This is a genomic window from Caenimonas koreensis DSM 17982 (genome assembly GCF_009646335.1).
Lineage (GTDB): Bacteria > Pseudomonadota > Gammaproteobacteria > Burkholderiales > Burkholderiaceae_C > Ramlibacter > Ramlibacter koreensis.
The window spans coordinates 228866-285479 of sequence record NZ_WJBU01000006.1 but is presented as its reverse complement, the minus strand read 5'-3'; the positions used below and the strand labels follow the sequence as shown (position 1 = coordinate 285479).

The 56614-nt window shown below is 63.3% G+C and carries 54 protein-coding genes and 1 tRNA gene (2 of these 55 cut by a window edge); 21 read left to right on the top strand and 34 right to left on the bottom strand.

What is annotated here, in order from left to right; translation table 11 throughout:
* The 4 genes from GHT07_RS08050 to GHT07_RS08035 all read right to left on the bottom strand — a co-directional run.
* Positions 1 to 1277, bottom strand: the start of a protein-coding gene (locus GHT07_RS08050; RefSeq protein WP_153584548.1) for a beta strand repeat-containing protein. 3625 nt of this gene lie to the left of the window's left edge; the window shows 1277 of its 4902 coding nt (coding positions 1-1277); it begins with the start codon at positions 1275 to 1277; the stop codon falls past the left edge of the window.
* Between the two features lie 133 nt (positions 1278 to 1410).
* Positions 1411 to 2607 (bottom strand): tetratricopeptide repeat protein, encoded by a 1197-nt coding sequence (locus GHT07_RS08045; RefSeq protein ID WP_153584547.1) that lies wholly within the window; start codon positions 2605 to 2607, stop codon positions 1411 to 1413.
* A gap of 325 nt (positions 2608 to 2932) precedes the next feature.
* Positions 2933 to 4954 carry a CHASE2 domain-containing protein gene (locus GHT07_RS08040; RefSeq protein ID WP_194792877.1) on the bottom strand — a complete coding sequence of 674 codons (2022 nt, stop codon included), beginning with the start codon at positions 4952 to 4954 and terminating at the stop codon, positions 2933 to 2935.
* 18 nt (positions 4955 to 4972) lie between these two features.
* On the bottom strand, positions 4973 to 6358 hold the full coding sequence (locus GHT07_RS08035; RefSeq protein WP_194792876.1) for a FecR family protein: 1386 nt from the start codon (positions 6356 to 6358) through the stop codon (positions 4973 to 4975).
* A gap of 235 nt (positions 6359 to 6593) precedes the next feature.
* Here GHT07_RS08035 and GHT07_RS08030 point away from each other — a divergent pair, with 235 nt between their 5' ends.
* From GHT07_RS08030 to GHT07_RS07995, 8 genes are all read left to right on the top strand, one after another.
* Entirely contained in the window at positions 6594 to 7286 is a 693-nt protein-coding gene (locus GHT07_RS08030) for a Crp/Fnr family transcriptional regulator (protein ID WP_153584544.1), read from the top strand.
* Between the two features lie 117 nt (positions 7287 to 7403).
* Positions 7404 to 10622, top strand: a complete 3219-nt coding sequence (locus GHT07_RS08025; protein ID WP_153584543.1) for a glycosyltransferase — start codon at positions 7404 to 7406, stop codon at positions 10620 to 10622.
* Entirely contained in the window at positions 10619 to 11725 is a 1107-nt protein-coding gene (gene wecB, locus GHT07_RS08020; RefSeq protein WP_153584542.1) for a non-hydrolyzing UDP-N-acetylglucosamine 2-epimerase, read from the top strand. The genes GHT07_RS08025 and wecB overlap by 4 nt, the downstream gene beginning before the upstream one ends.
* Positions 11716 to 12819 carry a glycosyltransferase family protein gene (locus GHT07_RS08015; RefSeq protein ID WP_153584541.1) on the top strand — a complete coding sequence of 368 codons (1104 nt, stop codon included), beginning with the start codon at positions 11716 to 11718 and terminating at the stop codon, positions 12817 to 12819. Before wecB ends, GHT07_RS08015 begins: the two co-directional genes overlap by 10 nt.
* Complete coding sequence (locus tag GHT07_RS08010) at positions 12816 to 13637, top strand: ABC transporter permease (protein ID WP_153584540.1); 822 nt, start codon at positions 12816 to 12818, stop codon at positions 13635 to 13637. The genes GHT07_RS08015 and GHT07_RS08010 overlap by 4 nt, the downstream gene beginning before the upstream one ends.
* Positions 13627 to 14802, top strand: a complete 1176-nt coding sequence (locus tag GHT07_RS08005; protein WP_153584539.1) for a GNAT family protein — start codon at positions 13627 to 13629, stop codon at positions 14800 to 14802. Before GHT07_RS08010 ends, GHT07_RS08005 begins: the two co-directional genes overlap by 11 nt.
* A complete protein-coding gene (locus GHT07_RS08000) occupies positions 14799 to 16004 on the top strand; it encodes a glycosyltransferase family 4 protein (protein WP_153584538.1) in 1206 nt (401 codons plus the stop codon). The genes GHT07_RS08005 and GHT07_RS08000 overlap by 4 nt, the downstream gene beginning before the upstream one ends.
* On the top strand, positions 15997 to 16722 hold the full coding sequence (locus tag GHT07_RS07995) for a PIG-L deacetylase family protein (RefSeq protein WP_194792875.1): 726 nt from the start codon (positions 15997 to 15999) through the stop codon (positions 16720 to 16722). The genes GHT07_RS08000 and GHT07_RS07995 overlap by 8 nt, the downstream gene beginning before the upstream one ends.
* A 23-nt stretch (positions 16723 to 16745) precedes the next feature.
* On the opposite strand, the gene GHT07_RS07990 is transcribed toward GHT07_RS07995, so the two are convergent.
* Together GHT07_RS07990 and GHT07_RS07985 are read right to left on the bottom strand one after the other, a co-directional pair.
* Entirely contained in the window at positions 16746 to 18071 is a 1326-nt protein-coding gene (locus tag GHT07_RS07990) for an ABC transporter ATP-binding protein (protein WP_153584536.1), read from the bottom strand.
* A gap of 67 nt (positions 18072 to 18138) precedes the next feature.
* Positions 18139 to 20124 carry an SDR family oxidoreductase gene (locus tag GHT07_RS07985; protein ID WP_153584535.1) on the bottom strand — a complete coding sequence of 662 codons (1986 nt, stop codon included), beginning with the start codon at positions 20122 to 20124 and terminating at the stop codon, positions 18139 to 18141.
* 192 nt (positions 20125 to 20316) lie between these two features.
* On the opposite strand from GHT07_RS07985, the gene GHT07_RS07980 reads away from it, so the two are divergent.
* The 5 genes from GHT07_RS07980 (at position 20317) to GHT07_RS07960 (ending at position 24262) form a co-directional block, all read left to right on the top strand.
* Positions 20317 to 20829: a phasin family protein gene (locus GHT07_RS07980; protein WP_153584534.1), complete on the top strand. Its 513-nt coding sequence runs from the start codon at positions 20317 to 20319 to the stop codon at positions 20827 to 20829.
* A 135-nt stretch (positions 20830 to 20964) separates the two neighbouring features.
* Positions 20965 to 22224, top strand: a complete 1260-nt coding sequence (locus tag GHT07_RS07975; RefSeq protein ID WP_153584533.1) for a patatin-like phospholipase family protein — start codon at positions 20965 to 20967, stop codon at positions 22222 to 22224.
* A 6-nt stretch (positions 22225 to 22230) separates the two neighbouring features.
* Positions 22231 to 22893, top strand: a complete 663-nt coding sequence (locus GHT07_RS07970; RefSeq protein ID WP_153584532.1) for a TetR/AcrR family transcriptional regulator — start codon at positions 22231 to 22233, stop codon at positions 22891 to 22893.
* A 32-nt stretch (positions 22894 to 22925) separates the two neighbouring features.
* Complete coding sequence (locus tag GHT07_RS07965; protein ID WP_153584531.1) at positions 22926 to 23699, top strand: tetratricopeptide repeat protein; 774 nt, start codon at positions 22926 to 22928, stop codon at positions 23697 to 23699.
* 95 nt (positions 23700 to 23794) lie between these two features.
* Positions 23795 to 24262, top strand: a complete 468-nt coding sequence (locus GHT07_RS07960) for a hemerythrin domain-containing protein (protein WP_153584530.1) — start codon at positions 23795 to 23797, stop codon at positions 24260 to 24262.
* On the opposite strand, the gene GHT07_RS07955 is transcribed toward GHT07_RS07960, so the two are convergent.
* The gene (locus GHT07_RS07955; protein WP_395687295.1) at positions 24263 to 25807 is read right to left on the bottom strand and encodes a wax ester/triacylglycerol synthase family O-acyltransferase; all 1545 of its coding nucleotides are present in this window, start codon (positions 25805 to 25807) and stop codon (positions 24263 to 24265) included. It lies immediately after the preceding gene.
* Positions 25808 to 25924: 117 nt separating this feature from the next.
* On the opposite strand from GHT07_RS07955, the gene GHT07_RS07950 reads away from it, so the two are divergent.
* Positions 25925 to 26179, top strand: a complete 255-nt coding sequence (locus GHT07_RS07950; RefSeq protein ID WP_153584529.1) for an acyl-CoA-binding protein — start codon at positions 25925 to 25927, stop codon at positions 26177 to 26179.
* Between the two features lie 43 nt (positions 26180 to 26222).
* Here the strand turns inward: GHT07_RS07950 and GHT07_RS07945 are convergent, their stop codons facing one another.
* Genes GHT07_RS07945 through GHT07_RS07930 form a run of 4 tightly spaced genes read right to left on the bottom strand, consistent with a single transcriptional unit; the run spans position 26223 to position 31049 of the window.
* Positions 26223 to 27431: a CaiB/BaiF CoA transferase family protein gene (locus GHT07_RS07945; protein ID WP_153584614.1), complete on the bottom strand. Its 1209-nt coding sequence runs from the start codon at positions 27429 to 27431 to the stop codon at positions 26223 to 26225.
* Between the two features lie 11 nt (positions 27432 to 27442).
* Positions 27443 to 27865, bottom strand: coding sequence for a polyhydroxyalkanoic acid system family protein (locus GHT07_RS07940; RefSeq protein WP_323740838.1), 423 nt, complete (start codon positions 27863 to 27865; stop codon positions 27443 to 27445).
* 20 nt (positions 27866 to 27885) lie between these two features.
* A complete protein-coding gene (locus GHT07_RS07935; RefSeq protein WP_153584613.1) occupies positions 27886 to 28959 on the bottom strand; it encodes an aminopeptidase in 1074 nt (357 codons plus the stop codon).
* Positions 28960 to 28973: 14 nt separating this feature from the next.
* Positions 28974 to 31049, bottom strand: coding sequence for a molybdopterin-containing oxidoreductase family protein (locus tag GHT07_RS07930; RefSeq protein WP_153584527.1), 2076 nt, complete (start codon positions 31047 to 31049; stop codon positions 28974 to 28976).
* Between the two features lie 39 nt (positions 31050 to 31088).
* Here GHT07_RS07930 and GHT07_RS07925 point away from each other — a divergent pair, with 39 nt between their 5' ends.
* Positions 31089 to 32222, top strand: a complete 1134-nt coding sequence (locus GHT07_RS07925; RefSeq protein WP_153584526.1) for an ABC transporter substrate-binding protein — start codon at positions 31089 to 31091, stop codon at positions 32220 to 32222.
* A 49-nt stretch (positions 32223 to 32271) separates the two neighbouring features.
* On the opposite strand, the gene argE is transcribed toward GHT07_RS07925, so the two are convergent.
* Entirely contained in the window at positions 32272 to 33447 is a 1176-nt protein-coding gene (argE, locus tag GHT07_RS07920) for an acetylornithine deacetylase (RefSeq protein ID WP_153584525.1), read from the bottom strand.
* 87 nt (positions 33448 to 33534) lie between these two features.
* Between argE and GHT07_RS07915 the strand changes: the two genes are divergently transcribed.
* Positions 33535 to 34731 carry a M20 aminoacylase family protein gene (locus GHT07_RS07915; RefSeq protein ID WP_153584524.1) on the top strand — a complete coding sequence of 399 codons (1197 nt, stop codon included), beginning with the start codon at positions 33535 to 33537 and terminating at the stop codon, positions 34729 to 34731.
* A gap of 21 nt (positions 34732 to 34752) precedes the next feature.
* On the opposite strand, the gene GHT07_RS07910 is transcribed toward GHT07_RS07915, so the two are convergent.
* The 3 genes from GHT07_RS07910 to GHT07_RS07900 are packed head-to-tail and all read right to left on the bottom strand — an operon-like array spanning position 34753 to position 37178.
* Entirely contained in the window at positions 34753 to 35523 is a 771-nt protein-coding gene (locus GHT07_RS07910; RefSeq protein ID WP_153584523.1) for a type III pantothenate kinase, read from the bottom strand.
* Positions 35520 to 36458, bottom strand: coding sequence for a hypothetical protein (locus tag GHT07_RS07905; RefSeq protein WP_153584522.1), 939 nt, complete (start codon positions 36456 to 36458; stop codon positions 35520 to 35522). Before GHT07_RS07905 ends, GHT07_RS07910 begins: the two co-directional genes overlap by 4 nt.
* Before the next feature lie 51 nt (positions 36459 to 36509).
* Complete coding sequence (locus GHT07_RS07900) at positions 36510 to 37178, bottom strand: helix-turn-helix transcriptional regulator (RefSeq protein WP_153584521.1); 669 nt, start codon at positions 37176 to 37178, stop codon at positions 36510 to 36512.
* Positions 37179 to 37241: 63 nt separating this feature from the next.
* Here GHT07_RS07900 and GHT07_RS07895 point away from each other — a divergent pair, with 63 nt between their 5' ends.
* Together GHT07_RS07895 and GHT07_RS07890 are read left to right on the top strand one after the other, a co-directional pair.
* Positions 37242 to 38564 (top strand): sensor histidine kinase, encoded by a 1323-nt coding sequence (locus GHT07_RS07895; protein ID WP_228488235.1) that lies wholly within the window; start codon positions 37242 to 37244, stop codon positions 38562 to 38564.
* Positions 38565 to 38591: 27 nt separating this feature from the next.
* Positions 38592 to 39569 carry a response regulator gene (locus GHT07_RS07890; protein ID WP_153584520.1) on the top strand — a complete coding sequence of 326 codons (978 nt, stop codon included), beginning with the start codon at positions 38592 to 38594 and terminating at the stop codon, positions 39567 to 39569.
* Here GHT07_RS07890 and cqsA read toward each other — a convergent pair.
* From cqsA to GHT07_RS07875, 3 genes are all read right to left on the bottom strand, one after another.
* Positions 39560 to 40837: an alpha-hydroxyketone-type quorum-sensing autoinducer synthase gene (gene cqsA, locus GHT07_RS07885; RefSeq protein WP_153584519.1), complete on the bottom strand. Its 1278-nt coding sequence runs from the start codon at positions 40835 to 40837 to the stop codon at positions 39560 to 39562. The two genes, GHT07_RS07890 and cqsA, sit on opposite strands and share 10 nt — an antisense overlap.
* Before the next feature lie 167 nt (positions 40838 to 41004).
* Positions 41005 to 43788, bottom strand: coding sequence for a preprotein translocase subunit SecA (gene secA / locus GHT07_RS07880; protein ID WP_153584518.1), 2784 nt, complete (start codon positions 43786 to 43788; stop codon positions 41005 to 41007).
* A gap of 128 nt (positions 43789 to 43916) precedes the next feature.
* Positions 43917 to 44885 (bottom strand): M23 family metallopeptidase, encoded by a 969-nt coding sequence (locus GHT07_RS07875; RefSeq protein ID WP_323740837.1) that lies wholly within the window; start codon positions 44883 to 44885, stop codon positions 43917 to 43919.
* Between the two features lie 28 nt (positions 44886 to 44913).
* On the opposite strand from GHT07_RS07875, the gene GHT07_RS07870 reads away from it, so the two are divergent.
* Entirely contained in the window at positions 44914 to 45222 is a 309-nt protein-coding gene (locus GHT07_RS07870) for a DciA family protein (RefSeq protein ID WP_153584517.1), read from the top strand.
* A gap of 25 nt (positions 45223 to 45247) precedes the next feature.
* Here GHT07_RS07870 and GHT07_RS07865 read toward each other — a convergent pair whose 3' ends face one another.
* From GHT07_RS07865 to petA, 12 genes are all read right to left on the bottom strand, one after another.
* Complete coding sequence (locus GHT07_RS07865) at positions 45248 to 45661, bottom strand: bactofilin family protein (RefSeq protein ID WP_153584516.1); 414 nt, start codon at positions 45659 to 45661, stop codon at positions 45248 to 45250.
* Positions 45658 to 46008, bottom strand: a complete 351-nt coding sequence (locus GHT07_RS07860; RefSeq protein ID WP_153584515.1) for a hypothetical protein — start codon at positions 46006 to 46008, stop codon at positions 45658 to 45660. Before GHT07_RS07860 ends, GHT07_RS07865 begins: the two co-directional genes overlap by 4 nt.
* Before the next feature lie 58 nt (positions 46009 to 46066).
* The gene (locus tag GHT07_RS07855) at positions 46067 to 46693 is read right to left on the bottom strand and encodes a bactofilin family protein (protein ID WP_153584514.1); all 627 of its coding nucleotides are present in this window, start codon (positions 46691 to 46693) and stop codon (positions 46067 to 46069) included.
* A 19-nt stretch (positions 46694 to 46712) separates the two neighbouring features.
* Positions 46713 to 47189 carry a bactofilin family protein gene (locus GHT07_RS07850; protein ID WP_153584513.1) on the bottom strand — a complete coding sequence of 159 codons (477 nt, stop codon included), beginning with the start codon at positions 47187 to 47189 and terminating at the stop codon, positions 46713 to 46715.
* Positions 47190 to 47210: 21 nt separating this feature from the next.
* Positions 47211 to 47537, bottom strand: a complete 327-nt coding sequence (locus GHT07_RS07845) for a hypothetical protein (RefSeq protein ID WP_153584512.1) — start codon at positions 47535 to 47537, stop codon at positions 47211 to 47213.
* Positions 47538 to 47618: 81 nt separating this feature from the next.
* Positions 47619 to 47939, bottom strand: coding sequence for a hypothetical protein (locus GHT07_RS07840; RefSeq protein ID WP_153584511.1), 321 nt, complete (start codon positions 47937 to 47939; stop codon positions 47619 to 47621).
* A 24-nt stretch (positions 47940 to 47963) separates the two neighbouring features.
* Positions 47964 to 48038: transfer RNA gene (locus GHT07_RS07835), tRNA-Thr, on the bottom strand.
* A gap of 23 nt (positions 48039 to 48061) precedes the next feature.
* Positions 48062 to 48580 (bottom strand): ClpXP protease specificity-enhancing factor, encoded by a 519-nt coding sequence (locus tag GHT07_RS07830; protein WP_194792874.1) that lies wholly within the window; start codon positions 48578 to 48580, stop codon positions 48062 to 48064.
* 29 nt (positions 48581 to 48609) lie between these two features.
* Entirely contained in the window at positions 48610 to 49221 is a 612-nt protein-coding gene (locus GHT07_RS07825; protein WP_153584510.1) for a glutathione S-transferase N-terminal domain-containing protein, read from the bottom strand.
* A 101-nt stretch (positions 49222 to 49322) separates the two neighbouring features.
* A complete protein-coding gene (locus GHT07_RS07820) occupies positions 49323 to 50075 on the bottom strand; it encodes a cytochrome c1 (protein WP_153584509.1) in 753 nt (250 codons plus the stop codon).
* 17 nt (positions 50076 to 50092) lie between these two features.
* Positions 50093 to 51505 carry a cytochrome b gene (locus tag GHT07_RS07815; protein WP_153584508.1) on the bottom strand — a complete coding sequence of 471 codons (1413 nt, stop codon included), beginning with the start codon at positions 51503 to 51505 and terminating at the stop codon, positions 50093 to 50095.
* A gap of 8 nt (positions 51506 to 51513) precedes the next feature.
* Positions 51514 to 52116 carry a ubiquinol-cytochrome c reductase iron-sulfur subunit gene (gene petA, locus GHT07_RS07810; RefSeq protein ID WP_153584507.1) on the bottom strand — a complete coding sequence of 201 codons (603 nt, stop codon included), beginning with the start codon at positions 52114 to 52116 and terminating at the stop codon, positions 51514 to 51516.
* Positions 52117 to 52271: 155 nt separating this feature from the next.
* On the opposite strand from petA, the gene mscL reads away from it, so the two are divergent.
* Positions 52272 to 52703 (top strand): large conductance mechanosensitive channel protein MscL, encoded by a 432-nt coding sequence (mscL, locus tag GHT07_RS07805; protein ID WP_153584506.1) that lies wholly within the window; start codon positions 52272 to 52274, stop codon positions 52701 to 52703.
* Here the strand turns inward: mscL and pdxA are convergent.
* The gene (gene pdxA / locus GHT07_RS07800; RefSeq protein WP_153584505.1) at positions 52700 to 53740 is read right to left on the bottom strand and encodes a 4-hydroxythreonine-4-phosphate dehydrogenase PdxA; all 1041 of its coding nucleotides are present in this window, start codon (positions 53738 to 53740) and stop codon (positions 52700 to 52702) included. The genes mscL and pdxA overlap by 4 nt on opposite strands.
* Positions 53737 to 54495: a Nif3-like dinuclear metal center hexameric protein gene (locus GHT07_RS07795; protein WP_153584504.1), complete on the bottom strand. Its 759-nt coding sequence runs from the start codon at positions 54493 to 54495 to the stop codon at positions 53737 to 53739. The genes pdxA and GHT07_RS07795 overlap by 4 nt, the downstream gene beginning before the upstream one ends.
* A gap of 108 nt (positions 54496 to 54603) precedes the next feature.
* Between GHT07_RS07795 and GHT07_RS07790 the strand changes: the two genes are divergently transcribed.
* Positions 54604 to 55755: a S1C family serine protease gene (locus GHT07_RS07790; RefSeq protein WP_153584503.1), complete on the top strand. Its 1152-nt coding sequence runs from the start codon at positions 54604 to 54606 to the stop codon at positions 55753 to 55755.
* Positions 55756 to 55763: 8 nt separating this feature from the next.
* Here the strand turns inward: GHT07_RS07790 and tatC are convergent, their stop codons facing one another.
* Together tatC and tatB are read right to left on the bottom strand one after the other, a co-directional pair.
* Positions 55764 to 56549 carry a twin-arginine translocase subunit TatC gene (gene tatC, locus GHT07_RS07785; RefSeq protein WP_153584502.1) on the bottom strand — a complete coding sequence of 262 codons (786 nt, stop codon included), beginning with the start codon at positions 56547 to 56549 and terminating at the stop codon, positions 55764 to 55766.
* Positions 56550 to 56560: 11 nt separating this feature from the next.
* Positions 56561 to 56614, bottom strand: partial view of a Sec-independent protein translocase protein TatB gene (gene tatB / locus GHT07_RS07780; protein ID WP_323740836.1) — the 3' end only. 429 nt of this gene lie beyond the right edge of the window; only the last 54 of its 483 coding nucleotides appear in the window; its start codon lies beyond the right edge, outside the window — the gene reads right to left on this strand; its stop codon occupies positions 56561 to 56563.

Genomic DNA, 56614 nt, shown 5'->3' with positions numbered 1-56614 from the left:
ATCGTGATCGATTCGGACGCGGCGGACTTGAGGTTCACATCGGCGCCGCCAGCGGCGTTGATTTCGATCGTCTTGACGCCAGTCCAGCCGAAGCCACCTTCAGTCGTCGGGGCGCTCATGTCGAACACTTCGCCGCTGTCCGAGCCAACGCTCAGATCCGAGAAGATCACGACGTGCTCAACATCGGTGACCGTGACAAACGGTCGGACGATGGCTTCAGGATTGACACTGATCACGCTGTCGAACACCAGCTTGAGGGTGTCTTCACCGCCCTTGCCGTCGATGTTGTCGTTGAGCGTGAACGTGTCTTGTGTGCCGTTGATTGTCTCGCCCAAAGCCGTACCCACTACGACGTCGGCTTGCGGCGTCAGGTAGATCTGCGGGATCGGGTCGTCATTGGTGATCGTGCCGGTGGCCAGGGTCGTCGAGAGACCGGCGCCCGTCAGCAGCAGCTTGATGGTTTCATTCGGCTCGAAGGCGGTGTCGCCCAGAATCGTAACGGAGACCGTAGCTTGCGTTTGGCCAGGCTGGAACGTGACGGTGCCAGCAACAGGCACGTAGTCGTCACCGGCCGTAGCCGTTGCGCCCGTGTTGGTCGTTGCGTAGTTGATCGTCGTTGCACCAACCGTGGCGCCGCCGTCCTGGTCGAGCAGGGTCAGCGTGAACGTCAGAACCTTCGAGCCAGCGTCACCTTCGGTGATGGTCGGCGAGTTGGACGTGATGGTGAAGGTTTGCGGATCGTTGACGTGATCGATCGCGGCTTGCGCTGCAGTGACCGAAGCCGGATCGGCGGTAACGCCTTCCAGAACGGCTTGCAGGTCGGCCAGGGCAGAGGCCGACAGGCCCTTGGTGACCGAGAAGTACAAGGCGACGTCGGCCTTGTTATTCATGATCTTGGCTGCGTTCAGGTACTGCGCGCCGTAGGCTGCAGGATTCGCGAGAACGTCATTGAGGAACGTGTACGCGCTGTACGTGATGTCAGCCATCGACACGCCGCTGTTGAACGCATTGACGATCGCCGTGCGAGCCTGGAAATCACCAGTCAGGCCAAGCGGTGTCAGCAGGTTCGTTGCGAAGTCGTCGCCCGTCCAGAAGTTCGGGTGCGTCGAGGTGTAGCCCGGGTGATTACCCAGCACTTCGGCGAGCGTCTTCAGGTTGTGTCCAACGGACTCATAGACCGAGACGATCTGGCTCAAGTATGTCGCGCCAGGCGCGGCATTGAACATGAGTACAAGCAATTCGGCGATTTCGTGCCGTTCTGCTGCGGTAATTGCCATTCAAATCTCCACAGGTGAATAAAGGTGATCAGGTACCCATGTCCCCGATTCAGGCGCAAGTATAGTCAACGCTTACCAAGGCGCCTTGTGATTGTCATCACAGTAGTTCGCGGAATCTGGGGGCGTTGTTTTCTCACATCAGGTCCTTGCGAAACCCCAGGTAGATGCTGCGCTGGCGGCTTGCAAAAATATCCAGGTTGCTTCGCTGGCGGCCGACTTCTCCGGTCGCCACTAGGGAGAACCCGTAGACCAATGGCCAGCTGCCGTCAGCCTGGATTGTGTGCCGGAATATCTTGCGGGGAACGTTGCCCAGGAGGGCGCTGTAAGGCTCGCTGTCTTTCTGGACGGTGGACGACCATTGCAGCCCCAGCTTGCCTTTTGTCAGGACGGGCCCTTCCCATTGGGCGCGCAACTCGCTGCGCCGGTATGTGCCGCCTGCGCGGGCGCTGTCAACGGGCTTATCGGAGCCGTGGCGCAGTTGCAGGCTGAAGGTCGAGGCCGGCTGGCTGACGCTGCCGGCGGGCGCGGCCTCGACGTCGGCCCGGCAGATCAGTCCGCCGGCGGCGCCTTGGTAAGTGCCGTCAAGCACCTGGGTGGACGGATACCGCCGGTATTCCACTTCCGCCGCAATGGAGGGGCGGCAGGAGCCTGCCGTCCGCAGGACGCGGGAGATCCATGGCAGGCTGAAGGCCTCCCACTGGTGCTGGATGGAAGACCGATAGGCCTGCAAGAGCGTGGTGCCGCCAAACCTGAGAAAGCTCGCGCTGGCGCGCGCCACCCACTGGCGGGGTGCAGATGGCGCCTGCAGCCACGACGCGGCAAAGTCGGCCTGCTGGTAGCTGGCGTCACTTTCGGACGTCTGGCGGGCCCGGAGTTCGCCCTGAAGCACCCATACAGACTCGCCCTGCGCCTTCAGGCCCTGCCAGGACGCTGACGTCATGACCGCAGCACCCTTTCGGGGAGCGGCGCTCGGATCAAGAGGCAACGTGACATTGCCCTGTCCGGGGATCGTCAGCGTGACTTCGGAATTGGTCGGTGCATTATTCAGGTTGCTGTCACCGCCGGCGAGCATCGCGAACTGCCAGCGCGACTGCCAGTTCGCAGCAATGTCGCGCCCAGCTGCCTGCTGCGCGGCTATGACTTGCTCGCGCCTGTCGATCGCCTCGCGAATGGCGTCGGGCAGGTCGGCACGCTGGCGCAACTGTGCCAGCAGCGCCGACGCCGACGCCTGGTCGCCTTGCATGCCAAGGGCCTGGGCCAGGTCGAGCGTCGCACCGGGCAGGTCGGGGTCAATCAGGAGCGCTCGCTCAAGCGGCTCGACCGCTTCCACGGCTCGCCCCAAAGATACAAGTACGGCGCCGCGGTACGCGTGAAAGGTCGCGTCTTTCAGGCAGCCAGGATCGGATGCTGCGAGTTCGAGGCGGGATGCCAGCGCACGCAACGCAGCTGCGTCATTGGAGACCGGATAAGTCGGCTGCACCGGACAAGCTGCAGGCATGGCATGCGCCCCCTGCTGCGCATGCGCGAAGGTCGAGACGAACAGCAATGTCCACAGACCCAGGCGCAAGCCGGAAACGGAATTGGCAGCCACGAGCGAAAAATCAGCGCGATCAGGTCGCGCGTTGGAATTATGGGCAGCAAGCAACGCAGCCCCGTCAGACGACAGGTTGGCCTTGCTGCCTGAGGTAACGCAATGAATGCCGCTCGGCGTCGCCGCCTGGCTGCATCAAGCTGCGCAGTGTAAATACTTTGCTACTGTGTCGCAACCCGGGAAGCAGGAAGGTACCAAGCGGCTTGAGCGCAAGCTCATTGCGCTCGAACGGAATGCCCAGCCGCTCGGCGGCTGTGGCGCCGACCAGGACCGGGTACGCGAGTTCAGCCGTCAGGTCCTGCAGGCGAATTGCCATCGTCACCACCTGGCCGAGTACGGAATGAACGCGCCGTTGTGCAGGCCCGAAGCTGCCAAGCAAGGCCGTTCCGCTTTCAACGCCCACGCCCAGCGCAAGCGGCTCGAGGCCCTGCGGCGGAACATTGGGCAGTTCCTCGCTGCAGCGCAGCCAGACCTCTCGCGCCGCATCCAGTGCCTGCACCGTGTGGTCGACACAGGGGCGCGAGCCATTGAAGACCGCAATCAGGCTGTCGCCGACCATCTCTTCGACGGCGCCGCCATGCGCCTCGACGATGGCACTCGCCGTTGTATAGAAGCGGTGCAGGATCCGTGCGGCATCTTCGGGGCTTCGAACTTCGCAGTAAGCCGAAAAATTGCGCACATCGGCCACCACCACGGTCACGTCGCGTCTTTCGGCTTCGATTTCGCCAGTGGGTTCGACCAGAGCAATCTTTTCTGCGACGGCCGCAGGCAGGTAGCTCGCCAGGTTCCGGAACAGCCGCCCCTTCTCGGCAAGGCTGCGCGCATGTTCTGCAAGGCCCAGCGACAGCCCGATCATGACGATGGCTGCGCTGGCATGCGACCAGCCCAGCCACCAGCCGTATCCGAGCAGGGCGCCTGCATGAAGCAGGAAACCGCACACCGCCAACACCAGCGAGGCGATGGGAATCCAGATCACTCGCGACGAACCGCGCTTGTCGCCCGTGCGATGCGCCGGCTCGGACCGCGTCCAGCAAAACGCAAGCAGCGCAATCGCGGCGAGCATCACCCACGCCAGTTGCAGGGCCTGCGAGGCGCGCGGTGTGTAAGGAACCTTGTCGTCGAGCATGCCCGTGATGAGCTGCGCGTGTACTTCTACGCCGCTGACCGCGCCACCCTGTGCCGTCGGCACCGTATCGCCGAGACCGAAAGCCGAAGCGCCCACCAGCGCCCATGCACCCCTGAGCACCTCCGGGTTTTCGAGTTTTCCTTCAAGCAGGTCCGCTGCAGAAATGGAGACGATCGCGCTGCGCGCCTTATGGAAAGGCACCCTGATGTCGCCATTCACGTCCAGCGGGATGCGCACGCCTGGCATACCAGACAGGGTGACTAGCCAGGCCGGCTCCCATAGTCCGATGCCGGGTTCCGCACGCAGCGGCGCGGCTTTCGATGCCTCGCCGCTCAACGCGATCAGGCCGGCGATCGCCAGCGTCGGGTAGTTCTGCTGGCCGTAGCAAACCAGTGCCGGAACCTTGCGGACGGACCCATCACCATCGATCCGCGGTGTGATGTGACCGGCCGCAATGCCAGGCAGGTCCGCATTGGCCACATAGCCAATAGCATGCGCGGCCGGCGGCAGGCAACCTTGCCCCGGAAGCGCACCTGCCAGTTGGCCCGATGTCTGGCGGCTTTCATGATTGAGCGCAAAAACCTGGGCTACGACTGCAGGCGAAGCGCCCTGACCCTGGGCCAGCGCTCTCGCAAGCTCAGCACCGCCCGGGCGGGCATCTGCGTAGACAAGGTCGTGCAACTGCAGCGTCGCACCCCGTGCGCGAATCTGCTCGACGAGCTTCGCCTGCGTCTGGCGCGACCACGGCCACGGCCCAATGCGCTGGATACTTGCGTCGTCAATATCAACGACCACGACTCGTCGCTCGGCCGTTGTGCTGGCACCAAGCTGCCAGACGGCGTCTGTCGCCCGTTCATCGGCTTGCTGGAAGGCTGACGGGGCCATCAGGGCGAGCATCGCCCAAGCCACCAGCGCGATGAACACCGCCACCATGCGAAGGCGCCACGGCGTGAGAGTCATGCGGCCGGCCTTGACCATCTACGGACGCGACCAGAGCGTAATGCCCGACAGCGTGCCGTTACCGACGAGCTTTTCGAACTGGTAGCCCGCCGACTTGCCGTCGAGCGAAGCGGCGCCCGCTATGGCCTGGTTCGCAATGGAGCGGTCGATGAAGATCCCGTCTGCACCGATGTAGCCAGCTCCGGAGATGGAAACCGCCCCCGTCAAACCGCTGGAGACCAGCAAACTCGTCGTGAACGCCCTGTTGGCGAAGTCGAGCATCAACTTGCCACTATCGACAGTGGCCGGATTGATCACGCCAGACAGGGAGTACTGCGCATACCCCTTGTCCAGGCTGAAGTTGTAGGCGCCCAGGCCGGCGTTGAGCGTCGGAAGATCGGCTCCTTCCACGCGGAACAGGCTGAACTGCAAATTGCCGATCGTGGTCTTGCGGCCTGGCTCGGCTTGCGACATCGGGACCGAGAAATCAGTGGCCGACATGGCCGTTGCGGCCCAACGGCCCCAAGCCAAGGCTGGGGGTGGCGGCGGTGGCGGCGGTGGAGCAGGCGACGGTGGCGGTGGCGGCGGCGAAGGAGGAGTCGGCACCGGGGCGGGCGAAGGCGGCGGCGCAGGCGGGGCCGGAGGCAGCGTGTTCCCTGCAATAACTTCGATCAACGCTTCCTCAACCAGCGCAGCGGTTGCCAGCGACTCCGGCTCGCCGTGCCCGGGCCCGAGCGCCTGGGGATTCACAGGCGCGCCAAGCAGGGCGTGCTGGGAGCCATCCATCTTGGCGCCGGCCAACATGGTGCCGCCATTGGCTGACTTGAGTTCAGGCTGCGCATACTGCGCGCGGAATTCCATCAGCAGCCGGCCCATATCGGACGAAAGGAGCTTTTCGGAAGGAGAACCGCATGGGCCCAGGCCATGGGCCACACAGGTGTCATCGAGCGGGGCCATGACGATGGCGCCCTGGTTCACCGTTGCTGTCGTGCCAGCGTCACTTGTGCGAACAACAAAATCGGTTCCGCGCACGCCAATGGCGACAAGCGGGGTGTTCAGCCGGAAGCGGTCTTTGGCACCCTCGGCGGCGGCGCCGGAAATCGCGCGGGCCACGCCGTATTCAAGCTTGAAGCGAACAGCTGACATCGACACCTGCTTCGGGTCGAACCGGTAGTCTTCAATCCAGAGGCGGCTGCCTGGGCGCACGCTGACGAGTGCCCCGTCAACGAAGCGCACATGAATGTGGCCGCCTTCCGCCGTGTCGAGCCGGTCGCCGGGCAACAGCAGCGTGCCGCGCTGCACGGGCTCGGGAACGCCTTGTGCCGACGTCTTCATCACGGGGCCGACGCTCATGGTCACTTCGCCGATCGCCCTGGAGCGATCCGGCGCATCTGCATGCACGGCGGCCGATGCGGCGGCGAACATGCAAAGCACAGCAGCGGGGACTCGGCTCAGATGGAACGGACGAAATCGGGGCTTCATGGCAAAAGCGGCTAGCTGGCCTAGGTTGGATGTGTAATTTATCAAGCTCAAGAGGCTCTGGATGTGCGCTGGGTCACATTTGACGAACTGTTTCCGGTGGCCCGCCTCTTATCATTGGCATTTTGTACAGCCCCCGCCTGCCCCTGAATAACAACAACGCTATCCGACCGAAGACCCCATGGCCGTCCCCGTCAACGAGTTGAGTCGGCTCCCGCTGCTGGCGGGCCTGCCGCAGGTGACGCTGGCCCATCTGGCACAGCATGCGACCGAACGCAGTTTTGCCAAGCGCGAGGTCGTTCTGCAAAAAGGCGGTGACGGCGCATCGTTCTGCTTCCTGCTCGAAGGGCGGCTGCAAGGCGTGGACTTCACGGCCGACGGTCGGGAGGTCGGCCTTTATTTTGTTGCTTCTGGCGACTACTTTGGCGATCTGGCCGTGATCGATGGCCTGCCGCATCCCATTTACGTCACGGCCGTGTCAAGGTCGCGCGTCGTCTTCGTCCCACGCGACCTCATCCGGCCGATCCTGTTTGCTCACGCGAAGGTGGCCGAGATTTTGTGCACCGGCCTCTCATTGCGCCTGCGGCAGGTGTCAGGGCAACGGCGCATCCTCGGTCTGGCGAACCCGTTGCAAAGGGTTTGCGCGCAGCTGGAATTGCTGTTCGTCAAGGACGCCGACGGCAAAGTGCAAGTGCCGAATGCGCCAACCCATCAGGAGATCGCGATCATGATCAATGCCAGCCGCGAGACGGTGACGCGCGTCTTCCAGCTCCTGCAAAGCCGCGGCATTGTTGAGCGCAACGGCAACCACATGAACATCGACGACCCGGCTTTCCTTGAAGACGTCGCCGCAGGGCGTCGCCAGCCGGAGTAAGGCCAGCGCACACAGCACCTGCGATAGAATCGCCGCCGACCCAGCGCACCGTGCCTGACCCACTCTGGCACAGCCCGTTCCGGCGGCAGCCAGTGCGCTTTCTTTCCGCAGTCTCCGATGCCCTCGCCCACGCCGTCCACCCACACCACCGGCGAGCACGCCACTGCCGACCTCTTCGAAGCCGCCGACACCAGCCGGCTTGTGAGCATCGTCGTTCGAAGCATGGACCGCCCGTCGCTCGGTCGGGCGCTGGCAAGCGTCGCCGCGCAGACATGGCCGTCCATTGAAGTCCTGGTGGTCAGCGCCAAAGGCCCCGGCCACCACCCCGTCGGCGAAAAGTGCGGCCCCCACGACATGCGGATGGTGGGCGGCTCAGCACCACTGGCCCGCTCCGCTGCCGCCAATGCCGGCATCGCCGCCGCCAACGGTGAATGGATCTGCTTCCTGGACGACGACGACTGGTTGGCGCCCACACATATAGAAATACTGGCCCGGCAATTCCTGCAGTCCCCTGGCGCCGTGGCAGCCTATTCCGGCGTCAGTTGTGTCGAGCAAGATGCTGCAAGCGGCGAAATGCGCGAAGTCATGCGCTACAACGAGCAGTTCGACGCGGCGCGCCTGCTCTGCGAGAACTACCTGCCGATCCATTCGGTGCTGTTCTCGCGCGCTGCCGCAACGCGCACGGCAGGCTTTGATGAAGCGCTCTCCATCTTTGAAGACTGGGATTTCTGGATCCAGCTCTCGCGCACCGGCTCGTTCGTCCATGTCGACAGCATCAGCGCGACCTATCTGCTCGGCTCAGGTGATTCGGGGCTGTACGGCAACACCGCGTTGCAGGAAGAATTTGCCAGGCGAATCCTCGACAAATGGCTGCCGGCCATCTCCCCTGTTGAATGGGCGCAAATCTGGGCCCTGTGTCGCCGGGGCCTTCGTGCCCAGGACGCCGCCGCGCAACTGCAGCAGGCGCGCGAGGATGCCCTCGCCGCCGTCAGCCGGGCATTGCAGGCCGAAGCGGATGCTGCCATGGCAAAACAAAACGCCGAAGCACAGCGCAAGCAGGCCGAAATCTGGAAGCAGGACGCCGCAGCAGCACGCGAAGCCACCGACCGCATGTTCGTCATGGCGACCGAGGCCGAGCGGCTCCGCGAGGAGGCCGCCTTGAGCCTCATGCGGCAAGGCGACGCCCTGCAAGTGGTCACGAGGGAGTATCACGAAGCGGTTGCGCTGCTGCAGGCCGAGCAATACACCGTCATGCGCCCACTCGCTCGAAACATCAAGCGGTTCGCGCGCACCGTCTGGCGGCGCCTGCCCTCCCCCGTGCAGGCCGCCGTGCGAAAGGTACTTGGCCGCCCCGCCGCAGTGGGCACCCCGGCACCGCCAGCCATCGTTCCTGGCAACGGCGACGCCCACGACTGGGCGCACTTACTGGCCGGCGGCAAGCCCGGCGCGTTCACGGTGATCCTCTTTCCCGTGATCGACTGGCACTTTCGAATCCAGCGCCCGCAACACCTGGCTCGCGAACTCGGCAAGCAGGGCCACCGCGTGCTGTACCTGAGCACAACGTTCGCTGCGGGCTCCACCCCCAGCGACACGCGGTTGATCGAGTCGCCCGCTGAAAACGTCCACCTGATTCAGCTCGCAATCGACGGCCCGGCGCCCAACATCTACGAAGACTCGCTGACGCCAGCGCAAGCCCTGCAGCTGGCCGAAGCGCTGACGTGGCTGCAGCAGGCGGCGGGCCTCGGCCAGCTTGTATCGCTGGTCAACCTGCCGTTCTGGCGACCCGTCGCAACGCGGCTGCCAGCCAACATCGTGGCTTACGACTGCATGGATTTCCACGCAGGCTTTTCGACCAACACTGGCACGATGCTCGGCGAAGAAGAAGCGTTGCTGCGCGACTGCGACCTGCTGATCACCACGTCCGGCCGGCTCGCTGAACTGATGCAGGCGCAAGCCCCCGGCAAACCGCACGCGCTCGTGCGCAACGGCACGCAGGTCGAGCACTTCGCCACGCCGCCAGCTGAGCTGAAGCTGCAGCCGGACGGCCGCCCGGTCATCGGTTATTTCGGTGCGATCAGCGAATGGTTCGACATGGGGCTGGTCGTGGATATCGCACGGGCCCGGCCCGACTGGCGATTCATCCTCGTCGGCTCGACTTTCGGCTGTGACGTATCGCAGGCCAGGCCCATGCCCAACATCGAGTTCATCGGCGAAGTGCCGTACGCGGAACTGCCGGGCTGGGTCCACGCTTTCGACGTGTGCCTCATTCCCTTCATCATCAACGAGCTCACCAGCTGCACAAACCCGGTGAAGGTGTACGAATACCTGAGCGCAGGCAAACAAGTGGTTGCGACGCGCATGCCCGAACTCGTTGCCATCGCGGACCAGGTGCGGCTGGCCGACGACGCGCCAGGCTTTGTGCAGCAGATCGAGCAGGCGTTGCAAGCCGACAGCGACACAACCGCCAGGATCGAAGCCGCTGCTGCCCGCCGCACATGGGCATCCAACCACTCGTGGGAAGCGCGTGGCGCACTCCTGTCGCAAGCGATCGCAGCGTCGTTCCCCAAGGTGAGCGTGATCGTGCTTTGCTACAACAACCTGGAGCTCACCAGGGCCTGCCTCCATTCAGTCGAGCACAACAGCCTGTGGCCCAACCTCGAACTGGTCGTCGTCGACAACGCCTCGTCAGATGGATCGCCGGCGTGGTTGACGCAGTTCGCCGCCACCAGGCCTTGGGTCAAGCTCATCCTCAGCGCGAAGAACACTGGCTTTGCAGCCGGCAACAACCTCGGCCTTGCTGCGGCGACGGGCGAGTTGCTGATCATGCTGAACAACGACACCGAGGTGTCGCCAGGCTGGATCCAGGGCCTGCGCCGGCACTTTGATCGTGAGCCCAAGCTCGGCATGGTCGGCCCCGTGACTGACAACATCGGCAACGAAGCGAAGATCGCCGTCGGCTATTCAGACCCTGCCGGCATGGCCGCATGGGCCATGTCGCGCACCGTGCGGCACGCCGGTGAGCAAATTCACTCGCGCGTGCTGGCGTTTTTCTGCGTGGCGCTGCGCCGCACGGTCTATGAAGAAGTCGGCGGCCTCGACGAAGCATTTGGCCTGGGCTTCTTCGAAGACGACGACTACTGCAACCGTGCGCGGCAAGCGGGCTGGCAGCTTGCCATTGCCGAAGACGTGTTCGTGCATCATCACCTCTCGGCGAGCTTCGACAAACTCAAGAGCTCGACGCGCCAGGAGCTGTTCGAGAAGAACAAGGCCATCTACGAACGCAAGTGGGGACCGTGGGTTCCACATGTTTACCGTGAAGCCGGGACGAGCGAATGAAGAAATGCAAGATCGTCTGTGTCGTCGGCACACGGCCTGAAGCCGTGAAGATGGCACCCGTGATCCTGGCGCTGAAAGCGCAGGCGTGGGCCGACGTCCGCGTGCTTGCCACCGCACAGCACCGCCACCTGCTCGACCAGGTCCTGCAGGTGTTCGGCATCGCACCCGACATCGACCTCGACATGATGCAGCCCAACCAGGACCTCACGGCCCTCACGGCGCGCATGTTGGTGGCGATGGATGCCGTGCTGAAGTCCGAGCGGCCGGACGTCGTTCTCGCGCAGGGCGACACGACCACCGTGATGGTCACCGCGCTCGCGTCGTTCTACCTGAACATTCCGTTTGGCCATGTTGAAGCCGGTTTGCGCACGGGCGACATGCGCCGCCCCTTCCCGGAAGAAATGAATCGCGTGCTCGCGGGCCATATGGCGCGCTGGCACTTCGCGCCGACCGAAAGCTCACGCAGCAACTTGCTGCGCGAAGGCATTGCCGACGCATCGGTGCACGTGACGGGCAACACCGTCATCGACGCGCTCCACATGATGGCCGGCAAGACGCCCGCAGCCACAGTGGCCCCTGGCCGCCGGCTGATGCTGGTGACCGCACACCGGCGCGAGAGCTTCGGCGCGCCTTTCGTCGACATCTGCACGGCCATCCGCACGCTGGTCGATCGCAATGACGATCTCGAAGTGCTCTACCCCGTGCACCCCAACCCGAACGTCAAGAAGGTGGTCGATGAACTGCTCGGCAGCCATCCGCGCATCTCGCTGATCGCGCCGCTCGATTACCAGCCGTTCGTCGCCGTGATGAAGGCCGCGACGCTGATCCTCACTGATTCAGGCGGCGTGCAGGAAGAAGCACCAGCGCTGGGCAAACCTGTGCTTGTGCTGCGCGAAGAAACCGAGCGGCCCGAGGCCGTGTCTGCCGGCGTCGTGCAACTGGTCGGCACGAATTCAGCGCGTGTGGTCGAGGCAGCGCAGCGCCTGCTCGACGACCCAGCCGCCTACCGCGCCATGGCCAAGGGCGTGTCCCCCTATGGCGATGGCCATGCGGCGGCGCGCATCGTGGCTGTGCTCCAGCAGTTCCACGCAACGTGCAACTGATCTATTTCTCGGCAGTTCCCTGGGCCAGCTTTCGCCAGCGTCCGCACGAATTCGCGCAGTGGGCGCATGAGCGCGTGGGCGCCAAGGTGCTGTGGGTCGAGCCGTATCCGGTGCGGCTGCCTGCGCTCGCCGATCTGTCGCGCCCTGCCGTCACGTCCGCGCAAATGCCGACGCCCGCCTGGCTGCAACTCGTTGCACCGCGCGCGTTGCCAGTCGAGCCACTCGCGATGGGGCGCTGGCTCAATCGCACGCTGTTCTGGAAGCCGGTCGTCGATAGCGTGCGCGAATTCGCGCAACGCGATGCGCATACGGTCCTCGTCGTCGGCAAACCATCGGACCTTGCATTGCACGCGATGAACGCATTGCAAGACGCCAAGTGCTTCTACGACGCGATGGATGAATTTCCGGCGTTCCATCACGGCATGGCGCGCCGGACCAGCGAAGCGATCGAATCCGCCATCGTTCAACAGTGCTCAGCATGCAGCACCTCATCGACCTACCTCGCGACCAAGTTGCGAGCGCGCAATCCGAACGTGCTGCTCGTACCCAACGGCCTGGCCTCTGATCGCATGCCAGCTGCGCAGACGGATGCCTCTGCTGACGCAGCATTCGGCTACGTCGGCACGATTGGCCCCTGGTTCGACTGGGCGTGGGTGGCGCAGCTCGCGTCGGCATGGCCCGAGCGGCGAATCGAGATCCATGGCCCGCTCTATCGCAAGCCGCCTGCGGTGCTGCCGGCCAATATCAGCCTGCACCCGGCGCTGCCGCACGACAAAGCGATGGAAAAGATGACACGCTTTGCCGCCGGGCTGATCCCTTTCCTGCGCACGCAGCTCACCGAGTCAGTGGACCCTGTGAAGTACTACGAGTACCGCGCGCTCGGCCTGCCCGTTATCAGCACGCCGTTTGGCGAAATGCGCACGCGCGATCGTGATCCGCGCGTGGTGCTCACCGACAAGCCCGCTGATGAGCGCGCGCGCATCGAACAGCTGCTGGGCACACACGATGCGGCAGAATCAGTCACCGCATTTCGCGCGGCCAACGACTGGAGCGTGCGCTTCGAGCCGATGGCCGCGCTGCTCACCGACACATGACCTCGCTCACCCAACTGCTGCGCCGCACGCACCCGCTCATACCGGTGCTGCATCGCTACATGGTGTTCCAGCTGATCCGCCGCGACATCCGTTCGCGCTATGAAGGCTCAGTGATCGGGCTGGGCTGGACGCTGCTTTATCCGCTGTTGATCCTGAGCGCCTACACATTTGTCTTTCGTGCTGTATTCAAGGCGCGCTGGCCGGGCGGCGGCGACAGCACGGCGGAATTCGCACTGCAAGTGTTCGCGGGCCTTGTCATCTTCAACCTGTTCGGCGAACTGCTGGGCCGCTCGCCGCGCCTCGTGCTAGAGCAGCCCAACCTCGTCAAGCGCGTCGTGTTCCCGCTGGAAATCCTGGCGTGGGTCGCGGTCGGCACGGCGATGTTCCATGGCGTTCTTGCGCTTGCGGTGATGATGGCTGCGCTCGTGTGGACAGGCGCCGGCCTGACGCCGTGGGTGATGGTGATTCCACTCGTGCTCGCGTGCTGTGTGCCCTACATGCTGGGCCTTGCATGGCTACTGTCAGGCCTGGGCGTATTCATTCGCGACATCGCGCATGCCGTGGGGCCAGCAGTAAGTATGCTGCTGTTCCTGTCGCCGGTGCTGTATCCCTCGCGTGCATTGCCTGGCTTCCTGCAGGGCCTGCTCTGGCTCAACCCCTTGACGGTGCCCATCGAAAACCTGCGGCACCTCGCCATCGAAGGCGTTGCGCCGGACTGGCAGGCGCTTGCGATCTACACGCTCGTGGGCCTCGCGTTCGCATGGCTCTCATACCGCCTGTTCGAGCGGCTGCGGCCCGCATTCGCCGATGAGGTCTGATCCTCGCGAGACCATGACGCCGAACGGCACCGGCGACGCGGCCCTGATCGAAGCGCTGGCGCAGCGCAGCCTGGGCGTGCCGGCTGGCGAGCGCGTTGACCTCGACGACTTGCAGGCACGCGACCGATGCGGCCCCGCGCTGTTTGCATCCCTTGCACGGCGATTCGGCTGGGCGCACGACGACGCCGGCTGGCTGCGCGAACGCGTACCTCGCTGGACACCCGCGTGGGTGCAGCCCCACCACGAAGAAGCGTGGATGGCGCTGTTCGAAAAAGCATTCGGCTACCGGATGGCGACATCGCTGTGGCGCTGGAAGTACCGCAACAACCCGTTGCCCGGCATGGGCGCGTGGCGTGATGGCGAACTCGTCGCCTTCTATGGCGGCATGACGCGCGAGGTGATCTACAACGGCAAGCTGGAACGCACGCTGCAGATCGGCGACGTGATGACGCTTCCCGACGAGCGCGCCGTGATGACGCGAACCGGCCCCTTCCAGATCGCAGGCTCGACCTACATCGAGCGCACGTCTGGCTACGGCATGCCGACACTCTTCGGTTACGGCTTTCCGACCGACAAGGCATTGAAGATGGCCGAGCGTCTGGGCCTGTACAAGCAGGTGGACCAGATGATGGAGCTGTCGTGGACGCCGCTCGACCCACCCGCTGTTGCGCTGGAGTCCACGTATCAGGCGACCGAACAGAGCGCAGCGGCTGTCGACAAGCTCTGGCGCGCAATGGCTGCGGCGATGACCGGCAGCGTCGTCGGCATACGCGACTACAAGTACCTCGCCGATCGCTACCAGTCGCATCCGCTCAACCGTTACGAGTGCCTGCTGGTGCGGCATCGCATCACGCGGCAGGCGCGCGGCGTGGTGGTCATGCGCGACCGTGGCGAAGAAGGCGGCATTGAACTGCTCGACTTGATCGGCCCGCCCGCCCACTGGCCCCGCCTGATTCTCGCGGTGCGCCGCCTGCTCGCACGCAATGCCCGCAAGCGCGCCTACCTGTGGACCACGCGCAGCCATGCCGCCATGCTCGACGCCACATCGCCTGTCGTCGCCGAAATGGAACTGATGGTGCCCGCCAACGTCTGGACGCCAGGGCCGTCAGCCGAAGAACTGCAGGGCAAGTGGTGGCTCACCGGCGGTGACACGGATTTCCGATGACAGGCACCAACATGCGCGTGTTGATGGTCACTCGCGAGACGGCGCCCGACAAGCGCTATGGACTCGGGCGCAGCCTCACACCGATGGTTGAGGAGTTACAGGCGCGCGGCATCGACACACGCTACTACTGCCAGGACGACCTGACACCTGCGCAACTGCAATGGCGCGATGCGCTGTGGCAACGCATATCGAAATGGCGCGGCTTGCGCGGGCGCGCAGATCGCCTGGCGCTCGCACGTGCGTGGATCGAGCGTCTGCAAGTCGGCACAGCTGCCGGCCGGATCGCGATTGCCGAGGGCTACACCCACGTGCATGCGCACGACCCGTGGCTGGCCGCTGGCGTTTCGCACGCGCTGAGTAAACAAGCCAACAGCGTGCGCTGGGGCCTGACCGAACATGGCTTTGGCAGCTACAGCGTCGCCACTCAGCTGGACGGGCTCGATCAGGGGCCGTTGACGCAATGGCTGCTGCGTCGCATTGAAAAGAAGGTGCTGGCGCGCGCGGATTGGATCATCGCGCCGACGAAGGCGTGCCTGACTGAGCTCGCGCGTGAATTGCGCGTTGGCGGCATCCCCAGACACTGGCATGAAGTGCCGCATGCAAAGCCCGCGATCGCGCCGCGGGACGACGCATCGCGCCTTGCCAGCCGCGACCGGCTGAACTGGGCTCCGGATGAATTGGTCGTGGTCTCAGTGGGCCGCCTCGTGCCGTTGAAGTGCTTTGACCGGCTCATCGCTGCATGCGCGAAGGCGAGCGTTGCGCACATCCGCCTGGCGATTCTGGGCGGCGGCGATCCTGCGGAACTACAAGCTGTCGCGGCGCAGAACGGGCTGGCAGGCCGCGTTGAATTCGCGTTCGTCGATGACGTCACACCCTACCTGCACGGCGCGGACATCTACGTGAGTGCAAGCAGCACAGAGTCATTCGGCCTCGCCAACCTCGAAGCACTGTGCGCGGGCCTGCCCAGCATCTGCAGCCCGGTGGGTGGCGTGCCTGAAGTGGTCGGCGATGGCGCATGGCTCGTGCCGAACGACATCGCATCGCTCGCGAAAGCCATCGCATCACTGGCCGGCGACGCAGCATTGAGGCACGATAGTGCACACCGTGCACTGGCCCGCGCCGCAAGCTGGCCCACCGTCCAGGACATCACTCAACGCTATGTGGACATCTATCAAGCGGCTCTTCGCAACACCCATGGCTGAAGGCGCAACGCCGTCGCCTCAGGCAGGCGAGAGCGAACCGCAAGGCGGCACACCGCTGCCCGTGATGCTGGATCTCGCGTCGGCGCGGCGCGTGCTCGTGATCGCACCGCATCCCGACGACGAAACGATGGGCTGCGGCGGAACGATTGCGTTGCTCGCAAAGCACATTGAAGTGCAGGCCGTGCTCGTGACCAATGGAGACGGCGCGGGTGAACTGCCACCGGGCACGAGCGAAACACGCAAGGCGGAAATGACGGCCGCGCTGCAACTGCTTGGCGTGACGCGGCCTACGATTTTTCTCGATGAGCCGGACGGCCACTTTGCCGATTCGCCAGCATTTCGTGCGCGCCTGGCAAAAATCATCGAAGACTTCCAGCCGAACTGGGTCTTCGTGCCGTGGCTGCTCGATTCGCATCCGGATCACTGGCGCATCGCGCGTGCGAGCTGCGCGGTGCTTGCGGGATCGAACGTCGAGAAGATTCTTTACTACGAGATCTGGACGCCGCTGCCAGCCACGCACGTGGTGGACATCACGTCGGTTGCCGACCAGAAGCGCAACGCCGTGCTGTGCCACGCGACGGCGCTGAAGTACGGCAACTACGTTGAAGCGACGTTCGGCTTGAACGCGTATCGCTCGATCTACGTGCCCTCACGCGAAACGCGCTACGCCGAAGTATTTGCTGTGCGCACGCCTGCGGACTGCACGCGCACTGCCTGAGGCAGAAAACAGCACGCAGCAGCTTACCTGTTGTGGCCCGGCGAGAGTTCCCAGGTGTGGGGCAGATCGATCGCACCCGGCTCGGGCCGCGCATCGACGACCGTGAGCGTCGCTATCCGCTTGGCCTCGGTATAAAAGTGCAGCGCGTCGGGCGTGCCGAGGTAGGCGCTGAGGACGTATTCACCCTTGCGCAGCGGAATGCTGTCGAAGCGCATCGTTGCTGTACCGCGCCCGTTCTTGTCACGCTGCAGCACGACGCCATCGCTCTTGGAGACGACGCTCGACAAGATCATCAGCGTGCCGATCTCGAACGTCATGCCGGCAGCCGGCGTTGGTAACGCGGGGTCGGATTCGAATTCGATCGTCACGCGCAATGTGCATTGCACGCCTGATTCGCACGTCAGCTGGTCCGACACCACGCCGTTGATCGACGTTTCGACGCGCGTGATCTGCGCATAGCCCGGCGTGCTCGTTGGTGTGTCCACATGCACGGCCGGGCCAGCTTGCGCCGCCTTCGCAGACGTATCACCCTGCACCACCGCCGGTGCTGACACGGCGAGCGCTGGCGCCGACTGCGCTGCCAGGAACAGCATGTACTCGCGCACGACCTCATGCGGCGCACCCATCGCCCGCACCTGCCCCTTGTCGAGCCACACCACACGCGTGCAGAACGCTTCAACCTGGTACAGCGCATGCGAGCAGAACAGGATCGTGGTGCCGCGCTCCTTCATCTTCAGGATGCGGTCGAACGACTTGCGCGCGAATTCACCGTCGCCTACTGAGAGCGCTTCATCGACCACCAGAATGTCTGGGTCCACGCTCGTCGCCAATGCAAATGCAAGGCGCACGAACATGCCGCTCGAGTACGTCTTGACGGGTTGGTCGATGAACGGGCCGATGCCGGAGAACTCAATGATGGACTCGAGGCGGTCCTGCAGTTGCTCACGTGTCAGCCCCAGCAGCGGGCCGTTGAGCAGCAGGTTGTCGCGGCCAGAAAAATCGGGGTTGAAGCCAGCGCCGAGTTCGAGCAGCGCGGCGATGCGGCCTTCGACCTCCAGCGTTCCAGTCGAAGGCTTGAGCGTGCTGCAGAGCATCTGCAGCAGTGTGGATTTACCCGCGCCGTTTTGCCCCACCACGCCCAGCACATCGCCCTTGCGCACGTCCAGGCTGAAGTCACGCAATGCCCAGAAACTGCCCTGCGACAAGTCGCGCCCAAAGAGCACCGACCTCAGCCGCTGCAGCGGACTCGCGAATGATGTGTAGGCCTTGCCGAGATTGGAAGCGCGGATGACGATCGGTCGATCGTCGGCGAGTGCTTGCTCTTCAGTAGTGGGGGGCGCTTCGGTCATGGGTTCCTGATGGGAAGCGCGATTTTCCCATAGCCCCCGCCCCGCTAGCGACTCCCCAGGTGAATGCTTAGAAGTGAATTCCTTGCATCATTTGTTGCAGCGCGATTGCCTCCGGCGACAGCGTTGGCTTGCCGCTCTTGTCGCCCTTGGCCGCAGCCGAGTCCGGGAACATCCGGAAGCTCGTGTTCATCGCAATCTGCGCCACACGCGGCATCAGTGCATGCAACACCTGGCCCGTGATGCCCAGGCGTGTCGCGATGCGCACCGGTTTGCTCACACACGCATCCGCGATCATGTCGGCGGCCTCTTCAGGCGCGAGCGTCGGCACGTTCTTGTAGATGTTCGTCGGCGCAATCATCGGCGTGCGAACGAGCGGCATGTTGATCGTGGTGAAGCTGATGCCGCGGTCGGCGAACTCGCTCGACGCGCAACGCGTCCAGGCATCGAGCGCTGCCTTCGAAGCCACATACGCAGAAAAGCGCGGCGCGTTCGTCAACACACCAATCGAGCTGATGTTGACCACATGGCCCTTCTTCTTTTCGACCATGGCAGGCAGCAGGCCCATCGTCACGCGCAGGCAGCCGAAGTAGTTCAGCTGCATCGTGCGCTCAAAGTCATGGAAGCGGTCGTAGCTCGCCTCAATCGCGCGGCGGATCGAGCGGCCCGCGTTGTTGATCAGGAAGTCGACGCCGCCATGGTTGGCGATCAGCTCCTTCACGAAGCGGTCGCAGTCGGCCATGTCCGCAATATCCGCCGGATAGGCGATGAACTCGTAACCCTTCGCCTTGGCTTCCTTGCAGGCTTCGTCGAGCTTTTCCTGGTCGCGGCCGCAGATGATGGTCACAGCACCTGCTTCAGCAAACTTGTGCGCTGCCGCCAGGCCAATGCCCGACGAGCCGCCCGTGACCAGCACGACCTTGCCGCCCACGGTGCCGCGCAGCGAACGGTCGATATGCAGATCAGGATCGAGGTGACGCTCCCAGTAGTCCCACAAGCGCCATGCGTAGTCCTTCAGGTTCGGCACTTCAATGCCCGAGCCTTTGAGGATGGCCTGCGAGTCACGGCTGTCAAAGCGCGTGGGGTAGTTCACGAAGGTCAGGATGTCTTCGGGCAGCGCGAGATCTTTCATGATCGCGCTGCGGATGCGGCGCACCGGCGCGACTCCCATCAAGCCTTTCTTCACGCTCTTGGGAATGAAGCCCAGCAGCGCTGCATTGATGAACAGGTTCATCTTCGGCGCATGCGCAGCGCGGCTGAAGATGTCGAGCACATCGCCCACGCGATAGCCGACCGGGTCCACCAGATGGAACGCGCGCTTTTCGATGCCGGCCTTGTGGCTGATGTAATCGAGCGCGTTCACCACATAGTCCACAGGCACGATGTTCACGCGGCCGCCTTCCAGGCCCACAGCGGGCAGCCACGGCGGCAGGATCTGGCGCATGCGCTGGATCAGCTTGAAGAAGTAATACGGGCCGTCGATCTTGTCCATCTCGCCTGTGTGCGAGTCGCCCACGACCATCGCGGGCCGGTACACCGTCCACGGCACCTTGCATTCCTTGCGCACGATTTTTTCGCTCTCGTGCTTGGTGAGGAAATACGGGTGCTCGTAGTTCTCGGCCTCCTCGAACATGTCTTCGCGAAACACGCCTTCGTACAGGCCCGCTGCCGCGATGGACGACACATGATGGAAGTGGCCAGCGTCGATGGCCTTCGCGAACTCGACGGTATTGCGCGTGCCTTCGATGTTGACGGCGATCTGGCTTTCTTCATCAGCCGACAAGTCGTACACCGCAGCAAGATGGTGGAAGTGATCGATCTGGCCCTTGAGCTTTTTGATGTCTTCGGAAGACACGCCGAGCTTCTTGCTCGTGAGGTCGCCGAACACGGGCACGGTGCGTGCCGCAGATGCACTCCAGTACTCGCGCAGCTCGGGGATCTTGCCCTCGCTTTCCTTGCGCATCAGGAAATACACCGTGGAGCCCTTGCGCTCCAGCAGCTTCTTGACGAGGCGCTTGCCGATGAACCCGGTGGCGCCGGTAACGAAATACTGCATGAGTGCTCCTCGTTGAATTGATGTTGCTCTGCCGCATTCTGCGCAAAAGTGCGGGTGCGATCATTCCGCACAAACCCGCGCGCCGGATAGGTGCAGCGCCTTCCCGTTTCTAGAAGAGGGCACCTACACGGCTGGCCGCGCGGGCCTTACATTGGCCCACGCACAACATATCCATCCACAGGAGAACTCCACATGGTCAAGAAAATGCAAAAAGCCGAAGCCACCGGCACCCAGAAGTCCGCCGCGCAACTGTCGGGCACCGTCAAGGAATCGGCCCAGCAGATCTGGCTGGCAGGTCTCGGCGCTTTCGCCAAGGCACAGGAAGAAGGCGGCAAGGTCTTCGAAGCCCTGGTCAAGGAAGGCACTTCCATCCAGCGCAAGACACAAGCTGTCGCTGAAGAAAAGATCACTGAAGCCACCAGCCGCATGGCCTCGATGGCCACCGACATTTCCTCCAAGGCATCGGGCCAGTGGGGCAAGCTCGAAGACATCTTCGAAGAGCGCGTTGCCAAGGCACTGAACAAGCTGGGCGTGCCTTCGTCGAAGGACATCGACGTGCTGGTCGCACGCATCGACGAACTCAATCGCAATGTGGTTGCCATGGGGGGCAAGAGCGCTTCGGCCACCAAGCCGGCCGCCAAGCCCGCAGCCAAGGCAGCGAAGAAAGCGGCGACCAAGCGCGCAGCACCGCGCAAGACGGCCTGACAGGCTGTGCGGCGTGCGCAGTCGCATTTGACAGAACAGGGCGCTTCGGCGCCCTTCTTTTTGTCCGGTCGCAGGCACCGCGCATTGCTGCAATGCAGCAGGAACTGCGTTTCAAGCCACCTACACTGACTGATCATGAGCAGCAAATCCAAAACCAAGCCCACCATCGCACTCGCCCTGGCTGGTGGCGGCCCGCTGGGGGCGATTTACGAGATAGGCGCCCTGTGCGCGCTCGACGAGGCACTCGTCGGCCTGGACTTCCGGCAACTCGATCATTACGTGGGCGTGTCTGCCGGAGGTTTCATCGCCGCCGGGCTTGCCAATGGCATGTCCCCGCGCGAGCTGTGCGCCGCGTTCATCGAAAACGATGAACGCGCAGGCGACCTCTTCGATCCTTCGTGGTTGATGGTGCCGGCCTACAGCGAGTTCGCGCGGCGGGCGATCATGTTTCCTGGCCTGGCGACAGCAGCGCTGTGGGGCGTGACCTTCGGCGGCAGGTCGATCACGCATTCGCTCGAGCGGCTGGGCCCTATCCTGCCGACGGGCCTGTTTGCCAACGACCTCGTCCACAGCCGCCTGGCTGACCTGTTCACCCGCGATGGCCGCACCAACGATTTCCGGCAGCTCAAGGCGCGCCTGACCCTGGTGGCTACCAACCTTGACACCGGCGAAGCGGCGCCGTTCGGCCGCGCGGGCTGGGACCACATCCCGATCTCCAAGGCCGTGCAGGCAAGCTCTGCGCTGCCGGGGTTGTTTCCGCCGGTCGAGATCGACGATCACTACTACGTCGATGGCGCCCTGAAGAAAACCATGCACGCCTCCGTCGCGCTCGACGAAGGCGTTGACTTGATGCTCTGCCTCAATCCGCTGGTGCCCTTCAATTCCACGGTCGACGCGAACGCACGCGTGATGCGTCGGGGCCTGCCGCGCGAAAAGCGCAGCATCCCGCGCATTTCCGATGGCGGGCTTCCGGCTGTGCTGTCGCAAACCTTCCGCTCCATCATCCATTCGCGCATGGAGCTGGGCATGAAGCACTATGAGCGCGCCTATCCCCGGGCCGACATCGTCCTCATCGAGCCCGATCACCGCGACCCCGAGCTGTACCTGGCCAACACGTTCAGCTACGGCAAGCGCAGGCAGCTGGCCGAGCACGCTTACCAGCAAACCCGCGCGATGCTGCGGTCACGGCGCACGTCGCTGGCGGCAAAGTTCGCGCGCCATGGCATCACGCTCGACGGCGATGTGCTGGACGATCCACGCCGCCACCTGCTCGCGCCGCGCCCGTCGCCCACGCGCATCGGCCGCGCGATTGCCTCGCTGCAGGAGGTGATGGACGACCTGGGGCACATCGTGCGGCCGGCGCAGCCCGTGCAGCCCGTGCGTGTGAACGCCTGATCCATCATGGTCAAAAAGGCGCCCCGCCGCACCGCCGAGCGCATCCTTGAGGTGACGCTCGAGCTGTTCAACCGCTTTGGCGAACCCAACGTCTCGACGACGCTGATCTCCGCCGAGATGAACATCAGCCCGGGCAACCTCTACTACCACTACCCGGCCAAGGACGAGCTGATCAACTCGCTCTTTGACCGCTACGAACGCAGCCTGAGCGAACTGCTCAACGCGAGCGACGGTGTGCGCGATGTGGAAGACGCCTGGTTCTTCATGCATTCGCTGTTCGAGCTGATCTGGCAATACCGCTTCCTGTACCGCGACCTGAACGATCTGCTGTCGAAAAACAGGCGGCTTGAAACGCACTTCCAGTGGGTGCTCAAGAACAAGACGCGCTCGATCAAGGCGATGCTCGACGGCATGGCCCGCTCCGGCGCGCTCACGATCGACTCGCGCGAAGTCGAAGCGACGGCCACCAGCATGGTCGTCGTGCTGACTTACTGGCTGAGCTACGAATACGTGCGCGATCCGCGTCGCGCGCTCGAGCCTGAAAACGCCCAGCTCGCGCTGCTGCGCGGCGCCCACCACGTGCTCAATCTGCTGGTACCCTACCTTGAGCAGGGACAGCGCATGCATTTGCTCGGACTGGTCTCAGCTTACAGCCAGCCCGCCGCCTGACAGACCCCACAAGAACAACGACCGGAGACAAGATGGCGAAGTGGACAGCGTTTCCGCACCTGGGCGACTACCAGTTCGACCGGGCCAGCGTGAAGAAACATTGGCTGCGCCTGCACGCCGGTGACGCAGAGCCGTTGCCTTCCAGCCCACAGGTCATCGATGCGTGGGCGCTGTTCCACAACGGCGAATTCCAGAAGGCGGCTGAAGCAGGTGTGGCAGCGGGCGGCGATGGCATCACCGTGGCCAACAAGGCCACCGCCATCTATGCCAACTATCTCGAGAAAAAAGAGAAAGTGCGGCTCGACCTGTTCACGGAAGTCGCGCAGCGCGCTGCATTGCAGGCCAGCGATCATCCTGGCAATGCCAACGCCTGGTACTGGCAGGCCTATGCGCTTGGCCGCTACAGCCAGGGCATCAGCGTGGCCAAAGCGCTCGCACAGGGACTGGGCGGCAAGGTCAAGGACGCGCTTGAAAAAGCGATCCGCCTGCAGCCCCACCATGCGGACGCCCACATTGCCCTGGGCACCTTCCACGCCGAAGTCATCGACAAGGTGGGCACGCTCATCGGCGGGATGACCTACGGCGCCCGCAAGGACTTGGGCCTGAAGTTCTTTCAGGAGGCGATCAAGCTGCAGCCGGCATCGGCCATCGCCATGATCGAATACGCCAACGGCCTCGTCATGCTCGAAGGCGACAAGAAAGCCCGTGAGGCGACGCGCCTTTACGAACAGGCCGCAGCTGCCGAGCCCTTCGACGCGATGGAGTCGCTCGACGTCGAGCTCGCGCGCGCAGAACTGCAGGGTTAGCTGCGCGCGCGGCACCGCCGCTGCGACGCGCGCCGTCGACGACATGCGATGCGCGCCTACAGACGAGCTTGGCGCCACTGGGCAACATGCGCGGCATGAACATCTTCGAAGCCCTTCGCCTGTCGCACGACACGCAACGCGCCCTCGCCACACAGATCCTGGACACGCAAGGCGACTCGGCCGAACGTGTACGCCTGTTTCGCGAGCTCAAACACGAACTTGCGGCGCACGCCGCTGCCGAAGAACGCTGGTTCTACAGCCCGCTGATCGATTTCGACGAGACGCAGGCGCAGTCACGTCACGGCATGGCCGAACACCACGAGATGGACAAGCTCGTCGATGAACTGAACCAGATGGAGATGAGCTCTTCGGGCTGGATCGCCCATTTCAGGAAGCTGCACCACAAGGTGTTTCACCACCTGGAAGATGAAGAACACGCCATCTTCCAGCTGGCCGGCAAGGTGCTCACGGAAAAGCAGAAGACAGCTCTCGCACTTTCCTACGAAGAGGAATTCGCAAAGCTGCGACTGGGCGAGATGCCGACCAGTTCGGCAGAGAGCTGATCAGTCACCCCACGGCAGCATCAGCGTCACCAGGCTGAGCTTGGCGAATTCGGGCGCGAATTCATCGATGATGAGTTGCGGATCGGGGCACAGCGTGGTGTCGGTGATCACGCCGAACTGCACGCCACCGCCGTAGCTCAAGATCGACACACCCAGCCCGATGTCGCCGGATTGCGGCACCCAGAACATGCTCTGCTCCAGCGTGGAGCCCAGCAGCTTCAGCTTGTCGCGCGGGCCGGGCACATTCGTCATCACGGCCGTGGTCTTCTTGCCGAACAGGTTGAGCATGGCGTCCTGCGCAGGCTTGATCAAGAGGCCCGCAATGGCCAGCATGCCAAACGCCAGCAGCGGCTGCGTGCTGCCCTTGAGCGCGCTCATGCGCCTGCGCACTTCATACACACGCTCGATCGGGTTTTCCATGCCGATGGGCAGCACCAGCGGCACCAGGCCGAACCGGTTCCCCAGCTTGTAGGCCTGGTCGAGCGGGCGCAGGTTCACAGGGATCATCGCGCGGATTTCCTGGCCCGTGACGTCATCGCCTTGCGTGCGCAAATACTCGCCGATGGCGCCGGCCACGCACGACAACAGCACATCATTGATCGAGCAGTTGAGCGCACGGCTGACGGCTTTGACTTCTTCAAGCGGCAGCGGGTCGCACCAGGCCACACGCTTTTTGACGCCCGGCTTGCCTTTGAGGCGCGTCTTCGAATCGTCAGGCATCAATGCCAGCGCTGCGATGTCGCTCACCACCTGGTACGCGAGCTTGGCAAGATCAAGCGATCCGGCCATGCCCTTTTGCGGGTCACGCAACATGCCCAGGGCGTTGGCAGCGCCCTCACCTGCTGCGCCCAGGGCCTTGACCGTCATGTGGGTGAACGGCTTGATCAGCGTGTCGGCGATCCAGTCTTCAGCGCCCGTGACGGCGTTGGCCCGGCGGCTGCGCTCGGGCGGCGGCGCACCGCCATCGACGAGCGACATCGTGACTGAGATGAGCGCGATGCCATCGGCAATGCAGTGGTGGATGCGCACCAGCATCGCGCTGCCGCCCTGGTAGTCCTCGATCAGGTGGAACTGCCACAGCGGATGACTCGTGTCGAGCGGCTGCATGGCCAGCTCTCCAACGCGGTCCTGCAAAACCGCCTGCTCGTGGGCGTGCGCGCGCTTGGGCAGCTTCTCGCGCACGACATGGCGTTCGATATCGAAATCATCGTCTTCGACCCACGTCGCGCCCGCGGTGTCTTCTTCCACCCGCTGGCGAAAGCGCGGGTACTTCAGCAGGCGCTCCTCGACGCGCTGGCACAGGTCTTCATAGCGGATGCCCGGCTTGATCGTCCACACGCCCACGATCATCATCAGGTTGGAGGGCGAGTCCATCCGCAGCCACGCGGTGTCGACCTTGGTCATGCGCTCGCCTGCGAGGCCGAGCATGCCGGTGGCAGCGTGCGTCGCGTTCTTCTGGACGTTGCGAACCGCTTTGCGGGCTGTCTTGCTGGCCGTCTTGGCTACGGTCCTGGCGACCTGGCTGGCGACGATGCGAGTGACCATGTGAGTTCTCTCCGGAGATAGCGATACCACCCCTATTCTGGGCGGGCGGCTGCACGTAAGATACCGCGAAGTTACCCGCACCCCGCGGCAAGATCATTTTCGAAGGAGCCCGATCCCATGTCCGACCTGAAAGCAGCATTCGAAGCCGCCGTCGCCAATTCGAAGAGCCTCACCGAGCGGCCCGACAACGCAACGCTGCTCAAGCTCTACGCCTTGTACAAGCAGGGCACGGCGGGCGACAACACCGAGAAGAAGCCCGGCTTCGGCGACATGGTGGGCCGCGCCAAGTGGGACGCATGGAATGGCCTGAAGGGCACCTCGAATGAAGACGCGATGCAGCAATACATCGACCTGATCGGCTCATTGAGCTGACTGGCTCGCTGCACTGACTGGCGCCGCTGCGCCGTATCTCCCGTCAGTTCACGATGCCGCGCTGCCTGAGGGCGGCGATTTGTTCGCCGCTCAATCCGATTTCTTTCAAGACCTGGTCGGTATCCTGGCCCAGGGCCGGCGCATTGCGCCTGTGCGCGCCGGGCGTGAGCGACAGCTTGGGCACGACGCCTGGCACAGCAAGCTCGCTGCCGTCCGCCATCGTGACCGACTGCAACATGCCGCGCGCCTGGTAATGCGCGTCGGCTGCGATGTCGGCCACGGTGTAGATCCGCCCCGCCGGCACTGAGGCCGCGTCGAGCGCTGCAAGCACATCACCTACCGTTCGCTCAGACGTCCACTCGCCAATCGCAGCGTCGAGTTCGGTGACACGCGCGACGCGACCGGCGTTGTCCGCCAGTTGCGCGTCGCTTGCCAGGTCGGGCCGGCCAATCGCGGCCATCAAGCGCTTGAAGATGCTGTCGCCATTGCCGGCGACCAATGCATAGCCGCCATCGGCACACCTGTAAGCATTGGTGGGCGCAATACCCGGCAAGGCACTTCCGCTGGGCTCACGCACGACGCCGAACGCGCTGTACTCGGGCAGCAGGCTTTCCATGCAATTGAAGACGGCTTCGTACAGGGCCATGTCAATCACCTGCCCCTGCCCCGTGGCATGACGGTGCTGCAACGCGACGAGAACGCCAATCACCCCGTGCAGCGCGGCCAGCGTGTCGCCAATGCTCACGCCCACGCGCACCGGCACGTGGCCCGGCTCCGCCGTCAGGTGGCGCAGCCCGCCCATCGCCTCGGCGACCACACCAAAACCGGGCCGGTCACGATACGGACCGCTTTGGCCATAGCCGCTGATGCGCAGCATGATCAAGCGCGGGTTGATGGCGTGCAGTGCCTCAGGCCCAAGGCCCCAGCCCTCCATCGCGCCGGGGCGGAAGTTCTCGATCAGCACATCGGCTTCGCGCACGAGTTGCCGCACGATGTCCTGCGCTTGAGGCTCCTTCAAGTCGAGCGCGATCGAGCGCTTGTTGCGCGACTGCACTTGCCACCACACGGAGGTGCCGTCTTTGAGCAGGCGCCATTTGCGCAGCGGGTCGCCGCCTTCAGGCGCTTCGACCTTGATCACGTCGGCGCCGAAATCGGCCAGCGTGCGGGCAGCAAACGGGCCTGCGATCAACTGGCCCAGCTCGATCACCTTCAGGCCAGCGAGCGCCTGGGGGCTCGCCGCTGCGCCAGACATGGCTGACACGCTCAGGCCTTCTTCTTCGCAGCCGGTTTCCTGGCGGGCGCGGCCTTGGCAGGTGCGGCCTTCACAGGCTTGGCGGCCTCTTTTTTTGGCGAAGTGCGCCGCTCGATTTCCTCGCTGAATGCCTTGTGAGGGTCCTTCTGCTGCAGCAGCAGGTCGAGGTTTTTCACGATCTCGCTCTCGATGCGCTCCCGGAATGCACCCAGCAGGAGGCCAAGCTTGGCATCCAGCACGAACTTGTCCTTGGTGACCTTCAGTTCGCCGTTCGCGCCCGATCGGGTGAAGCTCACGACATCTTCGGTCTTGCCTTCTTCGTAGGTGCATTCCATGCCGAGCTTGTCCTCGGCGGTTTCCGCCCACTTGAATGCCAGCTTGCGCGCCTGCGGCAAGCCCAGTGTGTGCTCACGGCTGATGTGAATGTGTGCCACTGCTGTCTCCTGGATTGATGTCAGTTCTGCATTTTCAGTGCGCGGCGCCGCTCTTCTTTGGACGGCAACGCAGCCAGGTGCTTCACGCTGTCGTAGAAGCGGCGAAAGTCACGGCCCTCGCGCTCGAACAACGCCTCGAAGGCTGGCACGAGTTCATCGTACGCGGCTTGCGTGCCGAACGAAGCGTTGTTTGCACGCGCGACCCACTGGTCATAGCCGCGAAAGCGCGCTGCATCGCCGCCCCAGCTGTCGCGCAACTTCGCGTACTGCGCCCGGAACTCGGCCATGGCGGCCTGCTTCAGTGCTTCGCGCCTGTCGCCCGATTCGCTCTCGTAGAGATGCGCGAGGCGCTTGCGCGTGTCGAGCGTGAGTTCGCGAAACTGGATGCGGCGCCCGTTGTACTGCGCATAGTCCTGCCGCATCGCTTCGGTGGCCTGCATCGCGAGCCATTGCCCGCCACCCAGCCGCTCGACTGACGTGGCAAACGATTCATTGAACGTCGTGTCGTCCTTCGCGTAGGCCACCTGGTGTGCAAGCTCGTGGAAGATCGTGCGGGCCAGCTGGCCTTCCGGGTAATAAATGAAGGTGTTGAGCAGCGGATCGCCGCCAGCCCAGTTCATCCAGCCGAGCGTCGAATAGGCGGGCACCGGATACACCGCCGTCTCGAACCCTTCACTGGCCACTTGCGCAGCTTCGCGCTTGGCGGCCTTTTCGTCGAAGTAGCCCCGGTAGCCAACGCAGCCGGTCACGGGAAAGCACCATTGGCGCAGTGTTGTGGAGTACGGTGGGGCCGCAACGACATTCCAGACCACGGCGTTGCGGTGCAGGTCGGCATAGCGCCGATAGCTCGGGTTGTCGGGCAGCTTCAGTTCCGTCACGGCGTAGGTGCGGATACGCTGGCTGAGCGCCAGGCGCTCCTTCAGCCGCGCGGGGGCAGCCGGGTCGTCGAGCCAGTCTTGCACGGGCTTGGCTGCGCTCATCATCGACAGGTGCCCGTTGACCGATTGCCAGTAGTAGCCCATGTTCGCGCAGCCCGTGAGGCACAGGGCCGACGCGGCTGCCACCGCCAATGCCGACACACCGCCAATTGCCATCGCGACTCGACCGCTCACGCCGCCTGCACTTGGACAAGGCAGTCGTAGAACACGGGCGCACGCCCGATGTCAGTCAGCCGCTGGCTCGTGAGCTCGTTCACGTTCGTGCCATTGAGTCCGAACTTGCGCCACCACACACCCAGCCCGTGCACGACGCCGGGCCTCGCCCGCTCGCTGATTTCAAGCTTGCAGTGGTAGTCGCCACGGTCATTGAACACGCGCACCACTGCGCCCGATGCGAGGCCCCGCGCCGCAGCGTCAGCCGCATTCATCTCCAGGATCGGCTCGCGCTCCATCGCACGGATGCTGTCCACGTTCACGAACGTCGAGTTCAGGAAATTGCGCGCGGGCGGGGAAATCATGGCGAGCGGATAGCGCGTTGAACTGCCGGCGGTTTCGTAGTTGGGCAAGTGATCGGGCAGGCCATCGACGCCCAGCCGCGCCAGGCCTTCGCTGAAGAACTCGCACTTGCCCGAAGGTGTCGGGAAATCTCCGGTGGCGAACGGCGCGTCGGCAATGGGGAGCGTGGCCCAGCCCTTGTCCAGCAACTCGTTGAAGTCGATGGCGTCACTGAAGGCCTTGCGGCACAGCGTTTCGTCGTCGTCCGCGTAGATGGCTGCGTCCAGCCCCATGCGCTGCGCCAGCTCGCGGAAGATCTGCGTATTGGGCTTGCTCTGTCCGACGGGCGCGATGGCGGGCCGGTTCAGCAGGACATCGGTGTGGCCGTACGAAAGGTGCACATCCCAATGCTCGAGCTGCGTCGTCGCGGGAAGAAGGTAGTCGGCGTAGTCGGCGGTATCGGTCTGGAAATGTTCGAGCACCACGGTGAACAGATCGTCGCGCCCGAAACCGGCAGCTACCTTCGAAGACTCGGGCGCCACGGCGAGCGGATTGCTGTTGTAGACAACAAGCGCCTCGATTTTCGGGCCGAACTGCTCAGAGCTCTCGCGCAGCAGGTCGTCGCCGATCGTCACCATGTTGATCGTGCGCGGCGTGCGGCCGGCGAGCAGGTCGGTGCGTTGCAGCGCAGTCTTCCTGACGGGGAATTGACCCGAGCTGGAAAGGAGCACGCCGCCTGCGCGATGGCGCCATGCGCCCGTCAGCGCGGGCAGGCAAGCCACGGCACGCACGGCATTGCCGCCGCCGCGAACGCGCTGCATGCCGTAGTTCAGGCGGATCGCGGCGGGCCGGGTCGTGCCGTAGTCGCGGGCCAGCGCGCGAATCTGCTCGGCCGCGATGCCGCACACACTGGCGGCACGCTCTGGTGTCCAGCGCAGCGCCCGCTCGCGCAAGGCTTCCCATCCGAGGGTGTGCCTCGCGATGTACTCGTGGTCGAGCCAGTCGTTGACGATCAGCTCATGCATCAGCGCCAGCGCAAGGGCTGCGTCTGTCCCGGGTTGCAACTGGATGTGTTCATGGCACTTTTCAGCCGTCTCGCTGCGGCGGGGGTCGATGCACACCAGCTTTGCACCCGCGCGCTTGGCAATTTGCGCCTGGCGCCAGAAATGCAGGTTGCTCGTGATCGAATTGCTGCCCCAGATGACGATCAGCTTTGCTTCGGCGAAAAACTCCACCTTCATGCCGACCTTGCCGCCAAGCGTCCAGCCCAGCGCTTCCGCGCCTGCCGTGGAGCAGATCGTGCGATCGAGCAGCGACGCGCCCAGCTGGTGGAAGAAACGAGCGGCGATGCTCTCGGACTGCACCAGGCCCATCGTGCCCGCGTAGCTGTAGGGCAAGATGGCCTCGGGGTTGCGCGCCGCGATGGCGCCCAGGCGCTGTGCAATATCGTCCAGCGCTTCATCCCAGGTCACGCGCTCGAACTGGCCAGAGCCCTTGGGGCCGACTCGGCGCTGCGGGTACTGCAGCCGCTGCGGGTGATAAGTGCGCTCTGTGTAGCGCGAGACCTTGTTGCAAAGCACGCCCTGCGTGTGCAGGTGATCCGGGTTGCCTGCAACGCGCACGGCGACGCCGCTCTCGACCGTGGTGACCAGCGCACAGGTATCCGGACAGTCATGCGGGCAGGCGCCGCGAATCTGGATCACAGCTTTCGCCGGGCTGACGCTGGGGTGAATGCCGATGGTTTCGCTCATGCAGTAACTCTATAGTTTGCGGGCATTAGGAGGCAATACATGAAGCTGATTCGTTCGCTCACGCAAACTGCGATGGTAGCGGCCCTCGCCCTGGCTGGTGTGGCCAGCAGCGCCGCAGAGGAAGGCGTCACCAAGACCAGCGTCGTGGTCGGCCAGTCGGTCGCCATGACCGGGCCTGGTTCGGCGCTGGCAGCGCCCTTCCACCAGGGCGCCAAGCTCTACTTTGACAAGGTCAATGCGCAAGGCGGCATCAACGGCCGCAAGATCGAGCTGGTCGCGCTCGACGACAAAGGCAACCCAGCCACCACCGAGGCCAATACCAAAAAGCTGCTGGACCAGGGCGTGCTGGCGCTCTTTGGCTACTACGGCTCGCCGCAACTCACGCGCGCCTACGCGCTCATCAAGGACACCGACGTCATCCTCTTCGCGCCGATGTCGGCCGCCGATGAATTCCGCGGCGCGAACTACGCCAATGTCTATTCAATGCGGCCGGGCTATGCAGAAGAGTCCGCCGCCATCACGAAGCATGCTGAGACACTGGGCGCGCGCAAACTGGCCATCGTGCATGCGACGGACGGCGAATCGATGTCCGCGCTCGACTCCGCCAAGCGCACGATGTCGAGCCTGGGCGCGAACCTGGTTTCGGAGTCGGCGGTGAACACGGGCAACGTGGCGGGCGCGGTGGACAAAGCGCTGGTCGCCAAGCCCGAATCGGTGCTCGTGATCTCCGACGCCAATGGCGCAGCCGCGATCGTTCGCGACATCCGGGCCAAGGGCTTTCGCGGGCCTGTGTACGGCTTTTCCAATGCCGGGGAAAGCCTGTTGGCCGAAGAGCTGGGCCCGGCGGGTGCGGGCGTTGTGGTGGTGCGCGTCGTGCCCAAGAGCGAGAACCCGAAGGCTGCCGTCGTGCGCGAAATGGTGGCAGACGCGCAGGCGGCCAAACTCGGCAAACCCAACGTTTACATGGTTGAAGGCTACCTTGCCGCGCGCACGTTTGCCGAGGCATTGCGCCGCATGCCCAAGGAGCCGACGCGCGCGCGCCTGAAAAAAGCGATCGAGGGCCTCGACAACGTGAACCTGGGTGGCTTTCGCGTGCACTTCGCGGATGACCGCTCCGGCTCCAAGCTCGTGGAGCTCAGCCTGATCGACTCGCAGGGCAAGGTGCGCGAATAGCCATCGCAATGGGCGCTGCCATTGCGCCATCAAACCCGAAGCCGAAAGTTCAGCCGATCGACCTGGCCTGCACGAGGCCGCGCATGAAGGCCTCGCACCGGGCGAGCTGTTCGAGGCTCACGAATTCGTCGGGCTGGTGAGCCTGGTTGATGCTGCCCGGCCCACACACCACCGTGGGAATGCCCGACTCCTTGAACAGGCCCGCCTCGGTGCCAAACGCCACCTGCGTCGCACGCGCCTCGCCCGAGAGCTTCAGGGCAAGCTGCGTGACGGCATCTGTCTCGGAGCCGAGAAAACTCGGAATCTCGCAGATCGTTTCAAAGCGGAATCCCGCGTCAGGCGCCACGCGCTGCATCGCGGCTTCGAGCGAGCGTGCGTGCGCAATCAGCTCCTGCTGCATGACGCGCGCATCGGCCGTGGGCAAGTTGCGGAACTCGTAGCGAAACTGCGCATCGCGCGGCACGACGTTGTCGGCAATCCCGCCGTGGAACTGCCCGACGCTTGAGGTGGAGAACGGCACGTCGAAGCCTTCATAGCGCGGCTCGTCGCGCTCGAAGGATTCAGCCATGTCACGCAGCTTGCCGACCACGCGCGCCGCCATTTCGATGGCATTGACCGAACTCGGCGTGAGCGACGAATGCGCTTCCTTGCCGCGCACGCAACACTTGTAGCGATACACGCCCTTGTGCGCGATGGCGGGCACCATGCTGGTCGGCTCGCCGATCACGCAGGCCACCGGGTTGACGCCAGCGTCCCGCATGTCGGCGATGAGTTCGCGCACGCCGAAGCAGCCCACCTCTTCGTCAAAGCTGAACGCAAAGTGAATGGCGAATGGCGATGCGCTGTTCAAAAAGTTCTCTGCCTGCGACAGCGCGATCGCGATGAAGCTCTTCATGTCGGCGCTGCCGCGGCCATAGAGGCGGCCGTCGCGCACCTGCGGGTCCAGTGGCTGGGTAGACCACTGCTGGCCTTCCCACGGCACGGTATCGGTGTGACCGGAAAGTATCAGCCCTGCAGGCTTTCCCTCGCCGAGCGTAGCGAAAAGGTTGGCTTTGGTTTTCGCGGCGTTGTAGGTCAGCCGGCTCTTGACCCCGAGGCGCAGGAGCTCATCGCGCACGAGATGGATGAGCGCGAGATTGGAGTTCTCGCTCACTGTGTTGATTGCCACCATGGCCCGGGCCAGTTCGAGCGCTTTCGGCGAGAGGGGCGTGTTCGTGAGTTGCATCGCAGAATTCTCGCGGATATCCCCTCATGGCGCTTGGACCAGCGCAGGGCTAGACTGCCAATCCCGCAAGCGCAGTTTCTTCACGTCATGAACATCCTCGACTCCGTTGTCACGCAAGCCGCCGCCATCACCGCGATCCGCCGCGACATTCACGCGCACCCCGAACTCTGCTTCCAGGAAAACCGCACGGCCGATGTCATTGCCGCCAAGCTCACCGAATGGGGCATTCCCATCCATCGCGGCCTCGGCAAGACGGGCGTGGTCGGCATCGTCAAGAACGGCACGAGCACACGTGCCATTGGCCTGCGCGCAGATATGGACGCGCTGCCCATGCAGGAGTTCAACACGTTCCAGCACGCCAGCGTGAACCAGGGAAAGATGCATGCGTGCGGTCACGACGGGCACGTTGCCATGCTGCTCGCTGCGGCGCAGCACTTTGCAAAGCATCGCAACTTCGACGGCACGGTGTACCTCATATTCCAGCCGGCCGAAGAAGGCGGCGGCGGCGCTCGCGAGATGATCAGCGACGGCCTGTTCACGCAATTCCCGATGGACGCGGTGTTCGGCATGCACAACTGGCCCGGCTACGACGTTGGCAAGTTTGCGGTGAGCGCCGGCCCTGTCATGGCATCCAGCAATGAGTTCAAGATCACCATCCACGGCAAGGGCAGCCATGCCGCGCTGCCGCACAACGGCATCGACCCCGTCCCAGTTGCGTGCGAGCTCGTGCAGGCATTCCAGACCATCATCAGCCGCAACAAGAAGCCGATCGATGCGGGCGTGATTTCGGTGACGATGATTCATGCCGGCGAAGCCACCAACGTCGTGCCCGATTTCGCCGAGTTGCAGGGCACGGTGCGCACCTTCACGATCGAGGTGCTCGACCTGATCGAAAAACGAATGAAGCAGCTCACCGAGCATCTGTGCGCCGCCTACGACGCCACCTGCGAGTTCGAGTTTCATCGCAACTATCCGCCGACGATCAACTCCGAGGCTGAAGCGCAGTTCTCGCGCCAGGTGCTGGCATCGATCGTCGGGGAGCAGAACGTCGTGGAGCAGGAGCCCACGATGGGTGCGGAAGACTTCGCGTACATGCTGCAAGCCAAGCCCGGTGCTTACTGCTTCATCGCCAACGGCGACGGCGCGCATCGCGAGATGGGTCACGGCGCGGGCCCCTGCATGCTGCACAACCCCAGCTACGACTTCAACGATGAACTCATCCCGCTGGGCGCTACCTACTGGGTGCGTCTGGCTGAAGCCTGGCTCGCGACAGACCGCGCCTGAGACCTGCCTGGCTGCCGGCCGTCAGGCCACAAAGCGGCGCTGGGCGAGTTCGAGCAGGCCGTCGAAGATCAGACTCTCGACCAGCTCGAACGGCCTGGGCATGTGCGGCGCCATCTTCCAGCCCGCACCGCCCGTCATGATGCACATGGGGTCTTGCCCGCAATGCTTGCGCACATGGTTGACCATGCACTCGATCGCGCCCGCGATCGCATAGGTGCCGCCACTCGTCAGGGCATCGCTCGTGTTGGTCGGAAATTCGCGCACTTCACCCGTCGGCACGTGCAGGCCCGCAGTGCCTGACTCAAGGGCCCGCAGCATGATGCCGTGGCCCGGAAGGATTTGCCCGCCCAGGAACTTGCCGCTGGCGTCGATTGCTTCGACGGTGACCGCCGTGCCGACCATCGCCAGCACCAGTGGCCTGGCCGCACCCGTCGACAGCAGCCGGTGCCAGGCGCCGATCATGGCAACCCACCGGTCTGCACCCAGGCGTGTCGGGTGGTCGTAACCATTGACGAGGCCCGCCTCGGCAGCGCTCGGCACGATCCAGTGCGCAGGCACATCCCAGAGCTCTTCCATCTGCTCTTCGACGCGGCGCTTGATCGCATCGGCCGCCACGGCGCAGCCTAGCATGCAACTTGGCGCGGGCAGGCGGGCCCACTCGCCATCGGCGAGCCTGTCGATGTTCTCCAGGAATTCGGCACCCTGGGCCAGCACCGCGGCACCCGGGCGCGGCGAATCGTAGAGCGCCCACTTCAAGCGCGTGTTGCCGATATCGACTGCAAGGAAGGTCATGCGGGTGAGCGCGCCTGCGCCGCTTCGAGCTGCTGCTTGAGCGCATGCAGGCTCTCGGCCAGGGCGTTGTCCTGAGCCCGCATCTGGGCACAGTCCGCGCCGGCATCCCTGAGGGCAAGCTGCAAGTCGCGGTGACATTCCATGGCGGCGTCCACGCTGGCGGATTCGCGTTCTCCGGTGGTGGCATCAACCAGCGCCTGCATCTTCGAGCGCCAATCAGCGAGACGAGCGCCCAGCTGCTGCAGCGCCTGTGCCAGGGATAGCCGCCGTGCAACAGCAGCACGCGCGGCCTGGTGCGCGCCCTGCGCCGCGGCGCTCACCTCGCGCAACACTTTCAGCCGAGCGACAAGAATCTCGCAGCGCGCCTCGTCGTCGCCAATCTGCTTCGCTGCTGCAGCATCATTGTTTTGCGCATGCCGCGTCTTCAGCTGGGAGCGCATGTCCTGCAGCCATCGAGCGCCCTGGTCCTGGACTTTCTCGATCGCCTTGTATTCAACTTCCAGGTCGAGCAGCGACAAGTCGCCCGCAGGTGCCTGATCGCGCACTTGCTTGTCAAACCCCTTGATATGCGCCGTGACCTCGTCGGCGGCTGCCTTGAGCTTGTCGAACCGACCTGCGAATTCGGTCGCGGCGGCACGGCTCTTGCCCGTCATGCGTGACCAGATGCCGTGCCCCTGCAGCAAGCCGAAATCGAGATGAGGCAATGCCTTGGCCAGCCTGGCAATCCCGGCGGCGATCGCGCTGTCGTCGCGAGCCTTTGCCTGCTCCTTGAACTGCCTGCGCAGCTCAGCGATGCGCCTGACGTTCTGGTGCGCGGCGTCGGCAGCCATCTGATCGAGCCAGGCTGCAGGCGATGCAGCGGCCCGCGGCTTGACTTGAGCCAGCTTGGCAGGCGTCATCAGCGAAGCCGTGCGGTCGATGTCGTCGTCTGCCATGTAGGTTCTCGCGAGAGTTGAGTCGCAATATAAACCCTGCACCTGCGCGCCTCAAATCGCGCCAAGCCAGCAGGCGCGCTGGATCGCGGCGAGCTTGTTGTCAACCTTCAACTTGCCCATTGCATTGGCCAGGTGGTAGTTCACCGTTCGCTCGGTGCACTTGAGCTGCAGCGAGCTTTCGCGTGCGGTCATCCCCTGGAACGCAAGCACAAGGCATTCACGCTCGCGCGGACTCAGCGTCGAGCGTGCATTGGCAATGCTTCGCTTGACCAGCGGCCAGATGTTCAAGGCCGACCAGGCAAGCGATGCGGCCTCAGCGCGGTCAGTCAGCTCACGAGGGCTGAACATGAAGCACTCAAATGCACGATTGGCGGGCAATGAAAACTCAACCCGCACAACAGTCTGGAAGCCATGTGCCAGGCACAGCATGCGCCATCGGCTCGCGCCCAGGTGGTCCGACTTCGCGATGTGTTGCCAGGCGACCAGGGGCGCGTCCGAGTCGCGCCAGGGAGCGCCGAAGTCACGGCTCTCCGCCAGGGCCTGCGCGGCATCGGCTACCAGCGGCGGATGGACTGCGACGACTTGTCTGTCGTCAGCCCCGCCGAAGGGGTCGGGGCCGAGTACGGCAACGGCCTCCACGGAAAATTCACGCAGTGCGCCGACCCAATCGCTGAGCAGTCCGTCCAGGCTGACGCTGTCAAAGTTAACAGGTAGCTGCATCGACGTGTTTTGAAAGAACCGGGACAATAGCACGCTCCATTCCCATCAGCAGATCGGCACCTCTTGCCCCAAGACACCACGCGCCACACCCGCGCCCTCCTGAATGCCTCGGCGCGTGGTCCGTCAGCGTGGACACACTTCACTCGCTGGCTGAAGGAAGAAGCCATCGTTGCCCCTCTGGTGCCCGTGTTGCACCCGTCGCCGCTTCGCATGAAGGGCCTGGGACTGTTCACGCTCCTGGGTCATCCGTTGTTCTGGTTCATCTGGGCGGTATGGCTTCCGCAGCCCTATGAGAACCTGCCGCTTCGCATCTTCACTGCACTGACAGGCCTGCTGCTGCTCAGCGAGCGCATCAGCCGCGACCCCACGAGCAAATTGTCAGGCGCCGTTTTCACCGGGGTTCTTTGGTTCGAGTCGCCGTTCCTGTTCAGCTGGATGTACCTGTGCAATGGCGGAAACCAGGCTTGGCTGGCGAGCATGGCGGCCATGATCCTCGCGTACTACTTCGCCACTGACTGGCGGCTCGCCACCATCGGAATTGCGACCGGTGCGCTCGTCGCGCGCGTGCTCTTCGCCTTCTGGGGACCGGACGTCGCGCCCATCACAGGGGAACTCTTCTGGGTCAATACCATGGTGCTCGCGTTCTGCATCAGCATGGGGATGCTGCTGAGCGTGTCTTCGGCCAACTTGCGCCGCGAGCATCTGGCCAATACCCTCGCTACCATGGGCATCATGGCGCATGAACTCCGCACACCCCTGGCCACCATGTCGCTCATTGGGGATGCCTTGCGCGGTACCGCCACGAACACGCCCGACCCCATGCACGTGCAGCTGGCCACGCGCCTTCACACGCTGGTGCGCAACATGAACCACCAGATCGACTCGCAGATTGCCAATGCGCGCCTGATGCACCTGCCGGGCTATACCGAAGCGGTGTCGGCCGCCGATCTGGTTCGCGAGACGGTGACGAGCTACCCTTTCAAGAGTAGCCGCGAGCGCGACAGCGTGACGCTCGCCGTCGCCCAGGACTTTCGCTTTCTTGGGTTGCAGTCGCTATTCAAGCAGGTCCTGGACAATCTGATCAAGAATGCGCTTCGTTCACTGGCCGCAGCGAGCAACGCAAGCCAGCCGGGCGACCTGGTCATCGGTGTCGAGTCCAGTGGCGGGCGGGGCCGCATATTCGTTACCGACAAAGGCATGGGGGTCGAGCCACAAATGCAGACGCGAATCTTCGAGCCATTCTTTTCAACCTACAGCGGCACTGGCCACGGCCTGGGCCTTGCCTTTTGCCAGCAGGTCATTCGCAACGCTCATGGCACCATTCGCGTCAGGTCCGAAGTCGGGCGTGGCGCGACTTTCGTCATCGACTTGCCCGCCTTGGGCTAGGCACACCGGCCCGGAACAGTTCGCACCATGAGTTTCCCCCTCTTTCACAGACCCGGCACCGTTGTGTTCCTTGACGACGATCCGGACTACCTCGAAATGCTCGGGATGGTGTTGCCGCGGCACTGGCACGTCAAACTGTTCCTGCGGCCCGTCGAGTGCATCAACTACCTGCAGCAGGAGCCGCCTTTCTGGGAGGCAGATGCCTGGAACCAGCAGCAGCTTATCGACCACTGGCGCGGTGGCAAACCGCTGATTCCGCAGATCCTGGCCTATTGGTCGAAGTACACCGAGCGCTATGCGCTCACGCGGGTGTGTGTGGTCGACTATTCGATGCCGGCGATGGATGGCCTCACGGTCCTCGGCGAGCTGGTGGACTGGCCGGGCTCACGCGTGCTCCTGACGGGCCAGGCAGATGAGCAAGTTGCCGTGCGCGCTTTCAACAAGGGCCTGATCGACCAGTTCATCGCCAAACAGACGCCGGACATTTCGCGCCGCCTCATTGACGCTATCGACCACTTGCTCTGCGCCCCGAACGCGCGGCACTCGCAAACATGGCGCGTCACACTCACGCCAGAGCAAAACGCGCTTTTGCGGATGCCATCGGTGAGCCACGACCTGACATCGCTTGCTTCTCGTCGATGGATCGAGCACGTCGTGATCGGTGACCCGTTCGGCGTGATGGGCATGGACGCTGCCGGGGCCGTGACCTGGCTTCAGCTGGAAACGACCGAGGGCCTGGCAGCCTTGGCAGAGCTGGCCGAGCTCGAAGGCATCAGCCCCGAGGGCCGCGAAGACATTCGAAACGGCCACAAGCTGATCGACCTGGAGCTGCGACAGGCGCTTGGCCGCAAAGGGCCGCCCGAGCTGAATCCGGCCTTTGCGGTCGGCCATGTGGGCACGCTGATCGGCTCGCTGTTCGCAGTGGACCCCGCGTACTGCCCCGACCCGGCGAACAGCTACAGCGGCTGGCTGGACCGACAGGGCAACCGCAACGTTCAGGGTTGAAAGTTGGCCTGGTGCGCGGCGCTGGCGCCCTGTAGGCGGGCAGCGCGATTGCGTCGTGCAATCGGCCACTCCCACGGCTTGACCACCGGTGCAATTGCGCGCGCAACGTTTTCCACGTGTTCAAGCTCGGCCTGCGTCAAGCCGGCAGTCAGTGTCAAACGCACCATTGCGCGGTTCTTGCTCGTGGCGGGCGCACAAAAGATGGCGCCAACAACCCCACGCTCTTCCAGCATGTCCCGCAGGACCATCGCAGCCGGCTCACTGCCCGCCTCCAGCGAAATGATCTGCTCCGAGCCTTGATGAATCGGAAAACCCGCGTCGGTCAGGCTGGCGCGTAGCCGCCGCGTATTGTCGCGCAGGCGCTGGCGGGCATCGTCGCTGCGCCGGATGACTTGCAGCGTCGCATGCAGCCCCGCCACTTCATGGGGCAGCAGCGATGAGCTGAAGATGTTGGGAAAGCTCGATGACTGCACGTAGTAGCGCATGCACGCCGGTACCGTGAAGAAACCCGCGCGACCGGCGAAAGCCTTCGCCAGGCTCGCGGTAATGAAGTGCACGCGGCTCGTCAGGCCGAGCTGGGCGCACAGGCCTGCCCCTTGCGGCCCGTGGGTTCCCAGCGAATGCGATTCGTCCACCACGATGGTGCAGCCGGCGCTCTCGCACACTTCCACAATTTCAAGCAGCGGGCACAGTGCGCCTGTGGTGCTGTAGACCGAGTCGACAACGACAATTCCGGCGCCGTGCCGCTCGATCATTCGTGCGAGATGCGCAGGATCGTTGTGGCGAAATGCGTGGCCGGGTGCCTTGGCTGCTCGCACTCCCTCCCACAGGGACATGTGAGCAAGACTGTCGAGGTAGACCGGGGTCGATTCATCGGCAATGCTCTGCAGCAACCCCATATTGGCGAGGTAACCGGACTGGCAAAGAATCCCGTCTTCCTTGCCAACCCAGTCAGCCATGGCTCTTTCGAATTGGTGCGCCGGATGTCCATCCAGCAAGAACACACCCGATTGCACGACCGAGCCCGTATCCTGCCGCAGCGTATTGACCTGTGCCTGCACGATCTCCGGGTGGCCGGTCACGGCGAGGTAGTCATTGCCGTCCAGCCGGACGGCACCGGGTGCAGCGCCTTTGCCGTGCAGGACGAACCTGCCGCCCCACTCATCATTCCATCGGTTGGTGAATTCGCGATCTATGCGCTGGCGCAGGGCAGTTGGCATCTGCGGTTCGCGCGCGGGGGCAATGCTCCTTGTAACGACGTCTTCCATGTCACACCCATAAAAACTTGGTGTTGCCATTGAAGAGGTTTTTGCCAAAAAGTTACGGTAGACCCCTGTCAACATTAACAGGGGGCTCATCGTAAACGGAGACAATTTCCGCTAGTGCTTATACTAAAGTAGCACCAAAAAGCACTGCCTTATGGCACCACACACGCCTATGCAAGCTTGCCGTGGCACTGCTTGTATTTTTTGCCGCTTCCGCACGGGCAGGGATCATTGCGACCGACATGCGGAGCATTGGCGACCGCCGCAGCGGCCAACGCAACTGCCGACGGCTCACGCCGCGTCGTGGCCTCGTCGATCTTGGTTTCGACTTCGCCGGTTTCAGTTGGCGCCGTGTAGGTGACGTTGGCGATTCGCTCGGCCCGGCTTTCCATGTCCTCGGCCGCCTGTTCGAGCTGTTCGCCGGACTGCACCTGCACCGTCATCAGCACCTTGGTCACTTCGTTCTTGACAGAGTCGAGCAGCTGGCCGAAGAGCTCGAATGCCTCGCGCTTGTACTCCTGCTTGGGCTGCTTTTGCGCATAGCCGCGCAAGTGAATGCCCTGGCGCAAGTAGTCGAGTGCCGAGAGATGCTCGCGCCAATGCGTATCGATGCTTTGCAACAGCACGATCCGCTCGAACTGTGTGAAGTTCTCTGCCCCGATCTGTTCGACCTTGGCATCGAATGCCTGGTTGGCAGCAGCAAGGACCTTTTCGAGGATGTCCTCGTCGGTGATGCTGCTGGCCGCCTGCACTTCCTGCTGCAGCGCGAGGCTGATGCCCCACTCATCGGCCAGCACCTTTTCCAGGCCCGCCAGATCCCACTGCTCTTCCACCGTCTCGTAGGGCACGTACTGATGAACGAGGTCGGTGAAGCAGCCCTGACGCAGGCTCGCGATCTGTGCGGACAGGTCGGCGGCGTCGATGATGTCGTTGCGCTGCTGGTAGATCACTTTGCGCTGGTCGTTCGACACGTCGTCGTATTCGAGCAGCTGCTTGCGCACGTCGAAGTTGCGGGCCTCGACCTTGCGCTGGGCACTTTCGATGCTGCGCGTGACGATGCCGGCCTCGATCGCCTCGCCGTCAGGCATCTTGAGCCGATCCATGATCGCTTTGACGCGATCACCCGCGAAGATGCGCATCAGCGGATCGTCGAGCGACAGGTAAAAGCGCGACGAACCCGGGTCGCCCTGGCGGCCCGAACGGCCACGCAACTGGTTGTCGATACGGCGCGACTCATGGCGCTCGGTCGCGATGATGCGCAAGCCGCCTTGTGCCTTGACCGCTTCGTGTTCGCGCTGCCAGTCTTCGCGCACTTGCGCAATGCGCGCCTGCTTCGTGCCGGCGTCGAGCGACTCGTCATTCTCGATCGCCTCGATGACCTTCGAGATGTTGCCTCCCAGCACGATGTCGGTGCCGCGGCCCGCCATGTTGGTGGCGATGGTGATCATCTTCGGCCGGCCAGCCTGTGCGACGATTTCAGCTTCGCGGGCGTGCTGCTTCGCGTTGAGCACCTGGTGCTCAAGACCTGCCTTGTTAAGCAGCTCGTCGATGATTTCCGAGTTCTCGATCGAGGTCGTGCCCACGAGCACGGGCTGGCCGCGCGAATAGCACTCCTGGATGTCCTTGATCGCGGCTTCGTATTTTTCGCGCGTGGTCTTGTAGACGCGATCGAGCTGGTCGGTGCGCTTGCTCGGCCTGTTCGGCGGAATGACGATCGTCTCCAGGCCGTAGATTTCCTGGAATTCGTATGCTTCGGTGTCGGCCGTACCCGTCATGCCGCACAGCTTGTTGTAGAGGCGGAAATAGTTCTGGAACGTGATGGAGGCCAGCGTCTGGTTCTCCGGCTGGATCGCAACGCCTTCCTTGGACTCGACGGCCTGGTGCAAGCCGTCGCTCCAGCGGCGGCCCGACATGAGGCGGCCCGTGAATTCATCAACGATGACGACTTCGCCGTCCTGCACCACGTAATGCTGGTCGCGGTGATACAGGTGGTTGGCGCGAAGTGCGGCATTCAGGTGGTGCATCAGCGTGATGTTTGCCGGGTCGTACAGCGAAGCACCTTCGGGAATGAGGCCCAGGTTGAACAGGATGCGCTCGGCGTTCTCGTGCCCCTGCTCGGTCATGAAGACCTGGTGGCTCTTTTCGTCGACGGTGAAGTCGCCCGGGCGGATGATGCCTTCGCCAGTGCGAGGATCCGCTTCACCTTCCTGCTTGGTGAGCAGCGGCACAACACGGTTGATGGCGAGGTACAAGTCGGTGTGGTCTTCTGCCTGGCCACTGATGATCAGCGGCGTGCGCGCCTCATCGATCAGGATCGAATCAACCTCGTCGACGATCGCGTAGTTCAGCCCGCGCTGCACACGGTCGCCCGCCTCGTACACCATGTTGTCGCGCAGGTAGTCAAAACCGAATTCGTTGTTCGTGCCGTAGGTGATGTCGCTGCGGTAGGCGGCCTGCTTGTCTTCGCGGGACATGTTCGGCAGGTTCACGCCGACTGTCAGGCCCAGGTAGTTGTAGAGCTTGGCCATCCACATCGCGTCGCGATTGGCCAGGTAGTCGTTCACCGTGACGACGTGGACGCCCTTGCCCGTCAGGGCATTCAGGTAGACCGGCAGCGTTGCGGTCAGCGTCTTGCCTTCGCCCGTGCCCATCTCGGAAATCTTGCCGTAGTGCAACGACATGCCGCCTTGCAACTGCACGTCGAAGTGGCGCATCTTCATCGAGCGCTTGGAGCCCTCGCGCACCACGGCGAATGCTTCGGCAAGAAGGTCGTCGAGCGTTTCGCCGTTGGCAAGCCGCGCCTTGAACTCGTCAGTCTTGCCGCGCAATTGCGCTTCACTGAGCTTTTCGAGCTCGGGCTCCAGCGCATTGATGCGCTCGACAACGCGGCGATATTGCTTGAGGAGTCGGTCGTTGCGCGAGCCGAAAATTGTCGTCAGGATGTTCTTGGCCATGCACGCGATGCTGCCCGGCCGGCCATCTGGCCGCACGGCAGCGCAATTCCGTAGTTGTTGTCAGCTTGGAAGCTGGGGGCTGCCCGCGTCCAAAGCAAGACCGCAGGGCAACAGCAAAGCCAGTGATTTTACCTGCGGGTCGCGCCCTGCTGGGGGCCATTGCCCAGCTTCGCTGTCTGAATCACGGGCAGGTTGCTGCCCGCCGACAGGAACTTCTGCGGGTCTTGCGGGACGCTTTGCACCAGCACCTCGAAGTGAAGGTGCGGCCCTGTTGAGCGGCCCGTCGTGCCTACCTCGGCGATTTTTTGGCCGCGCTTGATGAGGTCACCCTTCTTCACGTAGATGCGTGACGCGTGGGCATACCGGGTGATCAGGTCATTGCCGTGATCAATTTCGATCAGGTTGCCGTACGCAGGATGAACTTCCTGGGTGACCACGATGCCACCGGCGGCAGCAAGAATGGCGGCGCCGGGATCTGCCTGGAAATCAAGGCCCGTGTGCAATGCGGACCTGCCTGTGAACGGATCGATGCGCCAGCCGAAATTGGAGCCCAGATGCCCCTCTTTCACGGGCTGCTGCGTAGGCACCATCATGTTCTTGATGCGCTGGTCGAAAAGGCGCGATTCCATCACCGTCATCAGGTCGTTGCTATGGCCGGTTGACTTCTCAAGATCCGCAAGCGTGGCTTGCAACTCTTCCAGCGAGAGCGGACGGCCCTCTACGAGCGCTCCGCCCTGATGGGGTGTGCCCTTGAACTCAGCGGGGTTGATACCTGCCAGGCCCGATACGCGCTCGCCGAGTGATTCGAGCTGCACCAGTTTGGCTTGCATCTCGCCGAGCTTGCGGGCCATGGCGTCAAGGTTTTCGCGCATGAAACGGTCGCGCTGCTCGAACTCGTCCTTGACGACCAGCCGCACCAGCGTGCCAATCACCGGCCACCCCTCACGAGCACCCTTGAGGAACACCCAGTGATAAAGCCCTGCCGACATGAGCATCAACGCAAGCGACAGCCCCATCAGGGCCATGACGAGCTTGGTGCCACTCAAGTGCACGGCGCGGCTCTTGGCGAGCCACGCATCCGTGATAATGAAATGCACTGATATCCCCTCGTTCGACTGTTATTGCATGAACCGCCGCCTGCACCCTGTTTCACTGCTCCAGGCTGCCGAGGGTGCGCCCATGTTGGCGCAGCTCGCGCAGCTCGCCCGCGAATCAGGCGAACGGCTCCAGGCCATCGAAATGCTGATCCCTGCGCAGCTGCGGCCTGCCGTTCGGCCAGGCCCCATCGATGGGGATGCCTGGTGCCTGCTGGTCGACAGCAACTCAGCCGCTGCCAAATTGCGGCAGGTGGTCCCGGCGTTGCTGACTCAGCTGCGAGCCCGGGGGACGCAGGTTAACTCAATTCGCCTGAAGGTCCAACTAGCAGGAAAGTAGTCAGACCGCGCCGGGCCGAGCTTGTTCAGTCGGGCTTTTGCCCGTCGATATCGCCGCGATATTCGACCTTGCCGCGAAGGCGCGCGCGCGGATGGATATCGATCACATCGTCGTAGCTCGCATCGCCCAGCAAGGTGCCTGTGCCGGTGATTTCAAGCGCCTTGCGCGCAACTACCGTGCCGCTGACCTTGCCTTCGATGTAGATGTAGTCGGCTTCCATGCGCGTAGCTTGCAACACGCCGGAGACCCCGACGTGGATCGTGCCGCCCTGGCCAAACATGACGTTGCCTTCAAGCACACCGTCGATCTTGATGCCCAGATCCTGAGGCGACTGGAAGTGACCCGTGAACACGGCTCCTTGCGCCACCAGGCTGGAGATGGCCGTCAACTTCTCGACTGGGACCAGCCGCGGTGTGGTCGGTTCTGACTTTGCGCTCATTGCTTCTCCTTCGTTTTCAACTTCTGTTCAGGTCTGAGTGAAATGCCGGGCTGCGGCTCGACGCCTGCGGGCGGGGCCGCGATGGGCGGCGCTGCTGCACTTATCCCGGGGCTGAGTTGCAGACCCGCGGGCTGGGAGAGTTCGCTGCGCGTGAGGGGCAGCGAGACGCGCCACGATGCAGGCACCCACCCGAGCGCAGCCGCTGCAACCACCGGAAAAATCCAGCGTGTTCCCAGCCACTTGGCCCAACGCCATGTGAGCCTGCGGCGGCGCACAGCGGTGTCGCGCGCCCAGCTGGCTTGAAGCGCCGCCTGCCGCAGCGCTTCGCTGGATGGAATGGCCTGCACGCCCGAGGTCAATAGTCAAGGCACCCGCCTGCCCTGCTGCCGGCGCAGCGGAGCGTTGTCATGATGGTGCGCCCGTCGTGCCGGCGTTGTCGAGGTAGCCTGGCGGAAACTTGACTTCAGGCAACGGATCCACTGTGGGCGCTGGTGCAGAGACAGCCGCCTCAGCCGGCTTGGACACCGCGCCCGCAGCACCGGGAGCCCTTTCGAGCGTGGCATTGAGCTCGCTGCCATTGACCTGGATGCGGAAGTAGCGCACGTGCCCCGACACATTGGCCGAGTCGTGCAGCGACACGGATCCGCCCGTGGCGTCGATCAACCCTTCTGTGCGGCCCATGACAGAAATCTGGTCGGCAATGATGTCGCCCTTGACGTAGCCGGTCTCGGTGACGATCACGGCGCCCTTGGTACCGTCGGCCTGCTTGAGGTTTCCCTCGACGTGCCCTTTGACCGTGCAGACGCCGCGAAGCACCGCGTTACCTACGAAATTCAGTCCTTGCGCAATCTCGCTGCGTGCCTGCTTGGACTCGTCGGGCGCTGCAGCGGCGTCGTGCGCAGGGGCCGCCCCCAGGACGGGCACCTTCTTGGCGGGCACCGGCATCTTTGAGCCAAGCGCAACAACGGCCGGACTCTGCTGCCCGCCCTTGTCGTGGGGACCGTTGCCGGCCGGGTGATTTGAATCGGACATTTATGGGCTCCTGTTCCAGTCAGATATTTCCGGTGGGCACGCCGCTCCACTGGGGTGGTGCGGCCTGGGCCGAAGGAATGCGTTCGCCAAGCACTGGCAGCGACTTGCCCGGCCTGAGCGTCATGAATGGGCCTTGCAGATCGGCTCCCTCGTACATCATGAGGTGGCGCGCCGTCACGCTCGCGGTGGAAACGCCGGTGTTCGCAAGGTACAGCGTGCCCATGCACTCCACTTGCGTACCGTCAGGCCCGGCGCCCGGCTCGCCGAGCTGGCCAAAGATGTACATATCGCCGAAGACGCGCACGCGCCCCTTGAGCAGCCCGCCCTGCCAGACGATCACACGCCCTTTGACGTGCACTTCGCCGCCCAGTTGGCCCTGCACCAGGACGCCCCCCTCAAAACTGACGTCACCCTGGAGAACAGTCCCATATGCGATGCGGTTCACCACATTCATGGCGACCGGATCGATGGTGAGGACATCCTCGGAGGTAGTCATTGGCTCAGTGCCCGATCGTGCTCAATGCACCTGCAAAAGCAACCAGATGCCAGCTGCCGCCAGCTCCGCCAGCAACAGCGCAAGACCGATTCCTGCCAGCAGGAGCCCGTGACTCTCCAGCCAGAGGCGGATCCGGCGTGGCCGGCTGCGCGCACGGCCTATCCAGTCGTCGCCGCTGCGCAAGAACCACCATTCGAGCCATGCTTCGCGCAGTTTGTGGCGCGCCTGCCGCATGTCGATGTCGACTCCATTCGATGAGTAGTCCCTGGGCGCCATGCGGCTGCCCAGGACCACGCTCTGCGGGGGCCCAACGATCGAATAGGTGAAATTGAGGTCGACTGCGTCCATCTCTTGTCGCAGATGAGTCTACCCCGGGTGGCTCACCGCCGCCAATGGCAGTGGAGCATCGAAAACGGCAAGGCCGGCAGTTCAGCCCGGCGTTCTGGAGCGCGAAAGGCGTCCCGCATCAGTGAGGCGGCGCTCGATGGGCGCCAGCTCGTCGTTGACCATCTTGAGTTCGACATAGCGATCCATGCGCTTCACGCGATCGGGCTCGCCGTCGATCTGTACACGCAACTGTTCTGCGTCAGCGCGCAGGCGAATCGCCTCGGCGGTCAAGACGGCGGCTTCCTGCTCTGCCATCTGCATACGGGGGCTTGGCAGGCGCCCGACCTCGCCAAGCCATGAGCCGTAGTCCTGCGAGGCGCACCCGGCCAACGCGATCAGGGGAATAAGGACAGCGAGTTTCACGGGGAGCCCCTTGAACAATGAAATTGGTGCCGATTGTCGGGATCGAACTGACGACCTACCGCTTACAAGGCGGTTGCTCTACCACTGAGCTAAATCGGCGAGGTAAGAATTCTAGAACGGCCTTACTTGATGCGTTTGAGTGCCGGGCGAGGGCCGCTTGGCGGCCTAGGGGGATCCGCTGAAGGATCAGGTGCATCCGCTGAGCCTTCCGGCGACACGAGTTGCACAACCTTCGGGTCCTCCTCGGCATGGTTGCCCGCTGCGGGCACGCTGCTCAAAGGCGACGGCCTTGCGGCAGGCTCCTCGCCGCCAGCACTGGACACTGGCACGGGAAAAGCCATGCCCTGTCCGTTTTCGCGCGCATAGATCGCGATCACCCTGCTGACGGGAACCATGATCTCTCGGGCGGTGCCGGCGAAACGGGCCTTGAATTCGATGAATTCATTGCCGAGCTTGAGCGAGCTTGTCGCGTCGAAGCTGATGTTCAACACGATCTCACCGTTCTTCACGTACTCGCGCGGCACTTGAACCGAGTCATCAACCAACACAGCGACGTACGGCGTCAGGCCGTTGTCGGTGCACCAGTCGTAAAGCGCCCGAATCAGATAGGGGCGCGTTGATGTCGATTCGAGGGCATTCATCAGCACAGGAGCTTGAAGAGCGGCGACGTTTACTTGCGCATCACTTTTTCAGACGGCGTCAAAGCTTCAATGTAGGCCGGCCGCGAAAAGATTCGCTCTGCGTACTTCAGCAGGGGCGCTGCATTCTTGGAAAGCTCAATGCCATAGTAGTCAAGGCGCCAGAGCAGCGGCGCAATCGCGACGTCAAGCATCGAGAAATTGTCGCCCAGCATGTACTTGTTCTTGAGGAACACCGGTGCGAGCTGCGTCAGCCTGTCACGGATGTGCGAGCGGGCCTTTTCAAGCGCCTTCTCGTTGCTCTTGGCTGCGCGCGACTCGAGTGTGCTGACGTGAACGAACAGCTCTTTCTCGAAATTGAGAAGGAACAGACGCACGCGGGCACGATCAACGGGGTCGCCGGGCATCAGCTGAGGATGCGGGAAACGCTCATCGATGTACTCGTTGATGATGTTCGACTCGTACAGGATCAGGTCGCGCTCAACGAGGATCGGAACCTGGCCGTAGGGATTCATCACGTTGATGTCTTCTGGCTTGTTGTACAGATCGACATCGCGGATCTCGAAATCCATTCCCTTTTCGAACAGCACGAAGCGGCAGCGGTGGGAGAAGGGGCAAGTGGTTCCCGAATACAGCACCATCATGATGGTTGACTCCTAGACTCAAAGTGAAAACACGGTCGGGCAAAAGCCGGACCGTGCCACAAGGGCGCGCACCCGCGTCAGCGGGCCGCGCTGGATCCTCGTTAAATATTCTTCCAGAACGCCGCGTTCAGTCTCCACGCGACCACCGCGAAGAGACCGAGGAACAGCAATACCCAAACGCCCACGCGGACACGTGAATTCTGGGCAGGCTCTGCCATCCACTGCAGGTAGTTCACGAGATCGCCCACCGCTTCGTCGTACTGCAGCTGTGACATCGTACCCGGCGTAACCTGTTTCCAACCCGTCAGTACCTTGGCTTCATGGCCATGCACGTCCTTGGTTTCAAAAACGGGTTCACGCTCGCCCTGCAGCTGCCAGAACACGTGCGGCATCCCCACATTCGGAAATGCCAAGTTATTCCAGCCGGTCGGACGGCTCGGGTCACGATAGAACGTGCGCATGTAGGTGTAGAGATAGTCGGTGCCAGTGCCACCGCTACCGGCCCTCGAGCGCGCAATCAACGTCAGGTCAGGAGGATTGCCACCGAACCATTCCTTGGCCTGCTTGGGGTCAATCGTGGCCTTCATGGTGTCACCCACCTTGTCGGTCGTGAACAGCATGTTGTCCTTGATCTGCGCCTCCGTCAGGCCCAGGTCACGCAGCCTGTTGTAGCGCATGAAGGTCGCCGAGTGGCAATTCAGGCAGTAGTTGACGAACAGCTTGGCGCCGTTTTGCAACGACTGAAGGTCGTTCATTCGGTTGGGCGCCTTGTCCCAGGCCATGGCGTTTTCGCTCGCTTGCGCAGCCGTGACAAAGCCCAGCGCAGCAACGAGGATCAGGATGAGTTTTTTCATTCTTCTGGTCTTCCGTTTCAATGCGCCGGAACGGTAATGCGATCCGGTACGGGCTTGAACTCACCCAACCGGCTCCACCACGGCATCAGCAGGAAGAAGCCGAAATAGAACAGAGTGCCGACCTGTGAGACTCGCTCGCCAATGGGCGACGGCGGCTGCGTGCCGAGGTAGCCCAGCACGGCAAAGTTGATCACAAACAGGCCATAGACCCACATATGCCAGCTCGGCCGGTAACGGATCGACTTCACAGGGCTTTGGTCGAGCCAGGGAAGCGGGAACAGGATCATCACGGCGCCGCCCATGACCACAACGCCCCAGAACTTCGGGTCGATGGCGAGCATCAACGCGACGGCGACCACCGTGGCCACAGCTGCACCAGCCTTGAAGACGCTTGGCAGGCGCGACTTGATCACTGCAAAAGCACCGGCCGCAACAACGCAGGCGATCAACACATACATCATCTCGGTGGTGATGGCGCGCAGCATCGAGTAGTACGGCGTGAAATACCAGACAGGCGCAATGTGCAGCGGCGTCTTCAGCGGATCAGCCGGGATGAAGTTGTTGTACTCGAGGAAATAGCCGCCGCCCTCTGGAGCGAAGAAAATGACAGCAGAGAAGACCATCAGGAACACCGAGACGCCGAAAATGTCGTGCACGGTGTAGAAGGGATGGAACGGAATGCCGTCGAGCGGATGCCCATCTGCGTCCTTCGGTGCGTTCGGGCCCTTGATTTCAACGCCATCAGGATTATTCGATCCGACATCGTGAAGCGCGAAGATGTGCGCCGCCACCAGGCCCAGCAGCACCAGCGGCACGGCAATCACGTGGAAGCTGAAGAAGCGGTTCAGCGTTGCATCGCTCACCACATAATCACCACGGATCAGCAGTGCCAGGTCAGGGCCGATGAACGGGACGGCGGAGAACAGGTTCACGATCACCTGTGCGCCCCAGTAGGACATCTGGCCCCACGGCAGCAGGTAGCCCATGAAGGCTTCGGCCATCAGCGTCAGGAAAATGGCGCAGCCGAAAATCCAGACCAGCTCGCGCGGCTTGCGATAACTGCCGTAGATCAGGCCACGGTACATGTGCAGGTACACGACGATGAAGAATGCCGACGCACCTGTCGAATGCATGTAGCGCACCAGCCATCCCCATGGCACGTCACGCATGATGTATTCGACCGACTCGAACGCCTTGGCGGCATCCGGCTTGTAGTGCATCACCAGGAAGATGCCCGTGACGATCTGGATGACGAGCACCAGCATCGACAACACGCCAAAGAAGTACCAGAAGTTGAAGTTCTTCGGTGCGTAGTACTCCGACATGTGAGTGCGGTAACCCGCAAATGCAGTCGGAAACCGGTTCTCGAACCAGTTCGTCACCTTCGCTGTCGCGGAGGCGTTGGGAGAGATTTCGGTGAATTCAGCCATCGTTTGCCTCAAGCCTTCGAGTTCTTGTCTTCACCGATCACAAGGCGCGTGTCGGACAGGTACATGTGCTGCGGCACCTCGAGGTTGTCCGGCGCGGGCTTGTTCTTGAAAACGCGACCTGCGAGATCAAACGTCGATCCGTGGCACGGGCAGAGGAAGCCGCCATTCCAGTCGTCGGGCAAAGACGCCTGCGGGCCTGCCTGGAACTTGTCCGACGGCGAGCAGCCCAGGTGCGTGCAAATGCCCACACCCACCCAGAATTCCTTCTTGATCGAACGCCATTCGTTCTTCGCGTACTCAGGTGTCGGGTACGCAGTGCGATTCGAGTTGGGGTCAGCCAGCTGCGAATCGATCTTGGCGAGTGCTTCGACCTGCTCGGGCGTGCGACGCACGATCCACACCGGCTTGCCGCGCCACTCGACTGTCATTTTCTCGCCAGGCTTGAGCGCGGAAATATCGACTTCAACTGCTGCACCTGCAGCCTTTGCTCGCTCGGAGGGCTGGAAGCTGCTCACAAAGGGCACGGCCACGAAACCGGCGCCCACTGCGCCGACGCAACCGGAGGCAATCAGCCATGTCCGTTTGCTGGTGTCCGCTGGGGTGTCACTCATTGGGGGTCCTTCTGGGGATTTCGCTTTTTATCGGAAAGCGTATCGGGGTCAACCCGCGATTGTAGCGGAGCGAGTCTGGCGATTTCAACGCTGTATCATGGCGCCGCCCATCAAGGGCACACACAATGTGACTCAAAAAATGAAAGGAGCCCTTCATGGGTTTGATGACGGAGTTCCGCGAATTCGCGGTGAAGGGCAACGTGATGGATCTCGCCGTTGGCGTGATCATCGGAGCGGCATTCGGCAAGATTGTCGATTCGCTCGTCGGGGACGTCATCATGCCGGTCATTGGCGCAATCTTTGGCAAACTCGACTTCTCGAATCTGTTCATTGTTCTTGGTTCGCCGCCACCGGGAACAGCCATGACGCTGGACGCACTGAAAAAAGCTGGCGTTCCGGTGCTCGCATATGGCAACTTCATTACCGTCGCTGTCAATTTCGCCATTCTCGCGTTCATCATTTTCCTGATGGTGCGCATGGTCAATCGCCTGCGCAAGCAGGCCCCACCGCCGCCTGCCGCGCCTGCGCCGACGCCTGAAGATGTCGTGCTGCTGCGCGAGATTCGCGACAGCCTGCGCAAGGCCTAGGAGGCGCTCATCCGCCTGGCGACCCGGATAGCCTCGATGAGGCTCGAGGCGTCAGCGCGGCCTGACCCTGCGATGTCGAAAGCGGTGCCGTGATCCGGACTCGTGCGCACCAGCGGCAGTCCGAGCGTCACGTTCACGCCGTGCTCCACGCCGAGGTATTTCACGGGAATGAGCCCCTGGTCGTGATACATCGCGACAACCACGTCGAACTCGCGTGCCTCGCCGCCCTTCGCGCGAGCACGCATGAACACAGTGTCGGGCGCAAATGGACCGCTGGCGTCGATGCCCTCCGCGCGCGCGGCTTGCACTGCCGGCCCAATCGACTCTATTTCCTCGCGCCCGAACAGCCCTCCCTCACCGGCATGCGGGTTCAGGCCCGCCACGGCGATGCGCGGCGCGCGCCCCAATTCGCTTTGCAGTGACACATGCGTGATGCGCAGCGTCTGGAGCACGCCTTGCATCGAGACTGCGTCGATCGCATCGCGCAGCGACATGTGAATGCTGACCAGCACCGTGCGCAACTCGTCGTTGGCCAGCATCATGCGAACCGGCAGGTCGCGCACTGCCCGCCCCAGATGCGCAGCAGCTTGCGACTGCAGCAGTTCCGTGTGGCCGGGGTAGTGAACGCCTGCGGCGGCGAGGGCTTCCTTGTGAAGCGGCGCCGTCACGATGGCGGCTATGCGCCCCGCCAGCGCCTCGCGCGCAGCCCACTTCACGCAGTCGGCTGCAGCGCTGCCGCTCGCAGCGCTGATCACCCCCCAGGCAGGCGGCTCGGCGGAGGCAGTCGCCTGCAATACCGGGACGCAGCGCGGCGGCACGTGCAGCGCCTGCGCGGCATCGTCGATCAGCGCGACGGGCAGGTCGACGCCAGCCTCGCCGCGCACAACGCGAGCCGCACGCCGCACGATGGCCAGGTCTCCTGCGACAAAGCAGCCGCGCGTCACGTCGGGGGCATCGCGAAATGCCTTGGCAATGATCTCAGGGCCAATGCCAGCGGCATCGCCCATCGTGATTGCAAGGGGTGTGGCGCGCGTCATGCCGGATTGTCGATGTCGATGAACTGATGCTCCAGTTGCAGCTCGCGCGCCACCCAGCCCGCCGCGGCAGGCGCGCCAAATCGTTCGCTGGCGTGATGGCCGCAGGCCAGGAACGCAACGCCAGTCTCGCGAGCGTAGTGCGTCTGTGGCTCCGAAATTTCCCCGGTGATGAACGCATCGGCGCCGGCCGCAATGGCGTGCTCGAAATAGCCCTGCGCGCCACCTGTACACCAGGCAATGCGACGCAAGCGCCGGCCATCACCCTCGACGCACTGCACCGCGCGACCCAGCACATGACTCACGTGAGCGGCCAGCAATGGCGCACTGCCGACCGGCGCGCCGCAGGGCGCCTCGCCGATGAACCCCAGGTCCTGGTCGCCGAAGTGCCCGTCGGCTTCAAGACCGAGCCTGGTGCCCAGCTGCGCGTTGTTGCCGAGTTGCGGATGAGCATCGAGCGGCAAATGGTAGGCAAACAGGTTGATGTCATGGGCCAGCAGCAACGCCAGTCGCTGTTTCATCCATCCCGTCACGCGGCCATCCTGTCCGCGCCAGAAGAGCCCGTGGTGGACAAAGATCGCATCGGCCTGGGCGCTGATGGCTGCTTCGATCAGTGCACGACTGGCTGTCACGCCTGAGACGATCCGACGCACTTCGTGCTTGCCTTCGACCTGCAAACCATTGGGGCCGTAGTCCTTGAACCTCGCGGGCTGGAGCAAGGTATCGAAGGCCGTGAGAAGCTGCTGGGCAGTCGCCATGTTTCGTGACTCAGTGACCGGGTAGGTGAACGCCCCGATTGTCCGCCAGATGCCTCCTGGAGCCGCACCCACGGCTACACTGGCGGCAACTTCACTGCCACCCTCACCATGCGTCGTTTCTGGCTGCTCTTCTCCCAGGCTGTCACTGTGCTGCTTGCCGCGTATTTCGTGGTGGGCACACTCAAGCCCGAATGGCTCAACCGTACGGCTTCAGGCGGCGCTCGCATTTCATTGAGCGAGGCGCCGATTGCCACCGTGAGCGGGCCGCCGCCGGCAGGCAGCTTCCGCCAGGCCGCCAAGATTGCGGCTGCCGCCGTCGTCAGCATCAACACCATGAAGGCTGCCGAGCGCACGCCACGGTCCAACGACCCATGGTTCCGCTTTTTCTTCGGCGACGCTGACTCGCAGCCGCAGTCAGGTCTGGGCAGCGGCGTGATCATCAGTGCCGACGGCTACATCCTCACGAACAATCATGTGGTCGAGGGCGCCGACGACATCGAAGTTGTGCTTCAGGACAGCCGCAAGGTTCGAGGCAAAGTCATCGGCACCGACCCCGACACCGACCTGGCCATCCTGAAGATTTCAGCTGATCGCCTGCCCGTCATTACCCTCGGGAATTCCGATGCCCTGCAGGTGGGCGACCAAGTGCTGGCCATCGGCAATCCGTTCGGCGTTGGCCAGACCGTGACAAGCGGCATCGTGAGCGCACTGGGACGCAACCAGCTGGGCATCAACACGTTCGAGAACTTCATCCAGACGGATGCGGCGATCAACCCCGGCAATTCGGGCGGTGCGCTTGTCGATGTCAACGGCCAGCTGATGGGCATCAACACCGCGATCTATTCACGCTCCGGCGGGAGCATGGGCATCGGCTTTGCGATTCCCGTGTCCACCGCCAAGCTGGTTCTCGAAAGCATCGTCAAGGATGGGGTGGTTCGTCGCGGCTGGATCGGTGTCGAACCGGCAGACCTGTCGCCGGAGCTCATGGAAACGTTTGGCGTCAAGGCCAAGCGTGGCGTGCTCATTACCGGCGTCCTGCAAAACGGTCCCGCAGCGCAAGCAGGCATCCGCCCCGGTGATGTGATCGTGCAGGTGGCCGACAAGGAGATCGCCAACGTCTCGGAGCTGCTTTCCAGCGTTGCAGCGCTCAAGCCGGGTGCACCGGCCAAGTTTCGCGTCATGCGAAAGGACGACACGAGCGAGCTGAATGTGACGCCGGGCCTGCGGCCGAAGCCCAGCCGCACGCCGCCGCAGCGATAAGCAGCAGGCTACTTCGTGGACGACACAGTGGCGTCTTCATCCGGGGCTTTGGTGTGCCGGATGAAGATCGTCGCTGCCCACAGGCCCACTTCGTACAGGATGCACATCGGAATGGCCAGCGCGAGCTGCGACACGACGTCGGGTGGCGTGATCACGGCCGCGATCACAAAAGCCAGCACGACAAAATAGCCGCGAAACGCCTTGAGCTTTTCGACGCTCACGATGCCCATGCGTGCCAGCACCACCACCACCACAGGCACTTCGAACGCCAGTCCAAACGCCAGGAACATGGTGAGCACGAAGCTCAGGTAAGCCTCAATATCCGGCGCAGCCGTGATGCTCTTGGGAGCGAAGCTCTGGATGAAAGCGAAGACCTGGCCGAAGACGAAGTAGTAGCAGAACGCAACGCCGACGAAGAACAACACCGTGCTCGACACGACCAGCGGCATCACCAGCTTCTTCTCGTGCGAATAAAGGCCGGGCGCCACAAAGGCCCATGCCTGGTACAGCACCACCGGCAGCGCTCCGAGGAAAGCCGTCATCAGCAAAATCTTCAGCGGCACCAGAAACGGCGAGATCACCGAAGTGGCGATGAGCGTTGCGCCCTTGGGCAGGTGGGCAATCAGCGGCGCAGCGAGGATGTCGTACAGCGCACCCGGGCCGGGATACATGAACAGCACCGCGGCGACGACACCCACGGCAATCATTGCCTTGATCAGGCGGTCGCGCAGCTCCACGAGGTGGGCGACGAAAGGCTGCTCGGTGCCTGCGAGCTCGTCTTCTTTGTCGGACATCTACTGTGGACCTAATTGAACTTGTGAGGACGGTAGCGTGCGACGCGCGCAGCGCCGGAAAGCGC

Bases quoted from the DNA above. Each gene is read 5' to 3' on its own strand.
- GHT07_RS08040 (WP_194792877.1), bottom strand. From the start codon at position 4,954: ATGACTCTCACGCCGTGGCGCCTTCGCATGGTGGCGGTGTTCATCGCG.
- GHT07_RS08035 (WP_194792876.1), bottom strand. From the start codon at position 6,358: ATGTTCGCCGCCGCATCGGCCGCCGTGCATGCAGATGCGCCGGATCGC.
- GHT07_RS08030 (WP_153584544.1), top strand. From the start codon at position 6,594: ATGGCCGTCCCCGTCAACGAGTTGAGTCGGCTCCCGCTGCTGGCGGGC.
- GHT07_RS08025 (WP_153584543.1), top strand. From the start codon at position 7,404: ATGCCCTCGCCCACGCCGTCCACCCACACCACCGGCGAGCACGCCACT.
- wecB (WP_153584542.1), top strand. From the start codon at position 10,619: ATGAAGAAATGCAAGATCGTCTGTGTCGTCGGCACACGGCCTGAAGCC.
- GHT07_RS08010 (WP_153584540.1), top strand. From the start codon at position 12,816: ATGACCTCGCTCACCCAACTGCTGCGCCGCACGCACCCGCTCATACCG.
- GHT07_RS08005 (WP_153584539.1), top strand. From the start codon at position 13,627: ATGAGGTCTGATCCTCGCGAGACCATGACGCCGAACGGCACCGGCGAC.
- GHT07_RS08000 (WP_153584538.1), top strand. From the start codon at position 14,799: ATGACAGGCACCAACATGCGCGTGTTGATGGTCACTCGCGAGACGGCG.
- GHT07_RS07995 (WP_194792875.1), top strand. From the start codon at position 15,997: ATGGCTGAAGGCGCAACGCCGTCGCCTCAGGCAGGCGAGAGCGAACCG.
- GHT07_RS07990 (WP_153584536.1), bottom strand. From the start codon at position 18,071: ATGACCGAAGCGCCCCCCACTACTGAAGAGCAAGCACTCGCCGACGAT.
- GHT07_RS07985 (WP_153584535.1), bottom strand. From the start codon at position 20,124: ATGCAGTATTTCGTTACCGGCGCCACCGGGTTCATCGGCAAGCGCCTC.
- GHT07_RS07980 (WP_153584534.1), top strand. From the start codon at position 20,317: ATGGTCAAGAAAATGCAAAAAGCCGAAGCCACCGGCACCCAGAAGTCC.
- GHT07_RS07975 (WP_153584533.1), top strand. From the start codon at position 20,965: ATGAGCAGCAAATCCAAAACCAAGCCCACCATCGCACTCGCCCTGGCT.
- GHT07_RS07970 (WP_153584532.1), top strand. From the start codon at position 22,231: ATGGTCAAAAAGGCGCCCCGCCGCACCGCCGAGCGCATCCTTGAGGTG.
- GHT07_RS07965 (WP_153584531.1), top strand. From the start codon at position 22,926: ATGGCGAAGTGGACAGCGTTTCCGCACCTGGGCGACTACCAGTTCGAC.
- GHT07_RS07960 (WP_153584530.1), top strand. From the start codon at position 23,795: ATGAACATCTTCGAAGCCCTTCGCCTGTCGCACGACACGCAACGCGCC.
- GHT07_RS07955 (WP_395687295.1), bottom strand. From the start codon at position 25,807: ATGGTCACTCGCATCGTCGCCAGCCAGGTCGCCAGGACCGTAGCCAAG.
- GHT07_RS07950 (WP_153584529.1), top strand. From the start codon at position 25,925: ATGTCCGACCTGAAAGCAGCATTCGAAGCCGCCGTCGCCAATTCGAAG.
- GHT07_RS07945 (WP_153584614.1), bottom strand. From the start codon at position 27,431: ATGTCTGGCGCAGCGGCGAGCCCCCAGGCGCTCGCTGGCCTGAAGGTG.
- GHT07_RS07935 (WP_153584613.1), bottom strand. From the start codon at position 28,959: ATGGCAATTGGCGGTGTGTCGGCATTGGCGGTGGCAGCCGCGTCGGCC.
- GHT07_RS07930 (WP_153584527.1), bottom strand. From the start codon at position 31,049: ATGAGCGAAACCATCGGCATTCACCCCAGCGTCAGCCCGGCGAAAGCT.
- GHT07_RS07925 (WP_153584526.1), top strand. From the start codon at position 31,089: ATGAAGCTGATTCGTTCGCTCACGCAAACTGCGATGGTAGCGGCCCTC.
- argE (WP_153584525.1), bottom strand. From the start codon at position 33,447: ATGCAACTCACGAACACGCCCCTCTCGCCGAAAGCGCTCGAACTGGCC.
- GHT07_RS07915 (WP_153584524.1), top strand. From the start codon at position 33,535: ATGAACATCCTCGACTCCGTTGTCACGCAAGCCGCCGCCATCACCGCG.
- GHT07_RS07910 (WP_153584523.1), bottom strand. From the start codon at position 35,523: ATGACCTTCCTTGCAGTCGATATCGGCAACACGCGCTTGAAGTGGGCG.
- GHT07_RS07905 (WP_153584522.1), bottom strand. From the start codon at position 36,458: ATGGCAGACGACGACATCGACCGCACGGCTTCGCTGATGACGCCTGCC.
- GHT07_RS07900 (WP_153584521.1), bottom strand. From the start codon at position 37,178: ATGCAGCTACCTGTTAACTTTGACAGCGTCAGCCTGGACGGACTGCTC.
- GHT07_RS07890 (WP_153584520.1), top strand. From the start codon at position 38,592: ATGAGTTTCCCCCTCTTTCACAGACCCGGCACCGTTGTGTTCCTTGAC.
- cqsA (WP_153584519.1), bottom strand. From the start codon at position 40,837: ATGGAAGACGTCGTTACAAGGAGCATTGCCCCCGCGCGCGAACCGCAG.
- secA (WP_153584518.1), bottom strand. From the start codon at position 43,788: ATGGCCAAGAACATCCTGACGACAATTTTCGGCTCGCGCAACGACCGA.
- GHT07_RS07870 (WP_153584517.1), top strand. From the start codon at position 44,914: ATGAACCGCCGCCTGCACCCTGTTTCACTGCTCCAGGCTGCCGAGGGT.
- GHT07_RS07865 (WP_153584516.1), bottom strand. From the start codon at position 45,661: ATGAGCGCAAAGTCAGAACCGACCACACCGCGGCTGGTCCCAGTCGAG.
- GHT07_RS07855 (WP_153584514.1), bottom strand. From the start codon at position 46,693: ATGTCCGATTCAAATCACCCGGCCGGCAACGGTCCCCACGACAAGGGC.
- GHT07_RS07850 (WP_153584513.1), bottom strand. From the start codon at position 47,189: ATGACTACCTCCGAGGATGTCCTCACCATCGATCCGGTCGCCATGAAT.
- GHT07_RS07845 (WP_153584512.1), bottom strand. From the start codon at position 47,537: ATGGACGCAGTCGACCTCAATTTCACCTATTCGATCGTTGGGCCCCCG.
- GHT07_RS07830 (WP_194792874.1), bottom strand. From the start codon at position 48,580: ATGAATGCCCTCGAATCGACATCAACGCGCCCCTATCTGATTCGGGCG.
- GHT07_RS07825 (WP_153584510.1), bottom strand. From the start codon at position 49,221: ATGATGGTGCTGTATTCGGGAACCACTTGCCCCTTCTCCCACCGCTGC.
- GHT07_RS07820 (WP_153584509.1), bottom strand. From the start codon at position 50,075: ATGAAAAAACTCATCCTGATCCTCGTTGCTGCGCTGGGCTTTGTCACG.
- GHT07_RS07815 (WP_153584508.1), bottom strand. From the start codon at position 51,505: ATGGCTGAATTCACCGAAATCTCTCCCAACGCCTCCGCGACAGCGAAG.
- petA (WP_153584507.1), bottom strand. From the start codon at position 52,116: ATGAGTGACACCCCAGCGGACACCAGCAAACGGACATGGCTGATTGCC.
- mscL (WP_153584506.1), top strand. From the start codon at position 52,272: ATGGGTTTGATGACGGAGTTCCGCGAATTCGCGGTGAAGGGCAACGTG.
- pdxA (WP_153584505.1), bottom strand. From the start codon at position 53,740: ATGACGCGCGCCACACCCCTTGCAATCACGATGGGCGATGCCGCTGGC.
- GHT07_RS07795 (WP_153584504.1), bottom strand. From the start codon at position 54,495: ATGGCGACTGCCCAGCAGCTTCTCACGGCCTTCGATACCTTGCTCCAG.
- GHT07_RS07790 (WP_153584503.1), top strand. From the start codon at position 54,604: ATGCGTCGTTTCTGGCTGCTCTTCTCCCAGGCTGTCACTGTGCTGCTT.
- tatC (WP_153584502.1), bottom strand. From the start codon at position 56,549: ATGTCCGACAAAGAAGACGAGCTCGCAGGCACCGAGCAGCCTTTCGTC.